We start from the raw sequence: 56,514 nt of genomic DNA, 5'->3' as shown, positions 1-56,514 counted from the left end.
GGTGAAATGGCCAATGAAGCCATTGGGGCCGAGCGCCAGCAACAGATAGAAGCCAATGACCGTCGGTGGCAGCACCAACGGCAGCGCGACAATCGCGCCGATGGGACCGCGCAACCAGGAACGGCTGCGCGACAACCACAGGGCAATCGGCGTACCGACGACCAGCAGGATCGCGGTGGTCAGGGACGCCAGTTTCAGGGTCAGCCAGATCGCCGCGAAATCGGCACTCGTCAGCGCCATTTACAGTTGATAACCGTAGGACTTGATGACCGCAGCGGCTTTCGGGCCTTTGAGGTAATCAACCAGCGCCTTGGCAGCGGCGTTGTCCTTGCCTTTGTTGAGGATCACGGCGTCTTGCTTGATCGGGTCGTGCATGTTCGCCGGAACGATCCACGCCGAACCGCTGCTGACCTTGCCATCCTTGTAGATCTGCGACAGGGCGACGAAGCCCAGCTCGGCGTTGCCGGTGGACACGAACTGGTAGGCCTGGGTGATGTTCTGGCCTTCGACGATCTTGGCTTTGGTGGCGTCGGTCAGTTTCAGCTTTTCCAGCACCTGAGTGGCGGCCAGACCGTAAGGGGCGGCTTTCGGGTTGGCGATGGACAGGTGCTGGTACTCGTTTTTCTTCAGGACGTCGCCTTTGGCGTCGACGTAACCTTCCTTGGCCGACCACAGCGCCAGGGTGCCGATGGCGTAGGTGAAGCGCGAACCTTTGACGGTGTCGCCTTCTCTTTCGAGTTTTTCAGGGGTGGTGTCATCGGCCGAGAGGAACACTTCGAACGGCGCGCCGTTTTTGATCTGGGTGTAGAACTGGCCAGTAGCGCCATAGGCTGCGACCAGTTTGTGCCCGGTGTCTTTTTCGAAATCGGCGGCAATCGCCTGGATCGGTGCGGTAAAGTTGGCCGCGACGGCAACTTGCACTTCGTCGGCCTGCGCCGCGCCGATGGCGAATACCGCGAGCAGGGCAGGGGCAAAACGTGAGGCACGATTGATCATGTAACGGCTCCGTGGGTGGCAAGTGCAGTGGGCAGTCGTTATCGAAGAGAGACTGCGCCGATGCGAAAAGGTGAAGCGCTATATATCGAAATATATAGCGAAATGCCGCCAAACGGAAAGCACTGCTTTGAAATCGGGTGAGGGCTCCACGTTTCCTCACCCGATCGGGTTCATCATCGCGTCAGTTTTGCCAGTGCGCCTTCAGCCAGTTGTCGGGTCAATTCAGCGCTGCCGAGGTCTTTGCCGAGCGTGAACGCCTGGCCGGCCCAGAGGTTGCTGAATTCGGCTTCACCCTTTGCGCGCAACGGCATCAAGGCACCGCCGGCCAGCGGAAAGGCAGGGGCCTTGTCGGACATCGGGCCCAGCTCCCGCATCACCCGATTGAGAATCCCCCGCGCCGGGCGCCCGGTAAACAGATTGGTCACCGCCGTCTCGCTTTCCTTGGCGGTGCGCAAAGCTTTGTGGTGCGACGCGCTGACTTTCGCTTCCGGAGTAAACAGATACGCCGTGCCGACTTGAACTGCCGAAGCACCGAGCATGAACGCTGCTGCGACGCCGCGCGCATCGGCAATCGCACCGGCCGCAATCACCGGCGTGCTCACCGCGTCGACCACTTGCGGCACCAGGGCAAACGTACCGACCTGACTGCTCAGGTCAGTGCTGAGGAACATCCCGCGATGGCCACCGGCCTCGTAACCCATGGCGATGATCGCGTCGCAACCGTTCTGCTCCAGCCAGATCGCTTCGTCGACGGTGGTTGCCGACGAGATGATTTTCGCACCAGTGGCCTTGACCCGATCCAGCAAGGACTTTTCCGGCAGGCCGAAGTGGAAGCTCACCACTTCAGGGCGAAACTCTTCCAGCACCTCGCAGGCGGCTGCATCGAAGGGCGCGCGGTTGGACACCGGCGTCGGCGCATCGAAATCGACACCCAGTTCGCGATAGTAGGGTTCCAGCAGGTTTTTCCAGTCGCGGGCCTTTTGCTCATCGGCGGCCGGAGGCTGATGGCAGAAGAAGTTGACATTGAACGGCTTGTTCGTGCCCTGGCGAATGGTTTTCAGTTCTTCGCGCAGTTGCTCGATGGTCAGCATCGCGGCCGGCATCGAACCGAGGCCACCGGCGTTGCAAGTTGCGATAACCATGGATGAATTAGTGGCTCCGGCCATGGGGCCCTGGATGATCGGCAGTTCGATGCCGAACAGGTCAAGAATGCGGGTATCAGGCCATTGGCTCATGGAATAGCTTCTCCGACGACAAAACAGGGCAGGGACGGTAGCAGCCGGTTTTTTAACGCAAAGCCAACCCCATGACCAGCACAGATTTGTAGCTTGAACAGCCGACTTTGGCTCGGCGTTGGGGCGCGATTGGCTGAAGGTCGAGTGGGGCAAAATGTTGCAATGTGCTATTCCAATGCCTCGACATCCTGAATTTCACCGGTAAGAGGCAGTCATGTTTAAAGGCATTGTGATCGATAAAGACGACAGCGGTTATCGCGCCAACCTGCAAGAGATCAGTGATGAGCAGCTGCCGGACGGCGATGTGACGGTTCGCGTCGCGTACAGCACGCTGAACTTCAAGGACGGCCTGGCGATCACCGGCAGCAGCCCGGTGGTGCGCAAGTTTCCGATGGTGCCGGGGATCGATCTGGCGGGCACCGTCGAAGTCAGCTCGCACCCGAACTACAAGGTCGGCGACGCGGTGCTGCTCAACGGCTGGGGCGTCGGCGAAAGCCACTGGGGCGGACTCGCGCAGAAGGCGCGACTGAACGGTGACTGGCTGATTCCGCTGCCCAAGGCATTCACCGCCGCGCAAGCCATGGCCATCGGCACGGCGGGCTATACGGCGATGCTGTGCGTCATGGCGCTGGAACGCAACGGCGTGACCCCGCAACAGGGCGAAGTGCTGGTGACTGGCGCCAACGGCGGCGTCGGCAGTTTTGCCATCGCGTTGCTGAGCAAGCTGGGCTATCGCGTAGTCGCTTCGACCGGTCGGGTGTCGGAACACGAATACCTGAAACAACTGGGTGCCGGCGAAATCATTGATCGCGCCACCCTGTCCGAACCCGGCAAGCCGCTGGCCAAGGAGCGCTGGGCGGGCGTCATCGATTCGGTCGGCAGCCACACGCTCGCCAATGCCTGCGCCAGCACTCGGGCCGAAGGCACCGTGGCTGCATGCGGTCTGGCTCAGGGCATGGATTTCCCGGCGTCGGTGGCGCCGTTCATTCTGCGTGGCGTGACACTGGCCGGGATCAACAGCGTGACCCAGCCCACGGCCCGCCGCATCGAGGCTTGGGATCGTCTGGCGAAGGACCTGGATTTTGCCCTGTTGCCACTGATCAGTCATGAAATCGGCCTCGGCGAAGCTATCGACGCGGCACCGAAGTTGCTGGCGGGGCAACTCCGGGGGCGAGTTGTCGTTGATGTGAATCGCTGATTACTGTCGGGGTTTGCCTTCACGCTCGAGCAATTCGCGCTTGCGCTCCACGCCCCAGCGGTAGCCCGACAGATTGCCGTCACTGCGCACAACGCGATGACAGGGGATCGCTACCGCCAGGCTGTTGGCGCCGCAAGCCTGGGCCACAGCGCGCACGGCTTTTGGCGAGCCGATCCGCAGGGCGATGTCCGCGTAGCTGGCGGTGCTGCCGACCGGTATTTCCCGCAGCGCCTGCCACACCCGTTCCTGAAACGCGGTGCCGCGCACATCCAGCGGTAAGTCGAGGCCGATGGCAGGCGCTTCGATGAAGCCGACGACGCGAGCGATCAGTTGTTCGAACTCGGCATCGGCACCGATCAGGTTGGCCCGGCGAAACTGGTCCTGCAGGTCGCACACCAATTGGTGCGGATCGTCCCCCAGCAGAATCGCGCAAATCCCGCGCTCACTCTGTGCCACCAGAATAGCCCCGAGCGAGCATTGGCCGACGGCGAAGCGGATGTCGTTGTTCTGGCCGGCAGCCCGGAAGTCGCCGGGTTTCATGCCCAGCACCTGATCGGCCGCCTCGTAGAAACGGCTGTTGGAATTGAAACCGGCGTCATACAACGCGTCGGTCACCGAGCCGCCGTCCGCCAGACGCTGACGAACCCGACGCGAGCGATGCGCGGCGGCATAGCCTTTGGGCGTCAGGCCCGTTGCTGCTTTGAACACGCGATGAAAATGAAAGGCGCTCAGGCCGGCAGTCTCGGCGAGATCGTTGAGCGCCGGCAGGCTGTCCGACGCTTCGATCTGGCGACAGGCTGCCGCGACGGTCGCAGCATGTTGCGCGGCGACTTCGGTCTGATCCTTGCTCGCCCGTTTGCTGGGACGATAGCCCGCTGCCTCGGCATCCTCGGCGGTGTCGAAAAACTCGACGTTCTGCGGTTTCGGCAAGCGCGCCAGGCTGCTGGGGCGGCAATAGATGCCGGTGGTTTTCACGGCATAGACGAACTGGCCGTCCGCCCGAGCGTCGCGTGCCACGACTGCGGCCCAGCGTGGATCGTCTTCAGTGTTCAGCGAGGTGGTAAGCGTTTTCATGATGGAGAGTCCGTTGACCTGTTGAATTTCAGGTTAACCAGTGCCACCGGCCGGAACACTCCGAGCCTTGCGGTCAAACTTTGCAGGATTATCCGGCGACGCGAAACGTGAGGTTGAAGCGTTGTTCTCCCAGGCGCGGGTGTCGGCCAGGCTTGATTGGCAGGATGCCGTGAAAGCGCAGCCGGTCGACGCCGCCCCAGATCACCATGTCGCCGTGCAGTAGCGGGATTTTCTGGCTCCTGTCGCCACGCGTGAAACCGCCGAACAGGAACGTCGCGGGCAAGCCCAATGACAGCGAAACGATCGGCGCTTCGTAGGCATTTTCGTCTTTGTCCTGATGCAACGACATCTTCGCGCCTGGGACATAACGATTGATCAGGCAGGAATCCGGCATGAATTCGGAAAATCCGGCGCCTTTCGCCGCCGCCTGTGCCAATTCACGAAACACCTCGGGCATTGCCGGCCAGGGTCGATGGCTCACTGGATCTTCGGATGAATAGCGGTAACCGCTGCGATCGGTGATCCAGCCCAGTGCACCGCAACTGCTGGTGGCCACCGACATGCTGAAGCCCCCGGGCGTCATCATGTGGCGCAACGGAGCGCAGGCGATGATCGATTCCAGGGCCGGCAACAACTGCTCGATTCGCGGCAATGCAAAGCCGCGCAACACCCAGGATTGCTCGCCGATCTGTTCGGCGCGCCGGGGCTGCTCGGATTCTGTGTCGGCGAACAGATCGAAGGTGGTTTGCATGATCGTCAGGTCGCGTCGTGGAAGATGATGCCCAGAGTATGCCGTTTTCCGCTGTGCAGTCGGCTGACACCGTGGCGTATGGTCACCCGATAGTCGCCGCGCACGCCTTTGACCGGGCGCTGGTTGACGGCAAAGATCAGCGCGTCGCCTTTTCTCAGGTCCATCACCAGAGGGCGTGATTGCATTCTCGGACGTTGTTCCGTCAGGACAAATTCACCGCCGGTGAAATCTTCGCCAGGTTCTGACAGAAGAATCGCCACTTGCAGCGGAAACACATGTTCGCCGTACAGATCCTGATGCAGACAGTTGTAGTCCTGCGGGCCGTATTGCAGCAAGAGCGGGGTAGGTCGCAGTTGACCGGCGGCGTGGCAGCGATCGAGAAATTCGCTGTGTTGCGCTGGAAAACGCTCCAGCAGCCCCATTCGCTCCTGCCAGCGGTTGGCCAGAGGCACGAGTCGCGGGTAAAGCGCGCTGCGCAGGCGTTCCACCATGGATGGAAGCGGATAGCGCAGGTATTTGTATTCCCCGCGCCCGAAACCGTGGCGGGCCATGATGACCTGGGATCGAAACGGTTCACTTTGTGGGTAAAGCGCACTCAACCGATCACAGGTGTCCGGGCGCAGCAGCGTGCGGATGACGGCGCAACCGTCCTGATCCAGTTGCTGCTCCAGACCAATCCAGTCGAGCGCATCGAGCAGGGAGGCGGGTGAGGCGGGTGAGGATGACATGCTGATTCCTTGGCTTGCATTCAGGTATCAGTCTGGGCCGTCCACCCGGCCGGAACACTCCGCCGCTTGCGGTCAAATTGTCATCCGGGGCTTACAGGGCTTTGCTGACGCTGATGTCGCTGATCACATCGTCGCTCTGGCCGTGCAGGGCATTCAGTGCTGCCTTGGCTTCTTCCGGCGTGCCGTTTTCAAGTTGGGCGAACTCGAAGCGGCGTTCACCGTTGAGTTTGTACTTGATTACGTATTTGGTCGTTTGGGCCACGTTGATGCTTACCTGTCTGCGTTGGCGGAACCGCTCAGCTGAGTTTGGAGCTGGAGCGGCGGATGATCTTGATCGAATGCGTCAGGGTCGGCTTGCGGGTCACGCTGATTGCCCGGCGGCTGACGGTGTCGATGGTGATGTTCCAGAAACCGGTGCTTGGCGCAGTGATACGGGCCGGGAACGTGTCGAAAGCACCGCCGTGATAGGTGTGGCGGCCGCCATTCTTGAAGCTGCGGAAGTTGGCGTCGTTCATCAAGCGGATGTTGCAGGTTTGCGAGCATTGAATGACGACGATGTCGTCTTCGTTGAGGTGCTCGCGCTGGTGAATGAATTTCATGGGCGCCTCCAGAAGGGCTTTTTCTACAAAATCAAAACGATAGCATTGTCGATCGGCGCAGTTTATCAGCCCGGACAGGTTATTATCCGGCCGTCGGGCAGCGCTTTGACAATTAAAAACAGAATTCACGATTCGATGTGGGTTAAATGCAGTGAGCCTCGGAGAAAAACGGCATTCATGCTGTCGGAGGGTCTTTATTGGAGGTTTTGTATGAAGTGGGGTGTGGTGATTCTGCCGTTGGCATTGGCAATGGGTGGTTGCGCAAGTGTTTCGGAAATCAATGAAACACTGCCGACCATGAACGTCATTTCCGGCAAGAAGCCCCATGAATATGCTGAATGCCTGGCCGAAAAGCTGTCCAGCAGCCGCGGTGCCCTGCAGGTAGAGCGGAACAAGGACGAGGTTCGGGTCATTGTGCCGGGCAAGCTGGGATCGGGGCCGGCGGCGGTGTTTGACATCGAGGATCGCTCCGGTGGCAGCAGCATCAAGCTGCACGAGCGGATGTCCAACGTGCCGCTGCGTCCATGGGATGTACGCAAAGCCGCCACGGCCTGTATTTCCGGCTGATAGACTGTCAGCAGTCAGCATTGATGCCGTCACAGCGTTGCTGTGGCGGCATTGTCATTTCCGGAGCGGTGAATGAAGAGAGAGCAGGTGCGGGAGCGACACAAGGAAGGGCTTATTGCGGCTACCCATGTGATCCAGAACCCGGCAAATCCGGGGGAGTGGATCGTGTTTTTCAAGAAAAGCGCCGGGCGCAGTTACTTCCTGGTCGACGATAACGACGAAGTCGAATCATTCAACCGGCTCGACGACCTGATCGAGGTCGTGCGCGGGCTGGGGATCAAGTTCGCCGAAATTCACATGTAAGGCTATTTGCAGACCACTACCACGCTGCGGGTTTTGTAGTTGCCGACGTCGACGCCCAGCGTCTTGTCGTCTTCCTTGGGCGCCGGTGTGCCGTCAGTTCCGACGATGCGATAACCGGTGCCGGCGCAGGACGCGTCAGCCTTTTCATAGCAGGTGGCCCAGGAATTGGCCTCGCCGGAGCAATCGATGCTCAACCCTTGTTCGCCATTGTTCAGGTAAGTGGTCTGTGAAGTGGCGCAGCCGGTCAGGGCGGCGAGTGCAATCAGCGGCAGGAAACTGATGAGGGAACGGTTGGTCATGGCAATGTCGTCTTCGAGGAGGAGGGCTAGACGCTATGACAGCGCCGGCAGGAAAAGGTTATAGCGATTGGCCACTTCTTTTCGCGCAGCCAAAAAAAAGCCCTGCGCAATGGCAGGGCCGGCCTTCGTCGTTACCGATCAGTCTTGTTCCTTGCCGCGACGTTTCGGAGCTGCGGGCGTGTAATCGAGCACCGCGGCGACTTCAATCGCCATCGCCTCTGTGGGCAACGGGCCGGACACGTCTTCGCCGTTGGTGGCAGTGATATGCCACTGGCCATCTTTAGCCTTGGCGACGGTGTACCCGTTGATGATTTTTGCTGCGGACATCTAGCGGCCTCGTTGGCTGGTTCAAAGGCGCCATGATAACGGTAAATGGGCGAACGGGCGCAGGTCGATGCGGCGTTCCGAGATCTTTGGGCTAAGCTGAATGCGCAGTCTCTGTGAGCGGATTGAACTATCCGCCAGATTATTTCTCTATGTTGACATCGGTTAGCCAGTGCGGGGCATTGTAAGGTGCGCGCCGCCTGATTAGACTGCGCCGAAACTCGTACACACAGCCCTTTCAAGGACTTATATGATCAAGAAATGCTTGTTCCCAGCAGCCGGTTACGGTACTCGCTTCCTCCCAGCGACGAAGGCCATGCCCAAAGAAATGCTGCCGGTGGTAAACAAGCCACTGATCCAGTACGGCGTCGAAGAAGCTCTGGATGCTGGCCTGAACGAAATTTCCATCGTGACCGGCCGTGGCAAGCGCGCCCTGGAAGACCACTTCGACATCAGCTACGAGCTGGAAAACCAGATCAAGGGCACCGACAAGGAAAAATACCTGGTCGGTATCCGCAAGCTGCTGGACGAGTGCTCGTTCTCCTACACCCGCCAGACCGAAATGAAAGGCCTGGGTCACGCGATCCTGACCGGTCGCCCATTGATCGGCGACGAACCGTTCGCCGTAGTGCTGGCGGACGACCTGTGCGTCAACCTCGACGGTGACGGCGTACTGACCCAGATGGTCAAGCTGTACAAGCAGTTCCGCTGCTCGATCATCGCCATTCAGGAAGTCGATCCGCAAGAAACCAGCAAGTACGGCGTGATCGCTGGCGAAATGATCCGCGACGACATCTACCGCGTACACAGCATGGTCGAGAAGCCAAAGCCGGAAGACGCACCGTCGAACCTGGCGATCATTGGTCGTTACATTCTGACTCCGGACATCTTCGACCTGATCGAACAGACCGAGCCAGGCAAGGGCGGTGAAATCCAGATCACCGACGCCCTGATGAAACAAGCCCAGAACGGCTGCGTGATGGCTTACAAGTTCAAAGGCAAGCGCTTCGACTGCGGTGGTGCTGAAGGCTATATCGAAGCAACCAACTTCTGCTTCGAAAACTTCTACAAGACTGGCAAGGCTTACTGATAGCGCCTGATCTGCCTGTACGAAAAAGCCACCTTCGGGTGGCTTTTTCATTTTCCGCCCCTATATCGGCAGGAGTGCTTGCCCAACGGACGACGGCGGGTATGCTGATCGCCTGCCGAGGAGATAGAAATGGCCTACGATTTTGACCTTTATGTGATTGGTGCCGGTTCCGGCGGTGTGCGGGCTGCGCGTTTTGCTGCCGGGTTCGGTGCGAAAGTGGCGGTGGCCGAGAGCCGTTATCTGGGCGGCACCTGCGTCAACGTCGGTTGCGTACCGAAAAAACTGTTGGTGTATGGCGCGCATTTCGCCGAAGACTTCGAACAGTCCTCGGGTTTTGGCTGGAGCCTGGGCGAGGCGGATTTCGATTGGGCCACGCTGATCGCCAACAAGGATCGCGAGATCAATCGCCTGAACGGCATTTATCGCAATCTGCTGGTCAACAGCGGCGTGACGCTGCATGAAGCCCACGCGAAGATCGTCGGCCCGCACGAAGTCGAGGTCAATGGCGAGCGATACACTGCGAAGAATATTCTGATCGCCACCGGTGGCTGGCCGCAGATCCCCGAAATTCCTGGGCATGAACATGCGATCAGCTCAAACCAGGCGTTCTTCCTCAAAGAACTGCCCAAGCGCGTGCTGGTCGTCGGCGGCGGGTACATCGCCGTCGAATTTGCCGGGATTTTCCATGGGCTGGGCGCCAACACGACATTGCTGTATCGCGGGGATCTGTTCCTGCGCGGTTTCGACGGTTCAGTGCGTAACCATTTGAAAGAAGAGCTGACCAAGCGCGGTATGGATCTGCAATTCAATGCCGACATTGCGCGCATCGACAAGCAGCCGGATGGCAGCCTGAAGGCGATCCTGAAGGATGGTCGCGTACTGGAAGCGGATTGCGTGTTCTACGCCACCGGCCGACGTCCGATGCTGGACAACCTGGGGCTGGAGAACACTGATGTGCAGCTCGACGACAAAGGCTTCATCAAAGTCGACGAGCAATATCAAACTACCGAGCCGTCGATTCTGGCGCTGGGCGATGTCATCGGCCGTGTGCAATTGACGCCGGTGGCGCTGGCTGAAGGCATGGCGGTGGCGCGGCGTCTGTTCAAGCCTGAGCAATACCGTCCGGTGGATTACAAGATGATCCCGACGGCAGTGTTCAGTCTGCCGAACATCGGCACTGTTGGGCTGACCGAAGAAGAGGCGCGGGAAGCGGGTCACGACGTAGTGATCTACGAAAGCCGCTTCCGGCCGATGAAGCTGACCCTGACGGACTGCCAGGAGCGCACGCTGATGAAGCTGGTGGTCGATGGCAAGTCCGACAAGGTGCTGGGCTGTCACATGGTTGGGCCGGATGCCGGCGAGATCGTGCAGGGTCTGGCGATCGCGTTGAAGGCTGGCGCCACCAAGCGTGACTTCGACGACACCATCGGGGTGCACCCGACGGCGGCCGAAGAGTTTGTCACCATGCGTACGCCGGTCGGCGCTTAAGTCTTTTTCGGTTCTGCTGCGTCTGGCGCTGCCGCAACGGCAGTGGCCAGGCGCAAGCTGGCTTGAACCTTGGTCAATTCCTTTTCCAATGACTGATTGAGCTGCGACTGCTCGTCGACGTTCTGCTTGAGCGTCTGACTTTCCAGCAGGGCCACGCGCAGGCGTTCCTGGAGGAGGGTGCGTTCGCTGTCGACGCGTGACGCTTGCTCCAGCAGTTGATCCTGACGCTGATTGCTTTGTTTGAGCTGATCCTGCATCAGGCTCAGTTCGCGCACGGTGCCGCGATTTTCGGTCAGCAGACGTTCGTTGTCGCGGTGCAACTGAGTGATCTCGTCCTGACGTACCAGTGCGCTTTGCTGCGCCTGGCGCAACTCCATCTGCAACTGCTGAACCTGAGTTTCGTGACGGCTTTGCTCCTGCTCGCGCTGTTCCTTGATGGCGTTGCGGTAGTGCTCAAGCGCATCGCGGGCGTGCAGGTGCTTCTCTTCCAGCGAGCGGATCTGCTCGTCCTTGTCCTGCAGGCGCAATTCAAAGTCTGCCAGTGCCTGATTCAGCCCGGCGTTGCGGGTCTGCTCGGTCTGCAACATCGAGCGGGTATCGCTCAGCGCTTCGGATTCCTTGGCCAGCGCGGCCGCCTGAATGTCGTGCTTCTTCTCCAGTTGCACATGATCCTGACGAAGTTGATTCAGCTCGTCCTCCAAGGCCTGACGCTGTTGCTCGTACTGCTCGCGCGCCTGATCAATCGGCTCCTGAGCCTGTTCTTTCAAGCGTTGGGCAAGGCGAGTGACTAGGGCCAGGAGTTCGTCATCAATTGGCTCTGCCGAAGGATCGGCCGGTTCGCTGCCGTCATCCAGCTCCTTCAGGTAACGATGAATCGTGGTTTTTGAACCCGTATTACCAAGTTCGATTCGTACTGCGTCGATGCTGGGGTGTTCGCCACGGGCGAGGATCGCTGCGCGCGCGATCTGGACCACTGCTTTATTAACGCCGCCACGGGCCATATCTGCTCCTACCATTTCGTACTGTGGTACATGCCACTAAAGTACGCAGTGTACCATGTTGAAAATAAAGTGAAACAAGCGCTGATAAACGGACGGGATATACTGGTATTACCCCATGTGAAACCCGTAAAATCGGTTTCCGCACAAACCTCCAGTACGCCACGAGAAAATCAGCCCATGAGCGATATCGATCGCTATCTGCAAGCCGCCACCCGTGACAACACTCGCCGCAGTTATCGCGCAGCCATCGAGCACTTCGAATCTGCGTGGGGAGGGTTTCTGCCGGCGACAGCGGACAGCATCGCGCGGTATCTGGTGGCGCATGCCGGCGTGCTGTCGGTCAACACGCTGAAGTTGCGTCTGTCGGCGTTGGCGCAGTGGCATAACAGTCAGGGCTTCGCCGATCCCACCAAGTCGCCGGTGGTGCGCAAAGTGTTCAAGGGCATTCGCGCCCTGCATCCCGCGCAGGAAAAACAGGCCGAGCCACTCCAGCTGCGCGATCTTGAGCAGACCGTCGCCTGGCTTGAGCAGGAAATGAAAGACGCCCGGGAACAACAGGACCGGCCGGTGCTGCTCCGAGCCTGCCGCGACCGCGCGTTGATCCTGCTGGGCTTCTGGCGTGGCTTTCGCAGCGATGAGCTGTGTCGGGTGCAGATCGAGCACGTGCAGGCGCACGCCGGCAGCGGCATCACCCTGTACCTGCCGCGTAGCAAGGGCGATCGGGAAAACCTCGGGCAGACCTATCAGGCCCCGGCGCTGCTGAAGTTGTGCCCGGTGCAGGCTTATATCGAATGGATCACCGAAGCGGCGCTGGTGCGGGGCCCGGTGTTTCGCGCCGTCGACCGGTGGGGCAATCTGAGCGAAGAGGGCTTGCACGCCAACAGTGTGATCCCTTTGTTGCGCCAGGCTCTGGAGCGCGCGGGAATCTCTGCCGAGCGCTACACCAGCCATTCCCTGCGTCGCGGCTTCGCAACGTGGGCCCATCAAAGCGGCTGGGACCTCAAGTCGTTGATGAGTTACGTGGGCTGGAAGGATATGAAGTCCGCCATGCGCTATGTTGAAGCGAGCCCCTTTCACGGGATGGCCCGGATTACGGATAAGCCGCTGTCGCCGTAGATATCGTTTTCTTCTATTAATATCCTCAGCTAATAGCGAAAACAAATCAGCAGCATCAGGTTTGCCAATGAGCCATCCGTCGAGTGACTGGGTAGGATTCACCCATCGAATTCACAACCCTGACGGAGAGTCATCAATGCCTATCATCAACAGCCAAGTAAAACCGTTCAAAGCTACCGCGTTCAAAAACGGCGACTTCGTACAAGTCTCGGACGCTGACCTGAAAGGCAAATGGTCCGTAGTGTTCTTCTACCCGGCCGACTTCACTTTCGTTTGCCCAACCGAACTCGAAGACCTGGCTGACAACTACGCCGCCTTCCAAAAGCTGGGCGTAGAGATCTACAGCGTTTCGACCGACACCCACTTTGCTCACGCTGCCTGGCACAACACTTCGCCAGCCATCGGCAAAATCCAGTACACCATGATCGGCGACCCGACTCAGGTCATCTCCCGCAACTTCGACGTGCTGATCGAAGAAGCAGGTCTGGCTGACCGTGGCACCTTCGTGATCAACCCTGAAGGCCAGATCAAAATCGTTGAACTGAACGATGGCGGCGTTGGCCGTGACGCTTCCGAGCTGCTGCGCAAAATCAAGGCTGCTCAGTACGTCGCTGCTCACCCAGGCGAAGTTTGCCCGGCCAAGTGGAAAGAAGGCGAGGCCACTCTGGCTCCGTCCCTGGACCTGGTCGGCAAGATCTAAGTCTGTGACAAACGCAATGCAGGGCGGGATTCCGCACCTACTCAAGTAAGCTGCACCGCCCAATAGAAAAGCCCGGGCGAGATTCGCTCGGGCTTTTTTTCGCCTCAAATAAAGTCAGGAGATCGCCCGTATGTTGGACGCCAATCTTAAAGCCCAGTTGAAATCGTACCTGGAACGGGTCACCCAGCCGATCGAGATCGTTGCCTCACTCGACGACGGTGCGAAATCCCGTGAAATGCTCGACCTGCTGAAAGATGTTGCCAGTCTTTCGCACCAAATTACCTTGATCGACAGCGGCGACGATGCACGCAAGCCGTCGTTCTCGATCAACCGCCCCGGTGCCGACATCAGCCTGCGTTTCGCCGGCATTCCGATGGGCCATGAATTCACTTCGCTGGTGCTGGCCCTGCTGCAAGTCGGCGGCCACCCTTCGAAGGCCAGTGTCGAAGTGATCGAACAGATCCGCTCGCTCAAGGGCGAGTTCAACTTCGAGACTTATTTTTCGCTGTCCTGCCAGAACTGCCCGGACGTCGTTCAGGCACTGAACCTGATGGCCGTGCTGAACCCGAACATCCGCCACGTCGCCATCGACGGTGCGCTGTTCCAGGACGAAGTCAACGATCGCAAGATCATGGCTGTGCCGAGCATTTACCTGAACGGCGAAAACTTTGGTCAGGGCCGCATGGGCCAGGAAGAAATCCTCGCCAAACTCGACACCGGCGCCATCGTGCGTCAGGCCGAGAAAATCAGCGCCAAAGAGTCTTTTGATGTGCTGGTAGTCGGCGGTGGCCCGGCGGGTGCTTCGGCGGCGATCTACGCCGCACGTAAAGGCATTCGCACCGGTGTTGCAGCCGAGCGCTTCGGCGGTCAGGTGCTGGACACCATGGCCATCGAGAACTTCATTTCCGTGCAGGAAACCGAAGGCCCGAAACTGGCGACCGCGCTGGAAGAACACGTCAAGCAGTACGACGTCGACATCATGAACCTGCAACGCGCCGACAAGCTGATCCCCGGCAAGAATGGCGAGCTGCATGAAGTCCGCTTTGCCAGCGGCGCGACCCTCAAGGCCAAGAGCGTGATTCTGGCGACCGGTGCACGGTGGCGTGAAATGAACGTGCCGGGCGAGCAGGAATACCGCAACAAAGGCGTGGCGTACTGCCCGCACTGTGACGGTCCGCTGTTCAAAGGCAAGCGTGTGGCGGTGATTGGCGGCGGTAACTCCGGCGTCGAAGCGGCCATCGACCTGGCCGGTATCGTCTCCCACGTGACCCTGCTGGAGTTCGACGTTCAGCTGCGCGCCGACGCCGTATTGCAACGCAAGCTGCACAGCCTGCCGAACGTCACCGTGATCACCAGTGCGCTGACCACTGAAGTCACCGGCGATGGCCAGAAGGTCAACGGTCTGCGCTACAAGGATCGCAATACTGACGAGTCGCGCACGGTCGAGCTGGAAGGGATCTTCGTGCAGATCGGTCTGCTGCCCAACACCGATTGGCTCAAAGGCACCATCGAGCTGTCGCCGCGCGGCGAGATCATCGTCGACAATCGCGGTGAAACCTCGATCCCCGGTATCTTCGCCGCCGGTGACGTGACCACCGTGCCGTACAAGCAAATCGTGATTGCGGTGGGCGAGGGTGCCAAGGCTTCTCTCAGCGCTTTTGATCACTTGATCCGCACTTCGGCTCCGGCGTAAATCCCGGGCCTGAAACAGAAAAAACCCCATCAGCGATGATGGGGTTTTTTCTTTGTGGGGTGCTTTCTACCCCGTTTCAGCTTTACAGCGGTGCCGGCTGAATGATCTCGACCCAGTAGCCATCCGGATCCTTGATGAACGCCAGGCTCTTCATGCGGCCATCGGTCAGGCGCTTCTGGAAGTCGCAGCCCAGTTCTTCAAAGCGCGCGCAGGCAGCGACGATGTCCGGTACCGAAATGCAGATGTGGCCGAAACCACGTGGGTCGGTGTTGCCGTTGTGGTAGGCGAACTCTGCTTCGTTCTCGGTGCCATGGTTGTGGGTCAGTTCCAGAATGCCGGGAATCGACTTCATCCACTCGGTGCGGGCAGCGGCGTCAGCCGGGATCTGCGATTTGTCGACCAGGGCGAGGAAGTACAGGCTGAATTCCGCTTCCGGGAAATCACGCTTCTCTACCAGCGAGAAACCCAGTACGCGGGTGTAGAAATCCAGCGACTTGGTGATGTCTTTGACGCGCAGCATGGTGTGGTTGAACACGAAGTTGCGGGTTGCGCTGTCCGGGGTGGCGGTGACGCCGGGGAAGGTGTTCAGTTCTTGCAGGCTCATGAGCCCTCCGTAACAAATTGGGGCGAGTGAATGGGCGCAATGATACGCATGCCTGGCAGCATCGCCAAACCGAAAGCGCGGGCTTGCCCTGTGAGCGGGCGAGCCTCAGACTTTACGGCTCAATCCGCGAGTGCCTCTGGTAATGATCCGACCGTTCAAATCGCTGTTCGTTTTCCTGGGTTTTTCCCTGCTTGCTCTGCCGGCCTTTGCCGAGGCGCCGAGCATCACCTGGCCCGCCGGCTGGGAGGTCGAGGCGCTGCCCGAAACCTCGCCTGAGGTCTCGCGTCAGCGCGCAGTGAAGACTGACGCCGATGGCAATCAGGTCATGGTGATGGAGTTGACGATGACCCGTGTGGAAAGTGGCCACCAGGTCAACTTGCAGGGCGTGTTACTGGAGATGCGCAAGTCGGTGCAAAAAGACTTTTTCCAGAGCGGTTATCAGAGTGTCTGCAACAGGGTTCATCCGAGTACGCTGGGTTCGCTCGCAGCGCTTGAGACCACTTGTACGGTGACTGAAAACGGTCGCCATGTGTTGTCGCAAACATTGGTTGCAGCGGTCGAGGCGGAAAAAGCGTACGTACTTTCGTATGCCGGGCAGGCGGAGGTTTATAAAGCCAGCGGCGACGACATAGTGGCTGCGCGAAACAGCTTGAAATTTTAGTCGTCTGTTGTGGCCGGCGTGGTGTTAGATACCTGAATTGATTAAACATAAAGTTAATCTTGGGTGCTGGGGGCAACATTCCGAAGCATAGTTTCAGTGCGGGAGCGGTTTGAGAAACAACTTTCCCACCAGAAAAATCGTTTCATTTGTTAAATATTGTCCAAAAAAAAGCCCTGCATATGCAGGGCTTTCATGTTTGCGAGAGATTAACCGCGCAACCAGGAATCAACGGTAGCTGCACCGTATTTTTCCTTCCAGGCTTTCAAGCCGCGATGGTTGCCACCCTTGGTCTCGATCAGTTCGCCAGTGTGCGGGTTCTGATAGACCTTGACCACTCGAGCGCGGCGGGTTTTAGGTGCGGCGGTCAGTTGCAGACCGGATTTCGCCGGGTTCGGATCGAGAATGGCGATGATGTCTTTCAGGCCTTTGCCGTAGGTTTTCATCAGCCCCTGGAGCTTTTCTTCGAATTCGATTTCTTTCTTGAGCCCGGCATCATTCTTCAGCGACTCCAGCTGCTTGAGCTGTTCCTGAAGGGCCTTTTCAGCTGCACGAAATTCAGCGAGTCTGGACAATATCTTTACTCCAATAGTGTGTTTGGCTGATACCAACCGCAAACAAAGCTATAAGCCAAGAGCCTTGAAGCGACTCGGTGATAATGGCTCACCTGCCCATCTTGCAACAGGTAAGAAAAATTGTAGTAGTTAATGCGACAAGAGTAAATCCTGACTTTTTCTTCATGTAACAACAACGCTGTTTTGTATCAATTTGGTGCGGGCTGTCGGCGTGACAGGATTTATCCAGACAAGTTAATGATGAGTTAATGCTTCGATGAAGTCGGCCGCCGGCATGGGCTTGCCGAAAAGGTAGCCCTGCAGAAAGTTGACATGGTGGGCGGCCAGATAATCACATTGGGCTTGCGTTTCCACACCTTCGGCCACGATGCCCAGATCCAGCTTGGTGGAAAGCTCGATGATGGTGTCCAGAATGTGCCGGGAAAGGGCATCCTTATCGATCATGGCCACGAATGTCTGGTCGATCTTGAGGAAGTCGACATTGAAGGTTCTCAAGTAGCCGAGGCTTGAATGGCCGGTGCCAAAGTCGTCAATCGCGATCTTCACCCCCATCGCACGCAACTCTGCGAACAGTTGTTGGGTGATGTCGGATGGTTCGATCAGCTCGCGTTCAGTCAGCTCCAGGACCAGGCTGATGCTGCCGGGATGGAAAGCTGACAAAAATTCACGGCAATCCTCCACCAGTTCCAGATCGTGGCAGTGGCTGGCGGTGATGTTGATGCCAATGTGGAAAGGCGCTTTGAAGGTCGGTGACTGCGGCCCCAGGATGACAGCCGTTTGCTGCATCAAAGCGCGGGTCATTGGCACGATCAGCCCGGAATGTTCGGCAAAGGGTATGAACAGGTCCGGACGCACCAGCCCTTCCTTGGGATGGTTCCAGCGCATCAGCACTTCCGCACCTGACCAGCGTTTGCTGTCGCCGTGCACCACCGGTTGGAAGTAGGGAATGAATTCTCCCGCCTCCAGTGCCCGAAGCATTTCGTGGCTTGGCGACGTGGAGCGCTTCTGCACGATGTAGCCGATGGCCCCGGACACCGCACCAAAGAAAATCAGCAGGCTGAACAGCGGCGGATATTCATCTTTCATGTAGCGCCAGGTCTCGCCTTCCGCAAACGCGGCGGTGACCGTGAACGCATAGTGCGATGAGTGCAAGGTACTTTGTGCAACCGGCAATGCAGGCAGGACGCCTTGATGCACTTTGCCGTCGGCGGAGAGCCAGTTGTTGCCGACTTGCAGCAACAACAATGTATGCCGGCCGATCAGGCGCAGAATGTTGCTCAAGTGATAGCCGTCCAGCGTGGTCAGCGCGCCACCGCGGCCCTCGCTCAGGCGATACACCAGCAGCGCGGTGTCGGGCGTCACCGGGTTGCCGTTCATGAGCCACAACTTGCCCTGTGCGTAGTCGCCCGGATTCACGGCTTCCTTGAAATCGCCGAACAGCGAACTGCAATAGAGATTGTCGTCCCATACCAGATTGGTCGAGCGCACGAACGGGCGACGGGTGACTTGCTCGCGTAAAGCCAGCTTGACGGTCTCGCAGGTCTGGCCGGCCAAAGGCAACAGTTCGCGGGCGGCCTGGGCAGTGTTGTCGAGCATCAGTTCGAACTGTCGCAAGGCTTCATCGGCGGTGTGTTGCGAACTCTGCTGGAGGGCGCGTTCAGCCTGCATATAGAGAATGACGCTGCCGAGTACGATCGGCAGCAGGCCACACAGCAATGTCACGATAATCCGGGTGCTGCGCTTGCGGCGGGGCCTGACGGTCAGTGGCATGGGCGCATCCTGTCGCGATGGAGTGGGGCTCTTGATTGCAGGAGAAGCGTGCGCGCAAAGCCCAAGGTCTGAGCCCATGATAGATGGCCAATGGCACCCGCGCCGCTCAACGGTAATCCAGCCGAGTTGCCAGTTGAATGAACGCCAGCGTGGCGGGCGAGGCCTGACGTTGATCCAGCACCGCCAGACCCACCTGTCGAGTGACTGCAGGGGATAGCAGTCGCTTGCTGGGTCGGAAGGCAACGAACCTTAGGCTACCACGGTCATCGCATCGCCCCGGCCAACGGCATCGAGGGTGTGAGCAACTGCGCGTAGCGATAGCGAATGTTCGGGCTCTGCCGGGCGGCGTTGAATAGGCGCGGAACTTTCTGGCGGGCATCTGGCTGTGCAACAAACCCCTTGCACCGGGCCGAAAAAAGCGGATTTTATAGAGAGGGCAGACAACCCTATTTACGCTGTGTAGAATCGGGTTACGCATACAATAATAATCGTCTTCTGGCAGCAGAAGCCTCGCCCGCAAGAGCCTTGGGTCGACAATGAAGATATTCGGGTTTCAACTGATCTACGGTGACTTCCTCGCCCGCAGTGTGCGTGGCATCTCCTGTGCGCCACCCACTGGTCTCAGCATTACTGACAAATAACTCTGGTTAATTGATAAGAATGATGAGGCGCCAACCATGGCAGATTTATACGAAAACCCAATGGGCCTGATGGGCTTCGAGTTCATCGAGTTCGCATCGCCGACACCTGGCACCCTGGAGCCGATCTTCGAGATCATGGGCTTCACCAAGGTCGCGACCCACCGCTCCAAGAACGTGCACCTGTATCGCCAGGGCGCGATCAACCTGATCCTCAACAACGAACCCCACAGCGTTGCTTCGTACTTCGCGGCCGAACACGGCCCGTCCGTTTGCGGCATGGCGTTCCGGGTCAAGGATTCGCAGAAGGCCTACAACCGCGCTCTGGAACTCGGTGCTCAGCCAATCCACATCGAAACCGGTCCGATGGAACTGAACCTGCCGGCGATCAAAGGCATTGGCGGCGCGCCGCTGTACCTGATCGACCGTTTCGGCGAAGGCAGCTCGATCTATGACATCGACTTCGTGTTTCTGGAAGGCGTTGACCGCAACCCGGTCGGTGCCGGCCTGAAGATCATCGACCACCTGACCCACAACGTGTACCGCGGCCGCATGGCCTACTGGGCGAACTTCTACGAGAAGCTGTTCAACTTCCGCGAAATCCGCTACTTCGATATCAAGGGCGAATACACCGGCCTGACCTCGAAAGCGATGACCGCGCCGGACGGCATGATCCGCATCCCGCTCAACGAAGAGTCGTCGAAGGGTGCCGGGCAGATTGAAGAGTTCCTGATGCAGTTCAACGGCGAAGGCATCCAGCACGTGGCGTTCCTCACCGACGACCTGGTCAAGACCTGGGATCAGTTGAAGAAGATCGGCATGCGCTTCATGACCGCGCCGCCGGACACCTACTACGAAATGCTCGAAGGCCGCCTGCCGAACCACGGTGAGCCTGTTGATCAGTTGCAATCGCGCGGCATTCTGCTCGACGGCGCCTCGGATAAAGAAGACAAGCGTCTGCTGCTGCAGATCTTCTCGGAAACCCTGATGGGCCCGGTGTTCTTCGAATTCATCCAGCGCAAGGGCGACGATGGTTTCGGTGAAGGCAACTTCAAGGCACTGTTCGAATCGATCGAACGTGACCAGGTGCGTCGTGGCGTACTCGCTACCGAGTAATTCGCATCAGATGTAAAAAAGCCCGGCCTGCAATTGTGCAGGCCGGGCTTTTTATTGCGCGTCTTATGGGCGCCGTTGGCGCATCAGGTGCTTGAACCCTTCAAACACCAGCACCACCACCGCGAGCCAGATCGGGATGTAGGTCAGCCATTCGCCGGGCTTGATGCTTTCGCCCAGCAGCAGCGCAACACCGAGCAGCAACACCGGCTCAACGTAACTCAACAAACCAAACAGGCTGAACGGCAACAAACGGCTGGCGATGATGTAGACCACCAGCGCCGAGGCACTGATCAGACCGAGCAGCGGTATAAGCCACGTCAGCGCCGGGTACTGATCGAACACGCCGAAACCCTGTTCACCGCCGCGCACGAACCAGTACGCCACCGGCAGCATCAGGGTCATGTCGACCCACAAGCCGCCGAGGTTATCGGTCTTGAGGTATTTGCGCAGCACGAAGTACAGGGGGTAGCCAACGACCACCACCAGCGTCGCCCAGGAAAACCCACCGACCTGATACAACTCGTTCAACACGCCGAGGCTGGCAAAAAACACCGCGACTTTTTGCAGATACGACAGGTTTTCGCCATAAGCGATGCGTCCGGTCAGGACCATGGACAACGGCAGCAGGAAGTAACCCAGCGACACATCAAGGCTGTAGCCATTGAGCGGCGCCCACATGAACAGCCACAACTGCACGCCCAGCAGCGCTGACGAAAGAATCAGGCCGCCGATCAACTTCGGCAGCGCAGGGATCCGGCGCAGCAGCTCGAGCACCCGCCGCCATTCGCCGGACACCAGCATGAACACGGTCATGCAGGGCACGGTCAGCAGCATCCGCCAACCGAAGATTTCCACGCCGCTCAACGGGGTGAGCAACGAGGTGTAGTAATACATGACGGCGAACAGCGTCGATGCTGTCACCGATAGAGCAATGCCTTTAGACAAACTGTCCTCGCGGGGGTGATGGTGAAACGGGGCGCGCAGGATACGTGGTTTTTGTGGTGAATATTGGCCGTGTGATCAATATTTCCAACATTCGACACAGGTCCCGTGAGAGCGGGAACCTGTGTCGAAGCATAGGTGCTTAAGCCTGATGCGGTTTACGCCCCGACACAAAATGGCTCACATCATTAAACCCCGGCGTAGACGCATGCCCCGGCGTCACCAGCGAGTCGATAAACGCCTCATCCTCGGCCGTAATCTTCACCGCCTGCGCCTTGGTATACGCATCCCACTGATCTTCAGTACGCGGCCCGACAATCGCCGAGGTCACCGCGCCGTTGTTCAGCACCCAGGCAATCGCAAACTCGACAATCCCGACCCCACGCTCCTGGGTGTATTGCTGAATCTGCTGGGCAATGCGCAACGACTCCACCCGCCATTCAGTCTCCAGAATCCGTTTGTCCTGGCGCCCGGCGCGGCTGTTGGCGTCCGGGGTTACGTCCGGTGCGTACTTGCCGCTGAGCACGCCACGGGCCAGCGGGCTATAAGGCACCACGCCGAGGCCGTAGGTCTGGGCGGCGGTGATCTGCTCGGTTTCGGCCTGACGGTTGACGATGTTGTACAGCGGCTGGCTGATGATCGGGCGATCAACGCCGAGTTTGTCCGCCACTCGAATCACCTCGGCAATCCGCCAGCCACGGTAGTTCGACAGGCCCCAATAACGGATCTTGCCCTGACGAATCAGATCGCCAATCGCCGAGATCGTCACCTCCAGCGGCGTGTTGTGGTCTTCGCGGTGCAGGTAATAGATGTCGAGGTAGTCGGTGCCGAGCCGGGTCAGGCTGGCCTCCAGACCATTGAAAATGTGCTTGCGACTCAGACCGCTGCGGTTCGGCACGCCGTCCACCGGGCCGAAACCGACCTTGGTCGCCAGCACCCATTCATGCCGATGACGGGCAATGGCCTCGCCGACGATCTCTTCCGAGCGGCCATTGGTGTAGACGTCAGCCGTGTCGATGAAATTGATGCCCTGATCCCAGGCCTTGTCGATGATGCGCAGCGAGTCTTCCGCGCTGGTCTGCTCGCCGAACATCATCGTGCCAAGGGTGAGAGTGGAAACCTGCAACCCCGAGTGACCCAGTGTGCGATAGCTCATGCCGAAATCCTTTTGTCGGTGGGAAAGCTTCCATCAAATACCAGAAGCGCCCGGCGCGGCAAAGTGAATTTATCGGCGCAACGCCTCGCAGCGCTGGCGCAAAAACGCCTGCAACACCTTGACCCGTTCCGACACCTGCACCCGGTGCGGGCACAGCAGATTGAACGGCACGCTCTCGCCATGCCAGTCATCGAACAGCGTCAGCAGCCGCCCGGCGCGCACGTCTTCGGCGACGTCGAGCCAGGCCTTGTAGGCGATTCCGTGCCCGGCAAGCGCCCAGCGGCGGGCGACTTCGCCGTCGTCGCTGAGGTAGTCGCCGCGTACTTCAACTTCGACTGTTTCGTCCTCGCGATGGAAGCGCCAGGTGTTGTAAGGCCGGCCGTTGCGCAGATAGAGCAGGGCGCTGTGCTTGCTCAATTCGGCAGGGTTTTGCGGCGTGCCGTGCCGTTCCAGATACGCAGGGCTGGCGCAAGCCACACGGCGATGATCAGGCAGAATCGGCAACGCCACCAGCGTCGAATCACTTGGCACGCCAAAGCGCAGCGCCACGTCCACCGTTTCGCGAAAGAGATCCGCATGCCGGTCGTTGAGCAGCAATTGCAGCTGAATGTGCGGATGCTCGCGCTTGAAATCGTCCAGCCACGGCAACAGCACATTGCGCCCGAAATCCGACGGCGCTGCCAGTTGCAGCACGCCGCTCAGGCCTTCGGTTTGCTGCTTCAGCGCTTGCTCGCCTTCGGCCAGGGTGGCCAGCGCCAGACGCACACTTTCCAGATAGCGTCGGCCCTCTTCGGTCAGGCGCATGCTGCGGGTCGAGCGGGCGAACAGGCGGATGCCGAGGCGGGTTTCCAGGCGTTTCAGCGCGATGCTGGCGGCGGCCGGGGTCAGTTCCAGAGCCCGGGCGGCGGCGGAAATGCTGCCGGAGTCGGCGGTGCGGACGAAGATTTCCAGATCGAGGATTGAGCTCATTAGTAAAAATCCGTTGAAGATCCTTGGCGTTTTGCGGGATTTTTCCGGGATTGGCAAGCGCAGATACTGGAATCCTGAATAACCGCAGGAGACAGACATGACGTGGACATTTGATCATCTGGCCTTCAATACCGCTAACGGTCAGGCGCTGCAGGACGCTTTTGGTGGGTTACTGGGGCTGACGCCGGGGCGCCGGCCGCCGTTTCCGTTTCCGGGGCGGTGGTTGTATCAGGATGCGCAGGCGTTGGTGCATGTGATTGAGCAGCCCGCGCTGGATGAGGCGGCGTTGAGTCATATTGCGTTTCGCACCGATGAAGACGCGGCGGCGGTTTTGAAGCGGGTGCAGGGCAGTGGGTTGCCGTATCAGGTGGCGCAGGTGCCGGAGGACGGGGTCTGGCAGATTTTTGTGCAGATGCCGGGTGGGTTGGTGCTTGAGCTGGATGCAAAAAACAGTGTGTGACGCTCGTTCCCACGCTCTGCGTGGGAATGCCTCCACGGACGCTCCGCGTTCGGCTTTGGAAGGGACGCGGAGCGTCCCGGGCTGCATTCCCACGCGGAGCGTGGGAACGATCGGAGTAGGGGTGTTTAAGAGGGGTGTTTAAAGGACACGTTCAGACACGCACCCCAGGCTACACAACCTTGCGCCGTTGCCTACGACTGCGCCAGAATCCGCCGGCTTGTGCGCTTATGGGCCGGGTTTTATCGTTGTCCCGTCGCTGAAATGCAGCGATCGGGTTTGGTAGCCCGGATCTGACTTGTTGCGCAATTCACCGTATTCGGACGCTCATCCGTCCGTGCTTTTATGGTGGCCATGCGTGGGGCGTTTTCGAGCGCGCCGGTTCTCCAAGTCACCGGTCTACCAACCCGTGTATGGCCACCACCTCTTCGTTTGGTAGCGAAGTTTGATGGCTCCATTTTTCTGATTTGGAGATTCAAACGTGATCAAACCAACACCCAACCCACCCGAAACCGATACAACCTCACCCTACGAAACCCTCGACTCCAAGAAATTCCACGAAGCCGCCGAACGCGCCCTCGACCACTACCTCAATCCGCTGCTCCCCAGAAAACCGCTGCTCAAACCCAACACCCGCTACCTCATCGCCCCCGGCATCGACAGCGAAGAACTGCTGGCCGATGCCTCTGAAACCCTGACTTGCGCCAAAACCATGGCCACTGACTTCGCCGGGCTGGTGGACGGCTCGCAGCGGCATGTGCTGCTGGGCATCTCGCAACTGATCATGCTGAGTGAACTGGCGGTGAACCGGGCGCTGGATAATCTGGAGTTGAAGCCAGAAACACCGCTCTAGCCAGATCCTTAGCCTGATCGTTCCCACGTCGAGGCGTCGAACCGTCCGCGTGGGAATGCAGCCCGGGACGCTCCGCGTCCCTTCCAGAGCTGGAACGCGGAGCGTCCCTTGAGGCATTCCCACGCGGAGCGTGGGAACGATCTAAATGAAAAACGGCCCGTAATGGGCCGTTTCTGTATTTCGACTAATGCTTAAGCCCGCAACGTCCGCGTCATCCGCAACGCCAGCAGACTCCCGCCAACAATCACACCCGCCAGCAGGTAAAGCGCCGCATCGGTCGACCCGGTGCTGTCCTTGACCCAACCCACAAGGTAAGGGCTCAGGAACCCGGCCATCTGCCCCATCGAGTTGATCAACGCCAGACCACCCGCTGCAGCGCCCGCGCTCAGCATGGCAGTCGGTACCGGCCAGAACATCGGCAGACCGGTCAGCGCGCCCATGGTCGCGATGGTCAGGCCGAGGATCGCAATCGCCGGGTTCGCCGCGAAATTCACTGCAATCAGCAGGCCGACAGCGCCCATCAACATCGGCACCACCAAATGCCAGCGACGTTCTTTACGCAAGTCCGCCGAACGCCCGACCACCAGCATGAACACCGCCGCCAACAGATACGGGATCGCACTCAACCAGCCAATCACCAGGTTGTCGCTGAAGCCGAGGTTCTTGATGATCGACGGCAGCCAGAAGTTGATCGCGTACACGCCGCTCTGGATGCAGAAGTAGATCAAGCCAAACGCCCAGATGGCCGGGTTCTTGAAAACGGCGATCAGCGAATCGGAGGTGGTTTTCGGTTTGTTCGCCAGGTCTTCGGCCTGATCCGCTTCCAGCACCGAACGCTCGTAAGGGGTCAGCCATTTGGCGTTGGCGAAGTTGTCGCTGAGCAGGAAGTAGGCGAGTGCGCCCAGCACCACGGTTGGAATGCCCTGCAGCAGGAACATCCACTGCCAGCCGGCCAAACCACCCTGGCCGGCGGCGAAGTGATTGAGGATCCACCCGGAAAACGGGCTGCCGAGCAGGCCGGACACCGGGATCGCCGACATGAACAGCGCCATGATCCGGCCACGGCGGAACGTCGGGAACCACTGTGAGAGGTAGAGCACAACGCCCGGGAAGAACCCGGCTTCGGCCGCGCCGGTGAACAGGCGCAGGGTATAGAACTCGGTCGGTGTGGTGACGAACAGCAGGCAGGTCGACAGCGTGCCCCAGGTGATCATCATCAGTGCAATCCAGCGCCGAGGGCCGAATTTGGTCAGCGCCAGGTTGCTCGGCACGCCGCACAGCACGTAGCCAATGAAGAAGATACCGGCACCGAGGCCGTACACGGTTTCGCTGAATTTCAGCGCGTCGAGCATCTGCAGTTTGGCAAATCCAACGTTGACCCGGTCGAGGTAGTTGAACAGGTAGCAGATGAAGATGAAGGGGATCAAACGCAGGGTGATGCGTTTGTAGACGGCATTTTTATCGTCAACGATGGTCTGGGCGGCAGCGGCGCTCTGCGACATGGCGGCTCTCTCTTTATTATGATTTTTTGCGATGCAAAGGGTAACGTTGATCGCCCTGAGAGTCTCGGCCACCTTTGGCCGGATTGTCTTTGTGCCTGAGCACAGGGTTTGCCGCCAGACCCTGTGCGGGTGAACAACCGTCCGCGCCTGTTTTCAAGGATTCCAGCCCCTATGTTCGAACTCGATCACGACCTCGCCCAGGACATCGTCGACCGGGCCATGGCCATTTTGCCGTACAACGTCAACGTCATGGACAGCCAGGGGCTGATTCTCGGCAGCGGCGAGCCGGAGCGGATCAACACCCGCCACGAGGGCGCGCAACTGGTGCTGGCCAACGGGCGGGTGGTGGAGATTGACGCGCAGACGGCGGTGCATCTCAAAGGCGTGCAACCTGGGATCAATCTGCCGCTGTTGCTCGATCAGCGCTTGATCGGCGTCCTTGGCATCACCGGTGAGCCCGAGCAACTGCGCACTTACGCCGAGCTCGTACGCATGACCGCCGAAATGCTGGTCGGCCAGCGCAATCAGCAATCCGAGCAGCAATGGCGGCGACAGCGCTGCGATGACTTGCTGGCGCTGTTGTTGAGCGAGGCGGGGGATTCGCCAAGGCTGATTGACGAGGCCCAGCAACTTGGCCTTAAACCGCAACTGACGCGGGTGCCGTATCTGTTCGAGCTGGGTCTGGAGCACGGACCGGGGCAAACCGTCGAGGCGCTGAGTGCCTGGCTGATGTCGCGCTATCCCGACAGTTGGTGTGTGAGCTCGGCCAAGTCGTCACTGCTCTGGTGCCGGCCGGCGAGTCAGAATGTCGAGCATGATCGCCTGCTGGAAAAACTCGATGGTCTGGGCTGGAACATTCTGCGTATCGCGGTTGGCGGGCAGGCCGATGGGCTGGCAGGGTTGCGCCGTTGCTATCGGCGGGTCGGCGACTTGCTCGCCTATGGCCGCGAAGTGCTGCCGCGTTCACGGCTGCTGACGCTCAATCGCTATCGCTTGCCGGTGATGCTCTGGCGCCATCGCAACGACGATGCGCTGGATGAACTGCTCAAACCGTTGCGCAAAGTGATCGCCAAGGACAGCAACGGCCAATTGCTCGCGACCCTGCGCAGTTGGTGCGATCACGACGGCCAGAGCCAGGCCTGCGCCGATGCCTTGGGGATACACCGCAACAGCCTGCGCTACCGGATGGAGCGGATTGCCGAGTTGAGCGGGGTCGATCCGTTGAAGCTCGACGGGATGCTGGCGTTGTATCTGGGTGTGCAATTGCTGCCGCAGACCGACGATTTGTCGAAATGAACAATAAACGCCTGCACGACTTGTGCAGCGGACAGGCGTCAACCGGCAAGGCGACTGGCAGCATGAAGGGCATTGGAACTGGAGAATTCGCATGAAAATCGTCATCGCCCCCGATTCGTTCAAGGACAGCCTGAGTGCCCAAGGCGTTGCAGAAGCCATTGCGTTGGGCCTGGCGCAGGTCTGGCCGCAGGCGACGCTGGTCAAGTGCCCGATGGCCGACGGTGGCGAAGGCACGGTGGAGTCGATTCTGGCCGCGTGCGAAGGCGAATTGCGCCGCACCCGCGTGCGTGGCCCTTTGGGCGCAGCGGTCGAAGCCGCGTGGGGCTGGCTGCCGCACAACCACACCGCAATCATCGAAATGGCCGAGGCCAGCGGCTTGCAACTGGTGCCGCCGGGGCAGCGCGATGCGTGCATCAGCAGCACGTTCGGCACCGGTGAGCTGATCCGCGCCGCGCTGGATGCCGGCGCGCAGCGAGTCATTCTGGCCATCGGCGGCAGTGCCACCAACGACGGTGGCGCCGGCGCCATGCAAGCGTTGGGCGTGAAACTGCTGGATGCTCAAGGGCAATCGCTGGTGCCGGGAGGTCTGGCGTTGGCGCAACTCGCACGTCTGGACCTGAGCGAGCTCGACCCGCGTCTGACGCAAGTGCGTTTCGACATCGCCGCAGACGTCGACAATCCGCTGTGCGGCCCCCACGGCGCTTCAGCGATTTTCGGCCCGCAGAAGGGCGCATCACCCGCGCAAGTGCAGCAACTGGATCAGGCCCTCGGTCACTTCGCCGAACTCTGTGCGCAGGCGTTGGGCAAGGATGTGCGGGATGAGCCGGGCAGCGGTGCAGCGGGTGGATTGGGCTTTGCCGCCAAGGCGTTTCTCGGTGCGCGATTTCAGGCCGGTGTCGAAGTGGTCGCCGAGCTGGTCGGTCTGGCCGACGCTGTGAAGGGCGCGGATCTGGTGATTACCGGAGAAGGGCGCTTCGATGCCCAGACCCTGCGCGGCAAAACCCCGTTTGGCGTCGCGCGGATCGCCAAGCAGCAAGGCGTTCCGGTAATCGTCATCGCCGGCACCTTGGGCGAGGGATATCAGGAACTCTACGATCACGGCATCGACGCTGCATTCGCGGTCACCAGCGGCCCGATGCCCCTGGAACAGGCCTGCGCCGAAGCCCCGCGCCTGTTGCGTGAACGTGCAACAGATATTGCTCGCGTATGGCGTATTGCAACTCCGGCCTGACCTGTCAGTCATCATCTGAAACAACGGGTGTTTCAGCGCTGAAACACCCGCAGCGCCGTGAAAAATATTTCATCTTTCCCCGCAAACTTCCTCAAGCCTGGCCGATACAGAAATCAGGCGCACACAAGATTTTCCAGAACAGTGCCGCCGGAACGAAGCCCGCCCACGGGCCCGTGATAACGGCATGGACGCTCGTAGTTTCAACTATCCGAGAGTCCTTCTATGTCCCTGCGTAATCTGAATATCGCGCCCCGTGCCTTCCTCGGTTTTGCCTTCATTGCCTTGTTGGTGATCGTGCTCGGCGTGTTCGCCGTCAATCGCATGTCGATCATCCGTCAGGCTTCCCTGGAGATGGACTCGACGCAGTTGCCAAGCGTCACCCAACTCGCGGTGGTGACGGAGAACGTGCTGCGCCTGCGGATTCTCTCGTTCCGCATTCTGGTCAACCGCGAACCGGCCGGTTTGCAGGAAGCCCAGACCCGCATCGGTGTGCTGGTGGACAAGGTGCGCGCTGCCCAGGCCAGTTACGCAGTACTACCGGCCGGCCCGGAGGAACGCGCGTTATATCAGGAGTTTTCAACGACTCTCGACAACTATGTGCAAGCGCAGAATCAGATGATGGAGCTGTCGCGCCAGGACAAGCTCGACGAGATGCGCGCCCTGATCAACACGAAGATCAAGGACGGCACCGACAAGATGGGCGAACAACTCAACAAGCTGATCGCGATCAACGCCGCCGACGCGAAGACCGCTTCCACTCAGGCGGGTGAGTATTACAACAGTGCCATTACCGGCATCATCGCCGTGTCTGTGATTGCCGCGTTGTTGACCGTATTGCTGGCCTGGCTGCTGACCCGCAGCATCGTCACGCCGCTGAACCGCGCCGTCGCTGCCGCGCAAACCATCGCTGGCGGCAACCTGACCAAAGCCATCGAAATCGACGGCAAGGACGAACCGGCGCGCCTGCTTGAAGCGCTGGCGGCGATGCAGACCAACCTGCGCAAAACCATCGAACAAATCGCCGGCTCCGCCACGCAGCTGGGCGCTGCTGCCGAAGAACTCAGCGCCGTGACCGAAGAAGCGTCCCGTGGCCTGCAACAGCAGAACGACGAAATCGAACAGGCCGCGACCGCCGTCAACGAAATGACCGCTGCTGTGGAAGAGGTCGCACGCAACGCGGTGTCGACTTCCGAAGCCTCGAACCAGTCGACCCACGCTGCCCGTGAAGGTCGCGACCAAGTGGTGAAAACCGTCGATGCGATCCAGACCATGACCCACGACGTGCAGAACACCGCACAGATGATCGAAGGCCTGGCCGAACAGGGCCGCGATATCGGCAAGGTGCTGGACGTGATCCGCGCCATCGCCGAACAGACCAACCTGCTGGCGCTCAACGCCGCCATCGAAGCGGCCCGTGCCGGTGAAGCGGGTCGCGGTTTCGCCGTGGTAGCGGACGAGGTTCGCGCCCTGGCCCATCGCACTGCGCAATCGACCCAGGAAATCGAAAAAATGGTCGCCGGCATCCAGAACGGAACCGGTGAAGCGGTCGAGTCGATGCAGCAAAGCAACCAGCGCACCCAGACAACCCTGGAAATGGCCCGCGCCGCCGGTGTTGCACTGGAGCAGATCACCCAATCGATTCACCAGATCAACGAGCGCAACCTGGTGATCGCCAGCGCCTCGGAAGAGCAGGCGCAGGTGTCCCGCGAGGTCGATCGCAACCTGGTCAACATCCGCGACCTGGCCACGCAATCGGCCGCCGGGGCCAACCAGACCAGCGCCGCGACCCACGAACTGTCGCGCCTGGCGGTGGATTTGAACGCGATGGTGGCGCGCTTCGTGATTTGACCTAGGGTGAAGGCTGGAGACCGCGCAATCAGGAGACGTACATGCGCTATTCAGCCTTGACCCAACGAATCGCCGGGGAGGGAGCAGCGGTCTGGCGGATTCACGACCGAGCGCTGGAGCTGCGCGCCAAAGGGGTCGATGTGTTGCTGCTGTCGGTGGGTGATCCGGATTTCGATACGCCGCTGCCGATCATCCACGGCGCCATCGACAGCCTGCTGGCGGGTGATACCCATTATTCCGACGTGCGCGGCCGGCTGGAGCTGCGCACGCTGATCGCCGAGCGCCATCGGCGCAGCAGCGGTCAGGACGTCGATGCCGAGCATGTGATCGTGTTGCCCGGCGCGCAATGCGCGGTGTATTCGGTGGCGCAGTGTCTGCTGGATCCGGGCGATGAGGTCATCGTCGCCGAACCGATGTACGTGACTTATGAAGGCGTGTTTGGTGCCTGTGGCGCAACCGTGGTGCCGGTGCCGGTACGGCCGGAAAACGGCTTTCGCGTCGATCCGGTGGACGTTGCGGCGCGAATCACCTCGAAGACTCGGGCCATGTTGCTCAACAGTCCCAATAATCCTTCCGGCGCCAGTCTGTCGCTGTTGATCTGGCAGGCGCTGGCGGCGCTGTGTATCCGTCATGACCTGTGGCTGATCAGCGATGAGGTCTACAGCGAATTGTTATACGAAGGCGAGCACGTCAGCCCGGCGAGCCTGCCGGGCATGGCCGAGCGCACGGCGACCATCAACAGCCTGTCGAAATCCCATGCCATGACGGGGTGGCGCATTGGCTGGATGATCGGGCCGAAGCCGTTGGCCGAGCATCTGGTGAATCTGTCGCTGAGCATGTTGTTCGGTCTGCCGGACTTTGTGCAGAAAGCGGCGCAGATCGCGCTGGAGAAAGATCTGCCGGAAGTGACGCAGATGCGCGAGGAATACCGCTTGCGTCGGGATCTGGTGTGCGAGCGGTTGCGCGGCTGTCCGGGGTTGTATCCGATCAAGCCGGATGGCGGGATGTTTGTGATGGTCGACGTGCGCCAGACCGGGCTCGGCGCGCAGGACTTTGCCGAGCGGCTGCTGGAGGGGTATGGGGTTTCGGTGCTGGCAGGGGAAGCGTTCGGGCCCAGTGCGGCGGGGCATATCCGTATCGGATTGGTGGTGGATAGAGTGAAACTGGCGGATGCGTGTTCGCGGATTGCACTTTGTGCTGCGCAGCTTCTGCAAGTGCGCAGTGCCTGAGGGTTTCCTCCTGATCGTTCCCACGCTCCGCGTGGGAATGCAGCCCGGGACGCTCCGCGTCCCTTCCAGAGCTGGAACGCGGAGCGTCCCTTGAGGCATTCCCACGCAGAGCGTGGGAACGATCATCAGTGGAGAGGATTCACCAGGTTGGCGGGTTTTTCCCCAGCCAACGCCGCCAACAGATTCTCCACTGCACACCGCGCCATCGCCTCGCGCGTTTCGTGGGTTGCCGAGCCCATGTGCGGTGTCGCCACCAAATTGTTCAACTGCAACAACGGCGAGTCATGATTCAGCGGCTCACGCTCGAACACATCCAGCCCCGCCGCGCGAATCCGGTTATGGCGCAAGGTGTCGATCAGCGCGGCCTCATCCACCACCTTGCCCCGGGAAATGTTGATGAAGATGCTGGCCGGGCGCATCAACGCAAACTGTTCGGCGCCAATCAAACCTTCAGTCTGCGCCGTCAGCGGCAGGGTCAGGCAGATGAAATCCGCCTGCCGCAACAGATCCTCAAGACTGCGGTACTGCGCATCGAAGCGCGCCTCGACCGCCGGTTTGCGCGACTGGCTGTGATAGATCACCGGCATCCCGAACCCGAAATGTCCACGCTGCGCCAACGCCTCGCCAATCCGCCCCATACCGATGATGCCCAGGGTCTTGCCGTGCACATCGGTGCCGAAATGCGCCGGGCCGATGCTGCGGTGCCAGTGACCGCCGCGCACCATGTTCGCCAGTTCGACCACGCGCCGGGCGGTGGCCAGGATCAGGGCGAAACCGGTGTCGGCGGTGGTTTCGGTGAGCACGTCCGGGGTGTTGGTCAGCAGGATTTTGCGCCGGGTCAGGTAGTCGATGTCGTAGTTGTCGACGCCCACCGAGACGCTGGAAATCGCTTCCAGCTGCGGTGCCAGATCGAGCAGTGCCGCGTCCAGCTTCAGGCTCGCGCCGAGCAAACCGTGGGCACCGGGCAGGGCGTCGCGCAGTTTCATCAGGCCATCGGCGTCGAGGCTGTCGATCAGCGTCACATCGACCTGTTCCTCAAGGCGTGCCATCAGCGCCGGCGACAGTTTCTTGTACAACACAACCTGCTTTTTCATCGCAGTCATCTCTCTTTCAATTCAGGAATGGGTCGGCAGCGGACGCGGTGCGACACGCTTGGCCGTCACCCGGTCGCTCGCGCCGGGCTTGAGAAAAATGGTCAGCACCACCGAGAGCATCAGTGCGCCGCTCATCAACAGGTACGAAGCACCGGGCGAGCCGGTGGAACTGTTCAGGTAACCGACCAGATACGATCCGCCGAACGAACCGAGGGCGCCCATGCTGTTGATCAGCGCCATGGCGCCGCCGGCGACGTTGGCCGGCAGAATCTCGGGGACGATGGCGAAGAACGGCCCGTAAGGCGCGTACATGCAGGCGCCGGCGATCACCAGCAACGTGTACGACCACCAGAAATGCTCAGCGCCCAAGGCGTAGGAGCCGTAGAACGCCACCGAAGCAATCAGCAGCGGCGGCCAGACGAAGCGTTTGCGCTTTTGCAGTTTGTCCGAGCCCCACGACACCAGCAGCATGCCGATTACCGCCGCCAGATACGGCAACGCCGACAGCCAGCCGGCCTCGATCATGTCCATCTGCGCGCCGGCCTTGAGGATCGACGGCAGCCACAGCACGAAGCCGTAGACGCCGATGCTCCAGCAGAAAAACTGCAGCGCCAGAATGATCACCTTCGGCGAACGGAAGGCTTCGGCGTAGTTCTTCACCGCTTTGATCCCTACCTGTTCGGCCGCCAGCGCGCTTTCCAGATCGTGCTTTTCCTGGTCGTTGAGCCACTTGGCCTGGGCCGGACGATCATCGGCCAGCTTCCACCAGATAAAGGCCCAAAGGACTGCCGGCAGACCTTCGATGATGAACATCCAGCGCCAGCTGAAATGCTGCACCAGATAGCCCGACACCACCGACATCCACAGCATCGTCACCGGGTTGCCTAGGATCAGGAAGGTGTTGGCCCGCGAGCGTTCGGCACGGGTGAACCAGTGACAGAGATAGACCAGCATCGCCGGCATCACCGCCGCTTCGACCACGCCAAGCATGAAACGAATGACGATCAGCCAATAGGCGTTGGAGACCACGCCGGTCAGCGTGGCGAGCCCGCCCCAGAGGATCAGGCTGACGAAAATCAGCTTCTTCACGCTGTGCTTTTGCGCGTAGATCGCGCCGGGCACCTGGAAGAAAAAGTAACCGAGGAAGAACAGCGCGCCGAGCATCGAAGACAGGCCTGGGGTGATCATCAGGTCCTCAGCCATTCCGGACGCAGCAGCGAATCCGTAATTGGCGCGGTCCAGGTACGCCAGGCTGTAGGTGATGAACACGATCGGCATGATGTACCACCAGCGGCGGGTGGCGAGGGTTACGGTTTTCATGGTCTTGCTCCTGAGCTTGTTGTTTTTGTCGCAGCAGGTTCAATTGATTGGATGTTGCTCGTTCCCACGCTCTGCGTGGGAATGCCTCCGGGGACGCTCCGCGTCCCATGTGACGCAGAGCGTCACGGGCTGCATTCCCACGCAGGAGCGTGGGAACGATGAGCTAGAAGTTCGGATCGGGTCGGCAAACCCTCCATATCGCCACGGCTCTGCACCGCGCGACTGCCAATCCAGTTGGCGCGTCTGACGGCCTCGGGAAAACTCTGGTGCTCCAGCAGGGCACTGATCATCCCGACCGCAAAACCATCCCCGGCGCCGACCGTATCGACCACGGTCTGGACCGGCACCCCGGCGACAAACCCCTGATCCAGATGCGTGCGGTAATACGCACCCTGCGGCCCGAGCTTGATCGCCACGGCTTCGGCACCCTGATCGAGATAAAACGCCGCGATATCCGCCGGATCTTCAAAACCGGTCAGCAAGCGACCTTCACTCAACCCCGGCAACACCCAGTGGGCGAGGGCAGCGAGGCGGTTGATCTCGGTGATCATCTCCCGTTCGCTGGCCCACAGGCTCGGGCGCAGGTTCGGGTCGAACGACACGCTGCGCCCGGCGTTGCGCATGCGGGTCATCAGTTCACGGGACATTTCCCGGGCCGATGCGGACAGCGCCGGCGGAATGCCAGTGGCGTGCAGGTGTCGGGCGCTTAATAACGTCGGGTTGATCGACTGCGATGACAGATGACTGGCCGCTGAGCCACGACGGAAATACTCGACCGTCGGATCGCTGCCGTCATCGTTGCGTGACTTGAGCTGGAAACCGGTCGGGTGCGCGTTGTCCACTTCGACATGGCTGCAATCCAGCCCTTCGCGAGCCAGGGTTTCGACGACAAATCGTCCCAGCGAATCGGCACCGACCCGGCTCAGCCAAGCCACATTGAAACCCAGCCGTGACAAACCGATGGCGACATTGCTGTCGGCCCCGGCAATCCGTTTGTGAAACTGCTCGACCGAGGCCAGATCGCCGCTCTGTTCGGCGACAAACATCGCCATGGTTTCGCCGAACGACAGAATATCGATCTCAGACATGAGCAGGCTCCAGACGGGATTGGCCGAGGTGGGCGAGGGCGGCGACGTGTTCGGTGGTGAGTTGCACCAGGTCATCGCCCTGCAACGGGTATTCGGCGGCGCGCATAACGCCTTGGGCCATGTGCCGCAGCAGTTGTTCCCACAGATGCAGGTCGCTGGCGGCAGGTGGAACCGCTACCAGTTTGCCGTCGGCGCGGCGGGCCACGGCTTTGCAATGCACGTAACCGACGTGGCGGCCCAGCAGTCGAGCGGCACTGGTGGCGGACTGGTCCTGCCACTGCCAGTTGCCGATGTCGAAGGTCATCTTGATTGGCAAGTTGTGTTGCTCGACGGCGGCGAAGAAGCGCTGGAACGGTTCGATGCGGCCACCGTGCAGGGTCTGGTCATTCTCTACCAGCAGTTGAACAGGGCTTTGCGCAAGGATTTGCGCGAGCGTCTGCAAATCGTTGTTGTCGGTGAAAAAACCCAGCGACACCTTCAGCCACTTCGAGCCAAACGCTTCGGCGTTCTGCAGCGCGGTGATGAGTTCGGGATTAGGCCGCGACTGACCGGCCAGCCACAGTTCGGTCGGCGAGGAATAGATGCTTTGCAGGCCTTGAGCTTGCGTGGCGGTGGAGAGTTGTTCCGGGACTTCGTTGGTCAGCAGCTCTTCACGCCATTCGATGCGATTGGCGCCGGCAGCGGCCAGCACTTCGAGGAACGAAGCCTGGCCACGACGGCGAACGAGGTCGGCGCCGTAGCTGGACAGGCTGATGGAAACGGCAGGTTTATTCATTGTTATCTACCTCTGAAACCGGTTTCATTTTTGTTCAAAAATTTTTTGGTGGCCCCACAGGGCCTTATTCCGCCTTGCTGAGCGTTGAGCCGCGCTCGATCAGCATCGGTGCAAAATCCAGCGTACGCGCCGCTTCATCATCCCCACGCAAACGCTTGAGCAAACACTCAAACGCCCGCGCACCAATCTCCTCCGTCGGTTGAGCAAGAGCAGTAATCCCACTGCCCACCAACGGATACCAGTCCAGATCATCCAGGGCGATCAGCCCGACATCCTCGAACAACCGGCAGCCAATCTCGCGCAGCGCCAGGGTGCAAGCCAGCGCCGCCACGCCATTGGCGCAGAACAGGGCTTTCGGGCCGTTATCAGGTGTGTTCAAAAAGGATTGAAGATCGTTCACAAGGCTCGAATCAGTTTCCAGTACCGCGCCTCGCATGTCTTTGCGCTGGCCAATCTGCTGCTGAAAACTGCTGACCCGCTCGATCCGCGAACTGGTACCGTCATAGGCTTCGGTCACCAGCAGCACATCGCGATAGCCGCGCTGCTGCAGATGTTCGAGCGCCATTTCGACGGCTTGCGGGTTGTTCAACCCAACCATGTCGCTGTCGAGCCCGTCGACCTTGCGATCCACCAGCACCAGCGGCATTTCCCGCTTCAACTCATCCAGCTCATCCCGATGATGGCCCAGGGTGTTCACGATCAGCCCTTCGATGTTGTACGAGCGCAACAGCGCCAGGTGCTGGCGTTCCTGCTCGTCGTCGCGGTCGGTGTTGCACACCACCAGGCTGTAGCCGTGCCGACGGCACGCGGTTTCCACGCCGTGCATCACGGCAATCGAATAGGGGTTGCGGATATCGGCCACCAGCATGCCGATCAGGCGCGTGCGGCCGCGTTTCAGGCCGCGGGCCATTTGATTGGGGCGATAGCCGAGTTCGGCAATTGCCTGCTCGATGCGCTGGGCGATGGCATCCGAGAGCAGGGCGCGGTCGTCACCAATGAAGCGCGAGACGCTGGCCTTGGACACGCCTGCGTATTCGGCGACATCGAGCATGGTGACGCGGCTGCGCTGGGCGGCGGAGAAATCGTTCACGTCATGGCGACCTTGTTATTGGAATTAAAGCGTTAGCAATGTAGTGCTGAAACCGGTTTCATGAAGCGTCAAATGTAAGCGCTACGTCAAGTCGGCGGAAACCGATAATTGCCTGAACAGCCACCATAATCCGACGAACGGTATCTAAACCTGTTAGATCTGACAGTAGCCAATGAGAGACCGCCGTTGCCTAATCGTTAACGAGGGACGAAGAACTTCAAACGTGTGGAGGAATTCCAGATGTCTTTGAGTACTCAATCGAGTGAAGAAAAACTTGCGTCCCAAACGGAAGCACCATTGGCGGCTGAGATCACCGTGGATGGTGTTACAGAACCTGATGGATTTATTCCCTTGCCGCTTCTGATTAGCGGCACCACAGCCCGAATTCAACGCTGGGAAGAAACGTCATTTGATGATCATCTTGAAGTGTTTTGGCTTCAGGACGGAAATGAGGAACTCCTGTTTGAGCGGCGATTCCCGACGGGGATCGTTCCGCCGGAGATCGAAGTAACAATCCCTCCATCACGGATGGCAGTTAACGGTACTGCACTGCTTTATTACATCATAACTGCCTTCGGTATGCCGGATCCATCACCCCGCAAACCACTGATCATCGATCACACTCAAGAGCCTGAAAAGATACTTGCGGAAGCCATTTTTACCAATCTGACGAAGTACGGGTACTACAATTGTGAAACCGATCCTGCATTGACATCAGGCATCGTTATAGATATTCCGAAGCAGCCATGGGCTCGTCCCGGTGATCAATTTTCCCTCAAATTACAGGGTTATCGAACACTTAACGGATCCCCCGGGGAAAATGGAGAACACATCGTTCCGGAGTCGGCAGAAACGCTGACTAGGTTTTTGAATGATCAAGAGATTGAAAACGGATTTTCTCAATCTGTTTCTTTTGCTCCCTGCATAAAGCCATTAATTGATGAAGACTCGCTTGTTGCGATCTATACCATTACCAGGGCCGGCAGGGTGATTGGAAAATCTCTTCTTGCCGTGGCAAAGATAGATAGGATTCTTTCTGGTAGTACGTACTGTTATTCATGACGGCTCTCGCCAAGTGATTTTCAGGGTGGCCGCGCAGGCGCAAGGTTTTGGCGCAGGTGTGTGTTTCGAATAACAAAGGGTAATAACTTAAGGGGCGAGTTTATGATTGTTGATTCAATCTGCTTTTAACGTTGCTTTTCATCAGGAAGTTGTTGTGTAGCTGTCAGACTGATGGAGCAGATCAGGCCATTTGGCTTAATGCACAGAGGAGAATATTAAAATGACTGCTAAAGAAAATGCGGAGAATGGCGGGCCTCGTAAATCAACGCGAACTGGGCCATATGCTGACCCGCCGATAATCGTCGGTCAGATTGAAGGCGATGGCAGAATCCTGTTGGAAGAGTTGAATAAACCCGCTATCCGAATGAGGTTAATGGAACTCAAAGATGGACTGTTTGGTGGCGGTATAGCAATGGTAAAAGGGAATAGGGTTGGGCAACCTGAAAAAGAACTTGGAAAGATAGATATACCAGAGGATTTTACAGGCTTCTTTCCGGTGGATATCCCGGTACTCAATAGCCTGATTCCGGATGACCCGGACATTCCTGGGCCAACGCCGTATTACGCCCGCTTCCATATCATCGATGGGCTTGGCATTGAAGATAGCTCGACCCCGGTTGCGTTCTTTGTCGACAAGAATGCTCCCTATTATGTAAAAAAACCCTTCAGCAGAAGCGCACCGCCTTTCGCGACATTTGCCAATCTGGATGTGGCTGGAGGGGAGAGGATTGACGAAGAGTGGGCCGACAAAAATCCTAGGGGACTGGTGGTTAACGTTGCAATAGACTACGCCAACCGTGTGGACAATGACGAAGTTACCTTTTGTGTCGCTAACAGATCGGGCACGACCACAACCATGCCCGTCATTTACCGAGATGTGGTCACACCCTCGTCGAATCCTTTGCTAGGAGAGTTCACGATCAGTCTCGATGAGCTGAGGAAACTTCCAAACGGAAGCTTATACCATCGCTATATGTGGCATGACGCACCGAGGAACAAATCGCTGGACTCTGTTATCTCAGGCATCCCCTTGCTGCCGATCGCATTTTTGCCGCCCCCACTGCTCAAGCAACTCAGGGTACCAGCGGCGGGCCCTAGCCATACGGAAGCGATCAGTCTCGGTACTTTTTTGCCTGTCGGCACAAAAATCTTTGCCGAGATCGATTATCCGGAAAACGGCGATCCGAAAGACCTTATCACCGTAAAAGTCAAGGGCGACAAAGAGGTAGTGCTGGGGAGCGAAGAGTTAGGCGCGAGCCCCGGTCCGTTCAAAATGGAACTTACCTACGATATTCTGGACGAAGTGACGAAAGGCGCTACAGATGAGAAGACTGTAGAAATTTCTTACTCGTTGAAACGTGGAGCGAACACTCCAATAGATGAGCCGCCAACGTCGATATTCGTCTACTTTGTGTTCCCGGGAATACCTCCTGATACGTTACCCGAACTGGACAACGATAATCTGCTTCCGGTCGTAGTTAATGGGCGCGAGGGTGCTGGCAACAAGAACCATCTGACCACGGAGGATATTAATCATCCTGTACGCTTCACCGCTACCAGGTGGACAGGTCTGCCGGATCTACTGAGGGATGCGTTAATCACGTTCTACTGGGACGACAAGCCAGTAGGATCGATAACAATGAAAAATACTGATACCGCTGTCTTTATAGATGTTGATTACTCGGAGATTTCACCTGTCGAGCCAGGAAACATCAAGGCTCACTACACCATTGAATACCCTGGCAATCCCAATATTATGCGGCAGTTGCCCAGAACTGACGTGCTGGTCGAAACATTTGAAATCGACTTGGATCCGCATAAAGGTCCATTCATTGAGCTGGGTGGTGAGCGGTATATTACCTGCAAAACGATGGTGCCTCGAACTGTAGACGAAGGAAATACTATCGTACCTCCACTTAAAGTGTCGGCGCCGGGCGGTCATCGCGATCTACCACCAAACAGGCCTGTCACTATGAGGATGGAGGGTTGGAAAGAGAAAGTTCCGGTAACGCCGATCACCGGCGCAACGTTCAAGGAAACAAAAAATATGCCGGCAGGAGGGGGCGATCTCGTCTTCGATATGGACTACGAGCTGTTCAAGACGATTCAACTGGAGACGCCAGCAACGAATCCGGTCACCTTTTATTACGCGCAAATTTGGTACGAGATAAAACTGGGTGAAACAACGTTTGAGTCACCCAAGGAAATGCATCCGGTCAGAGTACGTAATAGTAGTCTCGAATACTGTGAAGACTTGGGGGCGGGCAGTGACGGTTAATTAGTGGCTGGACACCCAATCAACATGGCGAACGAGGTTCATGTTGATTGGGTGTGATTTTACATACGAGCTCTTGCGACGAAAACCACCAGAGATGAGTGTTCTGAAGACTTATCTGTCGACACTTTAGGATTAGTCCTACAGAGACGTAGCGGTTACATCTGTAGTCTTCGGCGCGCTTTCCATATTTGTTATCCGGCGCCGGATTCGAACTACTTCTGCTTTGGCACAGGATATTACTAAGGGCTACTCGCATGCGTACCACGCCACCTTTCAAATTCGATATTTTTGGCAATAGCCGGGCAATTCCTTCCTTTGCGCTGCTGATGCTATCTGTCTCGGTTTCTCACGCCGGTGTATTAAATCCTGGACAAAGTGAGACGATTGATAGCACCGACCCGATTGAATCCTGGACACTGAACCCAGGCTCCGAGCTGATTTCCAACGGTGCGGATACAGATAATATTGGGGCGGTTGGAGCGAAGCTGGAAGTCAATGGGGGAAGTAACAAACAGATTGCTCTTGAGCGATTGTCGGTCATGAACATGATTGGGGGGACGGTTGCAAACACATCGGGTACTGGCGCAGCGATCAACCTTGCCAGCAGCAGCGCGGAGATCACGAACAGCACTATAACGAGTAACGCTGTGGGGTTGATGTTGACACGCAATATTCAGGATCAATCCGGCTCCAGCGTAAAGTTGGTTGACAGCACCGTGACGGCTTCGAGTGTGGGGGCGCAGGTCAACGGTCTTGGCGTACTCGAGTTGATTGAAAGCACCATCAGCGCAACTGGCACGACGTCGGACGGCGTCAGACTCCTGAATGGCTCACTCTCGGCGAAAAATAGCTTCATCAGCGGTGGCGACGTCGGTCTGCACATTGGGAGCGAACCCAGTCGCGGGGAAACGTCAACGGTAGTGCTTGATGATTCGCGGATTGAAGGTCGAACGGGCCCCGCGATCTCTACCGACTTGTTGAATTTGCAAGGTGCAAAGGCCGATATTCATGTGCTCAATGATTCCACATTGGTGGCGGGCAACGGCAATGTGCTTGAAGTAAAAAACGGGGCAACCGTCGGGCTCACCGTTGATAACAGTGCGCTCGTGGGGGATGTAGTGGTCGACTCCGGCAGCGCCGCTCGGACCCGTTTTCAAAATGGCGCATCACTGGCCGGTAATCTGCAAAATGTCGCTCAGGTCACGCTCGATACTCGAAGCACCATGACCGGAGATGTACTTGCCCAAGCCGGTAGTGGCGCTGCGGTCACGATCGATAATGGTGCTGCACTCAATGGGAACGTGAACAACGTCATCAGTCTGTCACTGAATCATGGTGGCAGCATGACAGGCGATGTTGTCACCGATACCGCTGGCACGGTCGCGCTGGATAATGGCGCAACGCTGACTGGCCAAATTGAAAATTCAGCGAATATCCAAATCAGAAATGCCGGCCAATGGGTTACCACGGGCAACAGCTCGGTGCAAAGTCTGGAGCTGGAAGACGGTATTGTTCGCCTGGGGGATACAGGCTCTTTCCACCAACTGGATGTGGAGAATGTGTCGGGCAAGGGCACCTTCGTCATGCACGCCGACCTGAATACCGAGCGTACCGATTTCCTGAATGTTACAAAAGGTGCCAGCGGTGAGCATAAACTTCAGGTGACAGCGAGTGGCACCAATCCGACGACTCCCGATTTGGTGAAAATCGGCAACGTTGCAGGTGGCGATGCGAGCTTCGCGTTGAATGGTAATGGGCTGGTCGATGCAGGCTCACGCACTTATGGATTGTTGAGGGAGGGTGAAGGGCTGTTCCTTAAACCCAATCAGACTGTCAGTACCTCGACGAATACGGTATTGGCGATTGCCGGCAGTACACGAAGCATCCTGTATGGAGAGATGACCTCGCTCAATAGCCGTCTGGGCGATCGTCGTCTGAGCAGTAGTAGTGGAGATACATCGCCTTTGGCAAGAAGCGATACCTCGATGAAAAAGTTGAGCAATAGTGTGTGGATGCGCACTTATGGCAGCCAGTACAACGTTTCCAACGCTTATGGTGGAGGTTTCACCCAGAACCAGCGTGGCTTCTCGCTGGGTGCCGATACTCAAGCGCAACTGGGCGGTCAGCAATGGCTTGTCGGGGCGTTTGTAGGGTCGGGGCGCACTGATATAGACCTCAAAAATGGTTCCACGGCGACAGTCGACAGCCTCAATGCGGGTGTCTATGGCACGTTGCTTGATGTAGCGAGCGGCATGTATGTGGACGTGGTGGGCAAGGTCAACCAGTTTGATAACCAGGCCAACGTCACAATGAGTGACGGCACTCGCAGCAAAGGCAACTATAAAAATCTGGGTTTAAGTGCAACAGTGGAAGTGGGCAAGCTCATTCGGTTTGATAACGGTGACTTTATTGAACCCTTTGCTCAGGTAGGCCTTGGCGCGGTCCAGGCAAAGCAATACCGGTTGGACAATGGTCTGGAAGTTGATGCCGGTGCGGCGCACTCGCTGTTGGGTAAAGTGGGGATGACCATCGGCCGTGAGATCACTCTGGACAACGCCAGCAAGCTGCAACCAAGGGTACGCTTGGCGATGGGGCACGAATTTGTAAAAAGTAACGATGTAAAGGTCAATAATGATGACTTTAACAGTGACCCTTCCAGTACCAGCCTTGAATATACAGTGGGGGTGAACTGGGTGCCCGCCCAGAAAAACTGGCAGGTCTATGGCGAGGCGGGAGGAAGTAAAGGTAATACCATTGAACAGAACTGGAACTACAGTGTAGGCGTAAGCTACAACTTTTAATCACCGCTTTTGGTTGACGAAAAAAATCCCGACTAATGTCGGGATGTTTTTTTTCATGTAAAAAGTCATGGAAGCAACATGTCAAATTCACCATCAGTCTCTAATTGTGTATCGTGGTTGTCATCCTCGACTTTGACCTCGAATTGAGCAGCCACGGCATTGGTCTCACTGGATTCGAAAAGCGTGATAGTGCCTTCAATCCCTATGTAAACATTGATGTCGGCGTTAGTATCATTGATATATTCAAAGCGAATCGGGGTTTCAGAGTCAGTCAACGAATAAGTCTTGTATTCAAGCGTTTTCGGTAAAATTATCCGGATTTCTCTATAGCTTAAATCGGCTTCGCGCTGAGTGGCCGAAAAAATAAGGTGATTATCAAATGGAGGTGGAAGGTTAGCGTCCTTTACCTCCCTTTGGTTTGCTTCAAAGGGTGTCTTGTCAATGTTGCCGATAAAATACGGTGCGACGGGTTTTAGTTGAGTACTTGTTCTCATAATAAAATCCTCTATGCCTGGGTGAGGTATCCAAAGACCTGATCGGGGTCCTGTTTATGGATAAGTTATCAGAACTCATCATATCGCCGCTGTAAACTGTCAGAGTTGACAGTTTACAGATAAGTTAAAGTGTGCTTGTTTTCCGTTCTTTGAATGGTTTAGAGAAAAGGTAAGTGCCCCGATTTTATACAAGAGCGTTCGCTGGTCAGTGCCCCGGCCCATGTCGAGTCCGCCTTGCCGTGGCCAGGCGCAGTTGCACCAGATACACATGTGGATTGAGCGTGGAAAATTTGTCAACCAAACAACCCCGCCGCAATATTGATCGAAAACCCCAGAATCGCCGTATTGAATACAAACCCGATCAACGACTGCGCCAACACGATCTTGCGTATCTCTCGCGTGGCCACGCCAACATCCGCCGTCTGCACAGCAACGCTGATGGTGAACGAGAAGTACAGAAAGTCCCAATAGTTGGGCGTGGTCAGGCCTTCGGCAAAGCGCAGCGCCGGCTCCTTGCCGTCCCAGGTGTAAAACAGCCGGGCGTAGTGGACGCTGAAGATAACCCCGATCAGCAACCATGAACCGATCACCGTCAGCGCGGTGAATCCGTAGTGCAGGAGTTTGCGAGTGGTTTCCAGGTCCTTGCTGCCGGCCAGTTCGAAGGTGATGGTGGCGAGGCTGGCCAGAGCCGCGATGCACACAACGAACAACACCAGCCCGGCATTTTCATCCTCGACTTCGGCGATGCGTCTGACGTCCGGTGCTTTCGCGCGAGCTGTCAGCCAGAACATCAGGAGCAGATAGGTCCAGACGCCGGCGTTCCAGCCGATAAGGATTTTGCTGATGACCGAGTCGGCAGGGATCAGCAGGCCGACGGCAAGACCGAATAGCGCAGCGGCGGAAAGGCGAGGGTGGGTGCGGGCGAGGAAGCGCATGGGGACTCGATGGGCCAGGGCGGTTCAGACACCTTAGCCCAGCGCGGCGACCTCTGGCCACCGCGCCGGGAGCGCTCTATCAATCAGGCTTGGTGAACCGGCGCACAAGCTTGATCACGACCACGAAAAACACCGGCACGAAAATCACCGCCAATGTTGCGGTAATCATCCCGCCAATCACCCCGGTGCCAATCGCCTGCTGACTTGCCGAACTTGCGCCCGTGGCAATCGCCAGCGGTACCACGCCCAGAATGAACGCCAGCGAGGTCATGACAATCGGCCGCAAGCGCAGACGCGCGGCTTGCAGCGTGGCGTCAATCAGGTCATGACCTTCGTCATACAGGCTCTTGGCAAACTCGATGATCAGGATCGCGTTCTTCGCCGACAGGCCGATGATGGTGATCAGGCCGACCTTGAAGAAGACGTCGTTGGGCATTCCGCGCAAGGTCACCGCCAGGACCGCGCCGAGAACACCGAGCGGTACGACGAGTAGCACGGAAGTCGGAATCGACCAGCTCTCGTACAACGCCGCCAGACACAGGAACACGATCAGCAGCGACAGCCCGAGCAGAATCGGTGCCTGACTGCCGGACAAACGCTCCTGCAACGACAGACCAGTCCATTCCTGACCCAGACCTTTCGGCCCCTGGGCCACCAGACGTTCGATTTCCGCCATGGCTTCGCCGGTGCTGTGACCAGGTTTCGGCTCACCGGAAATCGAGATTGCCGGGTAGCCGTTGTAGCGGGTCAGTTGTGCCGGGCCCTGGGTCCATGTGGCTCGGACGAACGCCGACAGCGGCACCATTTTCCCGGCGTCGTTGCGCACGTGCATCTTCAGCAGGTCATCGACCTGACTACGGCGATCGCCTTCAGCCTGCACGACAACCCGTTGCATCCGCCCCTGATTGGGGAAGTCATTGACGTACGAGGAGCCGATGGCGGTGGACAGCACGTTGCCGACATCGGCGAAGGAAATGCCCAGCGCGTTGGCCTGTTTACGGTCCACTTCCAGTTGCACTTGTGGCGCTTCGGCCAGTGCGCTTTCACGCACGTTCATCAGGATCGGGCTTTTCTCGGCGGCTTCCAGCAACTGGGTGCGCGCCTCCATCAAAGTCGCATAACCCAGGCCGCCGCGATCCTGCAGGCGGAACTCGAAACCGCTGGAAGTGCCGAGACCATCCACCGGCGGCGGCAGCACGGCGAAGACCACGGCGTCCTTGATCTGGCTGAGGGCGATGTTGGCACGGTCGGCAATCGAACTGGCCGAGTCGTCGCTGCCGCGTTGCGACCAGTCCTTGAGCGTGGTGAACGCCAGCGCGGCGTTCTGCCCGCTGCCGGAGAAGCTGAAACCGAGAATCACAGTGCTGTCGCCCACGCCCGGTTCGCCGGCGTTGTGCGCTTCGATCTGCTCAACCACCTGCACCGTGCGGTTCTTGCTCGCACCGGGTGGCAGTTGAATGTCGGTGATGGTGTAACCCTGATCCTCGACCGGCAGGAACGAGGAGGGCAGGCGCGCGAAGCACAGGCCCAGACCCACCAGCAGCACACCATAGATCAGCAGATAACGACCGGTGCGTTTCAGCGCATAGCCAACCCAGGCCTGATAGCGATCGGTCAGTTGCTCGAAACGGCGGTTGAACCAGCCGAAGAACCCGGTTTTTTCGTGGTGTTCGCCCTTGGCAATCGGTTTGAGCAAGGTGGCGCACAGTGCCGGGGTCAAGGTCAGGGCGAGGAATGCCGAGAACAGGATCGAGGTGGCCATCGACAACGAGAACTGGCGATAGATGACGCCCACCGAACCTTGCATGAACGCCATCGGAATGAACACCGCCACCAGCACCAGCGTGATGCCGATGATCGCGCCGGTGATCTGGCTCATCGCCTTGCGCGTTGCTTCTTTCGGCGACAGGCCTTCGGTGGCCATGATCCGTTCGACGTTCTCCACCACCACGATGGCGTCGTCCACCAGAATACCGATGGCCAGCACCATGCCGAACATGGTCAGCACGTTGATCGAGAAACCCAGCGCAAGCATGGTCGCGAAGGTGCCCATCAGTGCCACGGGCACCACCAGCGTCGGGATCAGGGTGTAGCGGATGTTCTGCAGGAACAGGAACATCACCGCAAATACCAGCAGCATGGCCTCGCCGAGGGTGTAGACCACTTTGGTGATCGAGACCTTCACGAATGGCGACGTGTCGTAAGGAATCTTGTATTCCACGCCCGCCGGGAAGTAGCGCGACAGTTCATCCATCTTCGCCCGGATCAAGGTCGCGGTGCTGAGGGCGTTGGCGCCCGGCGACAGTTGCACGCCGACAGCGGTGGACGGCTTGCCGTTCAGACGCGTGCCGAACTGGTATTCCTGGCTGCCGATCTCGACCCGCGCCACATCCTTGATGCGTACCGTGGAGCCGTCCGGATTGGCCTTGAGCACGATGTCGGCAAACTCTTCCGGCGTCGACAGTTGACCCTTGACCAGAATCGTTGCGGTGATTTCCTGAGTGCTCGGGTTTGGCAGATCGCCGATGCTGCCGGCCGAAACCTGAGCGTTCTGCGCAACGATGGCGGCGTTGACGTCGGCCGGCGTCAGGTTGAAACCGATCAGCTTCTGCGGATCGACCCAGATCCGCATCGCCCGCTCGGCGCCGTACAACTGGGCCTTGCCGACACCGTCGATGCGCTTGATCTCGTTCATCACGTTGCGCGCCAGGTAATCGCTGAGCGCTACGTCGTCGAGTTTGCCGTCGCTGGAGGTGAGGGTGATCAGCAGCAGGAAACCGGCGGAGACTTTTTCCACCTGCAAGCCTTGTTGATTGACCGCTTGCGGCAGGCGCGACTCGACCACTTTCAGACGGTTTTGCACATCGACCTGCGCCAGTTCCGGGTTGGTGCCCGGCTGGAAAGTGGCCTTGATCGTGGCGCTGCCCAGGCTGCTTTGCGATTCGAAATACAGCAGGTGATCGGCGCCGTTGAGCTCTTCCTCGATCAGGCTGACCACGCTTTCGTCGACGGTCTGCGCCGAGGCGCCGGGGTACACGGCATAGATTTCGATCTGCGGCGGCGCGACGTCGGGGTATTGCGCCACCGGCAATTGCGGGATGGCCAGCGCACCGGCCAACAGGATGAACAACGCGACGACCCAGGCGAACACCGGGCGGTCGATAAAGAACTGCGGCATAGAAGAGCGTCCTGCTTACTGACCAGAGGTCTGGGCAAGTGGAAGAGGGGTGTCGTCGATCTGCACCACTTCGCCCGGACGGGCGTGCTGCAGGCCTTCGATGACAATGCGGTCGCCGGCTTTCAGGCCACCGGTAACGATCCAGCGGTCGTTCTGCACCGCGCCCAGTTGCACTGGCTGTTGGGCGACGCGCATCTGATCGTCGACGGTCAGGACTTGCGCCACACCGGCGCTGTCTCGCTGTACCGCGCGTTGCGGCACGGTGAGACCGTGCTGGATCACGCCTTGTTCCAGGCGCACGCGAACGTAGCTGCCGGGCAACAGATCGAGATCCGGGTTGGGGAACTCGCTGCGCAGGATGATCTGCCCGGTGCCCGGATCGACCGTGATGTCGCTGAACAGCAACTTGCCGGGTAACGGATAGAGGCTGCCGTCGTCCTGGATCAGCGTGGCCTTGACCTGATCCTGACCGACCTGCTGCAACTGGCCGGAGCGAAATGCCCGGCGCAGTTCATTCAATTCGCGGGTCGACTGGGTGAGGTCGGCGTGGATCGGGTTCAGTTGCTGGATCAGCGCCATGGGCGTGGTTTCGTTCTGGCCGACCAGCGCGCCTTCGGTCACCAGAGCACGACCGACGCGCCCGGAAATCGGCGCGGTGACGGTGGCGTAGCCCAGATTCAGCTTCGCCCGCTCGACAGCAGCCTTGTTGGCGGCAACGTCGGCGGCCGTCTGCCGGGCATTGGCGCGGGCGTTGTCGTAGTCCTGAGCGCTGATGGCCTTGTCATCGATCAACTGGGCGTAGCGCTGCTCCTGCAGTTTTGCCTGGAACGCGTTGGCCTCGGCCTTGCGCAGCGCGGCTTCGGCGCTGTCCAGGTCAGCCTTGAACGGCGCCGGATCAATGCGGAACAGCACGTCGCCTTTTTTAACGTCGCTGCCTTCGCGGTAGGTACGTTGCAGTACCACGCCGGCGACCCGGGCGCGGACTTCGGCAATGCGCGGCGCGGCAATCCGCCCGCTGAGTTCGCTGCTGATCGACAGGGGGCGCGCCTCAAGGGTTTCGATCCGCACGGTGGCCGGCGGCGCCTGTTCCTCGGCGTTCGAGGATTTATCACAGGCGCTCAGCATCAGCGCCAATGCGATCAGGCCGAGCCCGGCCAGCAGATTTTTCGACATGTACAACCCCCAATATTGATCTGCGCATCCTACGGACAGTCGCCGAGGGTAGCGGTGAAGCTTTGTAGGTGCTGTGTGAAATTGTGTAAGGGTTTTGCTCAGGGACGGGCGAGGGCGTATATCCTTCAGGCCTTGAAATTTTTTGCGACATAGCAGTCGCCACCGCCTGTTCTGGACACCTCAATGCCCAACATTCTTCTGGTCGAAGACGACACCGCCCTCGCCGAACTGATCTCCAGTTACCTCGAACGCAACGGTTACTCCGTCAGCGTGATCGGCCGTGGCGACCATGTGCGCGAACGGGCGCGGCTGAGTCCGCCGGACCTGGTAATCCTCGATCTGATGCTGCCGGGCCTCGACGGCTTGCAGGTCTGTCGCCTGCTGCGCGCCGACTCGGCAACGCTGCCGATCCTGATGCTCACCGCCCGCGACGACAGCCACGATCAGGTGCTGGGCCTGGAAATGGGTGCCGACGATTACGTCACCAAACCCTGTGAGCCGCGCGTCCTGCTGGCGCGGGTGCGCACCTTGCTGCGCCGCAGCAGCCTCGGCGAACCGATGACCGCCAACGACCGGATCCTGATGGGCAACCTGTGCATCGACCTGTCGGAACGCACGGTGACCTGGCGCGAGCAACCGGTGGAACTGTCCAGCGGCGAATACAACCTGCTGGTGGTGTTGGCCCGTCATGCCGGTGAAGTGCTGAGTCGCGACCAGATCCTGCAACGCCTGCGCGGCATCGAGTTCAACGGCACCGATCGCTCGGTGGACGTGGCGATTTCCAAGTTGCGGCGCAAGTTCGACGACCATGCCGGCGAGGCGCGCAAAATCAAGACCGTGTGGGGCAAGGGGTATCTGTTCAGCCGTTCCGAGTGGGAATGCTGATTCGATGTTCAGAATCCTGTTTCGCCTCTATCTGGTGACGATCGTCTCCTACAGTGCGGCGATTTATCTGGTGCCGGATCTGGTGGTGATGGCGTTCAAGCAGCGTTTCGTCACCTACAACCTCGACTACTCCCGTGGCCTGCAATCGCTGATCACCAAGCAGTTTCGCGCGGTGCCGCAGGACCAGTGGCCGGCACTCGCGGCGTCGATGGACAAGGATTTCCAGCCGCTGCACATCGTGCTCGCCCGTATTAATGACCCTGGCTTCACCGCCATCGAGCAAGAGCGGCTGCGGCGTGGTGAGAACATGGTGCGGGTGGGCGACTGGGGTTGGCGCACGCTGGCGGTCACGCCGCTGAACGACGAAATGGCGGTGCAGATGGTGGTGCCGCCGGATCCGATGGACGTGAACCTGTTGTACTGGAGCATCAACGTGCTGATCGGCGCGAGTCTGCTGGCGTGCCTGTTGCTCTGGTTTCGTCCGCACTGGCGCGATCTGGAACGCCTCAAAGGCACGGCCGAACGGTTCGGCAAGGGCCATTTGAGCGAGCGCACGCAAATCGGCCCGAGCTCCAACATCGGCAGTCTGGCCAACGTGTTCGACACCATGGCCGGCGACATCGAAAACCTGCTCAACCAGCAGCGGGACCTGCTCAACGCCGTGTCCCACGAACTGCGCACGCCACTGACCCGCCTTGACTTCGGCCTGGCGCTGGCGCTGTCCGATGACTTGCCGCAGGCCAGCCGCGAACGCCTGCAAGGGCTGGTCGCGCACATCCGCGAACTCGATGAGCTGGTGCTGGAGTTGCTGTCCTACAGCCGTTTGCAGAATCCGGCGAAGTTGCCGGAGCAGGTCGAAGTGTCGCTGGACGAGTTCATCGACAGCATTCTGGGCAGCGTCGACGAAGAGCTGGAATCCCCGGAAATCGTCATCGATGTGCTGCTGCACAATCAGCTGGAGCGCTTCACCCTCGATCCACGCCTGACAGCCCGGGCGATTCAGAACCTGCTGCGCAACGCCATGCGCTATTGCGAAAAACGCATTCAGATTGGCGTGCAGGTCTGCCCGAAGGGCTGTGAGATCTGGGTGGATGATGACGGGATCGGCATTCCGGAAGACGAGCGGGAGCGAATTTTCGAGCCGTTCTATCGACTGGATCGCAGCCGTGACCGCGCCACGGGCGGGTTTGGTCTGGGGCTGGCGATCAGCCGGCGGGCGCTGGAAGCGCAGGGCGGGACGTTGACGGTGGAGGGTTCGCCGTTGGGCGGGGCGCGGTTCAGACTTTGGCTGCCTACTCCGACTTGATGATCGCTGAGGTCCCACTCAGAGCGCTGATCGTTCCCACGCTCTGCGTGGGAATGCCGCCCAGGACGCTCCGCGTCCTTTGTGACGCAGAGCGTCACCGTATGCATTCCCACGCGGAGCGTGGGAACGATCAGCACGTCGGTCAAAGCAGTTCAGTGGACTGGATCAATCCAACCCCGGCCACCTGCATCCGCTCGATCGCCGTCGCCAGCGAGCCATTCAAATCAATCGCCCGGCACGCATCCAGCACCACAAACGCATTGAACCCCGCCGCCCGTGCATCCAGCGCGGAGAACATCACGCAGAAATCCAGCGCCAGACCGACCATGTACACGGTGTCGATGCCGCGCTCCTTCAGATAACCGGCCAGACCTGTGGTCGTGACGCGATCCGCTTCCAGAAACGCCGAATAGCTGTCGATGTCCGGGTTGCAACCCTTGCGGATGATCAATTGTGCGTGGGGCAGATCAAGTCCTGAATGAAACTCGGCACCGTGTGAACCCTGAATGCAGTGATCCGGCCAAAGCGTCTGCTCGCCATACGGCAGTTGAATCACATCATAGGGCTGACGGCCGGGATGGCTGGAGGCAAACGAAGTGTGGCCGGCCGGGTGCCAGTCCTGGGCAATGACCACTTGCTTGAAGTGTTCGGCGAGACGGTTGATCAGCGGGACGATCAGGTCGCCTTCAGGCACGGCCAGTTGGCCGCCGGGAATGAAGTCGTTCTGTACGTCGATGACCAGCAGGGCTGTGCGTGGCGAAATCGGCATAAATCCATCCTTCTTGGAAAATCACCCGAGCAGCATAGTGACAAAATTCTTTAAACGTTCAGCCTGGTCTTAAACATTTTCGCCATGTCTTCCAGCTCGGAAGCCGGATGATGGCCGATCAGCATCCAGGCGTGTTCGCGTTCGGTCCAGTACACCACGTTCATCCCGTGACGGCGTTCATGGGCCAGCGGCTGGCTGCCGCTGTTGGTGCGCGTGACGCACAGCGCCAGCGGGCCATGTTTGGCATCGAGCCAGGTCATCTGCGCAATCGGCACACCGTCATACTCAAGCAATTGCGCACGTTTGAACTGCGCGCCGGGCAGTTTGAGTTTCGCCGGCGACAGGCTTACACCCAGCCGCGCATCGACGGTTCGCAACTGCGCCAGTTGCGAGGCTTCATCAGTGGGCAGATGTTCGAGGGTCTGCGGCACATACAGCGCCATGTAATCGCCCACCAGCTCGCGCCAGTTGTGCGATTGCTGCGTTTGCCAGGCCAGGAACAAGCGGTCCGCCGCGACACCCGCGAGTGCCACGCCCGCTGCCGCCGCGCCGATGAACCAGCGTCGGCTGAAACCGGGTTTCTGCGGTGACGGTGCCGCATCGAGCCGGGCCTGCAAACGGTCGAGCGGGGCCTGTTGCGCCAGTTCGTCATAGGCGGCCTTGAACGGCAGGTTGCTGCGGCTCAGCCATTGCACCCGCAGGCTCAGCAGCGGATCGTCGGCAATGAGGCTGTCGAGTTGACTGCGCTGTTCGCGGTCCAGCTCATCGTCCAGATACGCCACCAGTTGCTCGTCGGAAGGCGTATTCATTGCCGGTCTCCTGCGGGGGTGTTCGGTACCGCTTGCAGCGGCGGGTATTCGGCCAGTTTCAGGCGCGCGGTGGCCAGGCGGCTCATGACTGTGCCGATCGGCACTTGCAGGATCTCGGCGACTTCGCGGTAGGACAGGCCTTCAACGTAAGCGAGATACACCGTTTCACGCTGAGTTTCCGGCAGCGCATCGACCCGGCGGATCACCTGCGCGGCCATGACGTGGGTCTGCGCGGCGTATTCGCCATCGAAGGTCAGCTGCCTGTCGGCTTCCGTCACGCCTTGGCCCTGGCGCACCCGGCGGGCGCGCACTTCGTTGAGCCAGATCGAATGCAGGATGCTCAGCAGCCAGCGATCCATGCGCGTGCCGGCCACGTACTGGCCCGAACGCTCCAGCGCCCGCACGCAGGTGGCTTGCACCAGATCCTCGGCCACGTGCCGATTGCGCGACAGCAGCAAGCCGTAACGCCACAGGCGCGCCAGGTGTTGCCCGAGTTCGGCTCTGAAGGCCTGATCGCTGAAAATGTTCGCCTCCGCGTGTCGTGTCAGGTTTTCGATGAATCGTTGATGGCTTCGGCCAGGTCCCGGTATTCCTCGCAGGTCGTGCCGCAGATCTTCTGGATGTGCTGCAACTGCTCCTGCGCCAGATCGACGCGGCCCTTGATGACGTAAGCTTCGCCCAGGTATTCGCGGACCTGCGCGTACTGCGGATCAAGCTTCACCGATTGCAGGTAATAACCGATGCCTTCGTCGGTGCGCCCCAGTTTGCGCGTCGCGTAACCGCGATAGTTGAGAGCCTTGGCGGTGTTCGGTTGTTCCAGCGTATCGAGCAGGGACAGGGCTTCGTCGTAACGGCCGGCCTTGGCCAGACGGTAGGCGTAATCGGTCCGGTCGGCGTCGGGCACCAGATGGCTGGTCTGCATCACGCACTTCTGCGTCTTGGTGTCGAACACCTGGCCTTTGGGGCAGTTGGGCTTCTGTACCGGCGCCTCTTCATCGCCATTGGCGAAGGCGAGGGGGCTCGCGAAAACGGCGGCCACCAGCAACGGGGCGGCGAACATAACGGAACGGATAGTCATGGGCAAGGCTCCACAAGGGGTCATGTTTCACTTTGAACACCGCAGGGTGAACATTTATTCATCGCTTTGTCAGGCTTTGTTAAAGGAAAGCCCTTTTTCCGGCGCTATGCTGGTCAGCGTTCGTCGTCGATCTGCAGTTCTACCATGGGAGTTTGGCCATGAAAGATCAGGTTCACCACTCGGCCGCCAGCGGCTACAAAACCGCCGCCGACACCTACGTCAAAGGCCGGCCCGACTACCCGCCGGCCGTCAGCGAATGGCTGACGGGCACACTGGGCCTCGATGCCCACAAGACCGTTATCGACCTCGGCGCCGGCACCGGCAAGTTCACCGGACGGCTGGTGGCGACCGGCGCTCAGGTGATTGCCGTGGAACCGGTGGCGCAGATGCTGGAAAAACTGTCGCTGGCCTGGCCGCAGGTGCTGGCCGTCAGCGGCACTGCAACGGATTTGCCGCTGCCCGACGCCTCGGTGGATGCGGTGGTCTGCGCACAGGCCTTTCACTGGTTTGCCAGCACCGAGGCGCTGGATGAAATTGCTCGAGTCCTCAAACCGGGCGGCAAACTGGGCCTGATCTGGAACCTGCGCGACACCCGGATCGACTGGGTGCCCAAACTGGACGCCATCGTCAATGCGCTGGAAGGCGACACGCCGCGTTTCTACACCGGCGAATGGCGCAAGGCCTTTCCCCATCCGGCGTTCGGGCCGTTGCAGGCGCAGCATTTCCAGCACGGGCATACCGGCGCGCCGGAAGATGTGATCTTCAACCGGGTGCGCTCCACCAGTTTCATTGCCGCGCTGAGCGATCAGCAGCGCGCGAAGATCGACGAGCAGATTGCTCAACTGATTGCCGGCGAGCCGCAGCTGCGGGGCAGGGAGATAGTGACGGTGCCTTACGAGACCGCCGCCTTCGTCGCGGTGAAGAACGGCTAGAGTCCCGCATTTGGCCGAACCGCCGTGCTGATGCCTTGTTATAGTTCGGGCCTCATTTTCAGCCCGGTAAAGGATTTCTGCCATGACTCAATACACCGCCTTCAGCGTCGAACTGGCCGACAACATCGCCCATGTGCAGATCAATCGTCCGGAAAAGATCAACTCGATGAACGCCGCGTTCTGGAGTGAAATCGTCGAGGTGTTCCAGTGGATCGACGACACCGACGAAGTGCGGGTGGTGGTGCTCAGCGGCGCCGGCAAACACTTTTCCTCGGGCATCGACCTGATGATGCTGGCCGGCGTGGCCAATGAGCTGGGCAAGGATGTCGGTCGCAATGCACGTCTGCTGCGTAAAAAAATCCTGACCCTGCAAGCATCCTTCAATGCGGTCGACAATTGCCGCAAACCGGTACTCGCGGCGATCCAGGGTTATTGCCTGGGCGGCGCCATCGACCTGATCGCCGCCTGCGACATGCGCTACGCCGCCGAAGACGCGCAATTCTCGATCAAGGAAATCGACATTGGCATGGCGGCGGACGTCGGCACCCTGCAACGGTTGCCACGGATCATCGGTGACGGCATGCTGCGTGAACTGGCTTACACCGGTCGCACCTTTGGCGCTGAAGAGGCGCGCAGCATCGGCCTGGTCAATCGCGTCTACAGCGACAAGGACGGCCTGATCGAAGGTGTGATGGAGATTGCCCGGGACATCGCCGGCAAGTCGCCGATCGCCGTTACCGGCACCAAGGAAATGATCAGCTACATGCGCGACCATCGCATCGACGACGGTCTCGAGTACGTTGCCACCTGGAACGCCGCCATGCTGCAATCCAATGATTTGCGTGTGGCCATGGCCGCCCACATGAGCAAACAGAAACCCGAATTTCTGGATTGAGAAACCATGACATCTCGCTGGACCACTGCAGTACTGGACACCGATCAACCCGGCGGCTGGGCCGTGGCGCGCAGCCCCGAGGGTTTCCTGTTCGATGACAACGGCGCGCTGTTCCCCCGGGAATGGCTCAAGCGCCAGGACTTGTCGATCCTGGCCGAACACGGTATCGGCCATCTCGATGGCGAACCGGTGTATCTGCTGGAACTGCGCAGCACCAGCGAGGTGCCGGGTTGCAACTGGAAAGGCCTGCGGGCGTTCATGCTCGACGGCGATCACACGATCTACAAAGTGCTGGGCTACGCCGCACAGATCGGCACTTGGGCGCGCGAACACCGTTTCTGCGGCAACTGCGGTCAGGCCATGACCCAGGTGCCACGGGAGCGGGCGATGTATTGCCAGCCCTGCGACTTGCGCAGTTACCCGCGGATTTCGCCGAGCATGATCGTGCTGGTGACCCGTGGCGATGAGATCTTGCTGGCGCGTTCACCGCGTTTTGTCACCGGGGTCTACAGCACGCTGGCCGGGTTTGCCGAACCGGGGGAGTCG

At 59.2% G+C, this 56,514-nt stretch carries 55 protein-coding genes and 1 pseudogene (2 of these 56 cut by a window edge); 24 read left to right on the top strand and 32 right to left on the bottom strand.

The window, feature by feature from the left end; translation table 11 throughout:
• The 3 genes from modB to ACEN93_RS03485 form a co-directional block, all read right to left on the bottom strand.
• Positions 1-240, bottom strand: partial view of a molybdate ABC transporter permease subunit gene (gene modB / locus ACEN93_RS03495; protein ID WP_074690464.1) — the 5' portion only. Its footprint begins 441 nt before the window's first position; only the first 240 of its 681 coding nucleotides appear in the window; the start codon lies at positions 238-240; its stop codon lies beyond the left edge, outside the window.
• The gene (modA, locus tag ACEN93_RS03490) at positions 241-996 is read right to left on the bottom strand and encodes a molybdate ABC transporter substrate-binding protein (RefSeq protein WP_495611060.1); all 756 of its coding nucleotides are present in this window, start codon (positions 994-996) and stop codon (positions 241-243) included.
• Positions 997-1,169: 173 nt separating this feature from the next.
• The gene (locus tag ACEN93_RS03485; RefSeq protein WP_490841508.1) at positions 1,170-2,231 is read right to left on the bottom strand and encodes an NAD(P)H-dependent flavin oxidoreductase; all 1,062 of its coding nucleotides are present in this window, start codon (positions 2,229-2,231) and stop codon (positions 1,170-1,172) included.
• Between the two features lie 214 nt (positions 2,232-2,445).
• Here ACEN93_RS03485 and acuI point away from each other — a divergent pair, with 214 nt between their 5' ends.
• Complete coding sequence (gene acuI / locus ACEN93_RS03480) at positions 2,446-3,429, top strand: acrylyl-CoA reductase (NADPH) (protein WP_495611059.1); 984 nt, start codon at positions 2,446-2,448, stop codon at positions 3,427-3,429.
• Here the strand turns inward: acuI and ada are convergent, their stop codons facing one another.
• From ada to ACEN93_RS03455, 5 genes are all read right to left on the bottom strand, one after another.
• A complete protein-coding gene (ada, locus tag ACEN93_RS03475; RefSeq protein ID WP_039768749.1) occupies positions 3,430-4,503 on the bottom strand; it encodes a bifunctional DNA-binding transcriptional regulator/O6-methylguanine-DNA methyltransferase Ada in 1,074 nt (357 codons plus the stop codon).
• Between the two features lie 88 nt (positions 4,504-4,591).
• Positions 4,592-5,254, bottom strand: a complete 663-nt coding sequence (gene alkB, locus ACEN93_RS03470) for a DNA oxidative demethylase AlkB (RefSeq protein WP_103385183.1) — start codon at positions 5,252-5,254, stop codon at positions 4,592-4,594.
• A 5-nt stretch (positions 5,255-5,259) separates the two neighbouring features.
• On the bottom strand, positions 5,260-5,982 hold the full coding sequence (locus tag ACEN93_RS03465; protein WP_495611058.1) for a 2OG-Fe(II) oxygenase: 723 nt from the start codon (positions 5,980-5,982) through the stop codon (positions 5,260-5,262).
• 91 nt (positions 5,983-6,073) lie between these two features.
• A complete protein-coding gene (locus ACEN93_RS03460) occupies positions 6,074-6,244 on the bottom strand; it encodes a hypothetical protein (RefSeq protein WP_092163880.1) in 171 nt (56 codons plus the stop codon).
• A 34-nt stretch (positions 6,245-6,278) separates the two neighbouring features.
• On the bottom strand, positions 6,279-6,581 hold the full coding sequence (locus ACEN93_RS03455) for a DUF1883 domain-containing protein (RefSeq protein WP_039768744.1): 303 nt from the start codon (positions 6,579-6,581) through the stop codon (positions 6,279-6,281).
• A 210-nt stretch (positions 6,582-6,791) separates the two neighbouring features.
• On the opposite strand from ACEN93_RS03455, the gene ACEN93_RS03450 reads away from it, so the two are divergent.
• Entirely contained in the window at positions 6,792-7,148 is a 357-nt protein-coding gene (locus ACEN93_RS03450) for a hypothetical protein (RefSeq protein WP_039768742.1), read from the top strand.
• Positions 7,149-7,220: 72 nt separating this feature from the next.
• Positions 7,221-7,451, top strand: a complete 231-nt coding sequence (locus ACEN93_RS03445) for a hypothetical protein (RefSeq protein ID WP_011334337.1) — start codon at positions 7,221-7,223, stop codon at positions 7,449-7,451.
• Between the two features lie 2 nt (positions 7,452-7,453).
• Here ACEN93_RS03445 and ACEN93_RS03440 read toward each other — a convergent pair whose 3' ends face one another.
• The gene (locus ACEN93_RS03440; protein WP_039768738.1) at positions 7,454-7,750 is read right to left on the bottom strand and encodes a hypothetical protein; all 297 of its coding nucleotides are present in this window, start codon (positions 7,748-7,750) and stop codon (positions 7,454-7,456) included.
• Between the two features lie 138 nt (positions 7,751-7,888).
• Entirely contained in the window at positions 7,889-8,077 is a 189-nt protein-coding gene (locus ACEN93_RS03435) for a hypothetical protein (protein WP_039768737.1), read from the bottom strand.
• Positions 8,078-8,324: 247 nt separating this feature from the next.
• On the opposite strand from ACEN93_RS03435, the gene galU reads away from it, so the two are divergent.
• Positions 8,325-9,164 (top strand): UTP--glucose-1-phosphate uridylyltransferase GalU, encoded by an 840-nt coding sequence (gene galU, locus ACEN93_RS03430; RefSeq protein ID WP_039768735.1) that lies wholly within the window; start codon positions 8,325-8,327, stop codon positions 9,162-9,164.
• A gap of 129 nt (positions 9,165-9,293) precedes the next feature.
• Positions 9,294-10,652: a glutathione-disulfide reductase gene (gene gorA / locus ACEN93_RS03425; protein WP_039768733.1), complete on the top strand. Its 1,359-nt coding sequence runs from the start codon at positions 9,294-9,296 to the stop codon at positions 10,650-10,652.
• Here the strand turns inward: gorA and ACEN93_RS03420 are convergent.
• Positions 10,649-11,653 (bottom strand): DNA-binding protein, encoded by a 1,005-nt coding sequence (locus ACEN93_RS03420; RefSeq protein ID WP_495611057.1) that lies wholly within the window; start codon positions 11,651-11,653, stop codon positions 10,649-10,651. The genes gorA and ACEN93_RS03420 overlap by 4 nt on opposite strands.
• Positions 11,654-11,830: 177 nt before the next feature.
• Here ACEN93_RS03420 and ACEN93_RS03415 point away from each other — a divergent pair, with 177 nt between their 5' ends.
• The 3 genes from ACEN93_RS03415 to ahpF all read left to right on the top strand — a co-directional run bounded on the left by ACEN93_RS03415 (position 11,831) and on the right by ahpF (position 15,162).
• Entirely contained in the window at positions 11,831-12,769 is a 939-nt protein-coding gene (locus ACEN93_RS03415) for a site-specific integrase (protein WP_039768729.1), read from the top strand.
• Between the two features lie 136 nt (positions 12,770-12,905).
• Entirely contained in the window at positions 12,906-13,469 is a 564-nt protein-coding gene (gene ahpC / locus ACEN93_RS03410) for an alkyl hydroperoxide reductase subunit C (protein ID WP_007958941.1), read from the top strand.
• 130 nt (positions 13,470-13,599) lie between these two features.
• Positions 13,600-15,162: an alkyl hydroperoxide reductase subunit F gene (gene ahpF / locus ACEN93_RS03405; RefSeq protein WP_074690475.1), complete on the top strand. Its 1,563-nt coding sequence runs from the start codon at positions 13,600-13,602 to the stop codon at positions 15,160-15,162.
• An 82-nt stretch (positions 15,163-15,244) separates the two neighbouring features.
• Here the strand turns inward: ahpF and gloA are convergent, their stop codons facing one another.
• Positions 15,245-15,766, bottom strand: coding sequence for a lactoylglutathione lyase (gloA, locus tag ACEN93_RS03400; protein WP_074690477.1), 522 nt, complete (start codon positions 15,764-15,766; stop codon positions 15,245-15,247).
• Between the two features lie 142 nt (positions 15,767-15,908).
• Here gloA and ACEN93_RS03395 point away from each other — a divergent pair, with 142 nt between their 5' ends.
• On the top strand, positions 15,909-16,427 hold the full coding sequence (locus ACEN93_RS03395; protein WP_414881806.1) for a DUF4946 domain-containing protein: 519 nt from the start codon (positions 15,909-15,911) through the stop codon (positions 16,425-16,427).
• Positions 16,428-16,633: 206 nt separating this feature from the next.
• Here the strand turns inward: ACEN93_RS03395 and ACEN93_RS03390 are convergent, their stop codons facing one another.
• The 3 genes and pseudogenes from ACEN93_RS03390 to ACEN93_RS03380 all read right to left on the bottom strand — a co-directional run.
• Positions 16,634-16,999 carry a histone-like nucleoid-structuring protein, MvaT/MvaU family gene (locus ACEN93_RS03390; RefSeq protein WP_039768722.1) on the bottom strand — a complete coding sequence of 122 codons (366 nt, stop codon included), beginning with the start codon at positions 16,997-16,999 and terminating at the stop codon, positions 16,634-16,636.
• Between the two features lie 234 nt (positions 17,000-17,233).
• Positions 17,234-18,769 carry an EAL domain-containing protein gene (locus ACEN93_RS03385; RefSeq protein ID WP_074690479.1) on the bottom strand — a complete coding sequence of 512 codons (1,536 nt, stop codon included), beginning with the start codon at positions 18,767-18,769 and terminating at the stop codon, positions 17,234-17,236.
• Positions 18,770-18,875: 106 nt separating this feature from the next.
• Positions 18,876-19,134 (bottom strand): annotated as a pseudogene (locus ACEN93_RS03380) (type 2 periplasmic-binding domain-containing protein); the annotation flags it as partial.
• Positions 19,135-19,446: 312 nt separating this feature from the next.
• On the opposite strand from ACEN93_RS03380, the gene hppD reads away from it, so the two are divergent.
• On the top strand, positions 19,447-20,523 hold the full coding sequence (gene hppD / locus ACEN93_RS03375) for a 4-hydroxyphenylpyruvate dioxygenase (RefSeq protein WP_007958955.1): 1,077 nt from the start codon (positions 19,447-19,449) through the stop codon (positions 20,521-20,523).
• A 63-nt stretch (positions 20,524-20,586) separates the two neighbouring features.
• Here hppD and rarD read toward each other — a convergent pair whose 3' ends face one another.
• The 3 genes from rarD to ACEN93_RS03360 all read right to left on the bottom strand — a co-directional run bounded on the left by rarD (position 20,587) and on the right by ACEN93_RS03360 (position 23,590).
• Entirely contained in the window at positions 20,587-21,468 is an 882-nt protein-coding gene (rarD, locus tag ACEN93_RS03370) for an EamA family transporter RarD (RefSeq protein ID WP_103385188.1), read from the bottom strand.
• Positions 21,469-21,607: 139 nt separating this feature from the next.
• Positions 21,608-22,621, bottom strand: coding sequence for an aldo/keto reductase (locus tag ACEN93_RS03365; RefSeq protein ID WP_039768715.1), 1,014 nt, complete (start codon positions 22,619-22,621; stop codon positions 21,608-21,610).
• A gap of 69 nt (positions 22,622-22,690) precedes the next feature.
• Positions 22,691-23,590, bottom strand: coding sequence for a LysR family transcriptional regulator (locus ACEN93_RS03360; RefSeq protein WP_074690480.1), 900 nt, complete (start codon positions 23,588-23,590; stop codon positions 22,691-22,693).
• 97 nt (positions 23,591-23,687) lie between these two features.
• Here ACEN93_RS03360 and ACEN93_RS03355 point away from each other — a divergent pair, with 97 nt between their 5' ends.
• A complete protein-coding gene (locus ACEN93_RS03355; protein ID WP_495611056.1) occupies positions 23,688-24,050 on the top strand; it encodes a VOC family protein in 363 nt (120 codons plus the stop codon).
• A gap of 478 nt (positions 24,051-24,528) precedes the next feature.
• Entirely contained in the window at positions 24,529-24,900 is a 372-nt protein-coding gene (locus ACEN93_RS03350) for a DUF6124 family protein (RefSeq protein WP_039768710.1), read from the top strand.
• 191 nt (positions 24,901-25,091) lie between these two features.
• Here ACEN93_RS03350 and ACEN93_RS03345 read toward each other — a convergent pair whose 3' ends face one another.
• Positions 25,092-26,402: an MFS transporter gene (locus tag ACEN93_RS03345; protein WP_103385193.1), complete on the bottom strand. Its 1,311-nt coding sequence runs from the start codon at positions 26,400-26,402 to the stop codon at positions 25,092-25,094.
• 171 nt (positions 26,403-26,573) lie between these two features.
• Between ACEN93_RS03345 and ACEN93_RS03340 the strand changes: the two genes are divergently transcribed.
• The 4 genes from ACEN93_RS03340 to ACEN93_RS03325 all read left to right on the top strand — a co-directional run bounded on the left by ACEN93_RS03340 (position 26,574) and on the right by ACEN93_RS03325 (position 32,006).
• The gene (locus tag ACEN93_RS03340) at positions 26,574-27,698 is read left to right on the top strand and encodes a sugar diacid recognition domain-containing protein (protein ID WP_495611055.1); all 1,125 of its coding nucleotides are present in this window, start codon (positions 26,574-26,576) and stop codon (positions 27,696-27,698) included.
• A 91-nt stretch (positions 27,699-27,789) separates the two neighbouring features.
• Positions 27,790-28,929 (top strand): glycerate kinase, encoded by a 1,140-nt coding sequence (locus ACEN93_RS03335; RefSeq protein WP_495611054.1) that lies wholly within the window; start codon positions 27,790-27,792, stop codon positions 28,927-28,929.
• Positions 28,930-29,151: 222 nt separating this feature from the next.
• Positions 29,152-30,777 (top strand): methyl-accepting chemotaxis protein, encoded by a 1,626-nt coding sequence (locus ACEN93_RS03330; protein ID WP_495611053.1) that lies wholly within the window; start codon positions 29,152-29,154, stop codon positions 30,775-30,777.
• 41 nt (positions 30,778-30,818) lie between these two features.
• Positions 30,819-32,006: a pyridoxal phosphate-dependent aminotransferase gene (locus tag ACEN93_RS03325; protein ID WP_495611052.1), complete on the top strand. Its 1,188-nt coding sequence runs from the start codon at positions 30,819-30,821 to the stop codon at positions 32,004-32,006.
• A 125-nt stretch (positions 32,007-32,131) separates the two neighbouring features.
• Here the strand turns inward: ACEN93_RS03325 and ACEN93_RS03320 are convergent, their stop codons facing one another.
• From ACEN93_RS03320 to ACEN93_RS03300, 5 genes are all read right to left on the bottom strand, one after another.
• Positions 32,132-33,100 carry a 2-hydroxyacid dehydrogenase gene (locus ACEN93_RS03320; RefSeq protein ID WP_490841258.1) on the bottom strand — a complete coding sequence of 323 codons (969 nt, stop codon included), beginning with the start codon at positions 33,098-33,100 and terminating at the stop codon, positions 32,132-32,134.
• A gap of 21 nt (positions 33,101-33,121) precedes the next feature.
• Positions 33,122-34,420: an MFS transporter gene (locus ACEN93_RS03315; RefSeq protein WP_085666980.1), complete on the bottom strand. Its 1,299-nt coding sequence runs from the start codon at positions 34,418-34,420 to the stop codon at positions 33,122-33,124.
• Between the two features lie 122 nt (positions 34,421-34,542).
• On the bottom strand, positions 34,543-35,508 hold the full coding sequence (locus ACEN93_RS03310; protein WP_103385197.1) for a sugar kinase: 966 nt from the start codon (positions 35,506-35,508) through the stop codon (positions 34,543-34,545).
• Positions 35,501-36,283, bottom strand: a complete 783-nt coding sequence (locus ACEN93_RS03305; protein ID WP_074690487.1) for a sugar phosphate isomerase/epimerase family protein — start codon at positions 36,281-36,283, stop codon at positions 35,501-35,503. The genes ACEN93_RS03310 and ACEN93_RS03305 overlap by 8 nt, the downstream gene beginning before the upstream one ends.
• Positions 36,284-36,347: 64 nt before the next feature.
• Complete coding sequence (locus tag ACEN93_RS03300; RefSeq protein WP_495611051.1) at positions 36,348-37,373, bottom strand: LacI family DNA-binding transcriptional regulator; 1,026 nt, start codon at positions 37,371-37,373, stop codon at positions 36,348-36,350.
• Between the two features lie 240 nt (positions 37,374-37,613).
• Here ACEN93_RS03300 and ACEN93_RS03295 point away from each other — a divergent pair, with 240 nt between their 5' ends.
• From ACEN93_RS03295 to ACEN93_RS03285, 3 genes are all read left to right on the top strand, one after another.
• Positions 37,614-38,435: a hypothetical protein gene (locus ACEN93_RS03295; RefSeq protein ID WP_103385198.1), complete on the top strand. Its 822-nt coding sequence runs from the start codon at positions 37,614-37,616 to the stop codon at positions 38,433-38,435.
• Between the two features lie 220 nt (positions 38,436-38,655).
• Complete coding sequence (locus ACEN93_RS03290; protein ID WP_495611050.1) at positions 38,656-40,713, top strand: hypothetical protein; 2,058 nt, start codon at positions 38,656-38,658, stop codon at positions 40,711-40,713.
• A gap of 254 nt (positions 40,714-40,967) precedes the next feature.
• A complete protein-coding gene (locus ACEN93_RS03285; protein WP_074690490.1) occupies positions 40,968-43,514 on the top strand; it encodes an autotransporter outer membrane beta-barrel domain-containing protein in 2,547 nt (848 codons plus the stop codon).
• A 65-nt stretch (positions 43,515-43,579) separates the two neighbouring features.
• Here the strand turns inward: ACEN93_RS03285 and ACEN93_RS03280 are convergent, their stop codons facing one another.
• From ACEN93_RS03280 to ACEN93_RS03265, 4 genes are all read right to left on the bottom strand, one after another.
• A complete protein-coding gene (locus ACEN93_RS03280) occupies positions 43,580-44,008 on the bottom strand; it encodes a hypothetical protein (RefSeq protein ID WP_074690491.1) in 429 nt (142 codons plus the stop codon).
• 293 nt (positions 44,009-44,301) lie between these two features.
• Positions 44,302-44,943, bottom strand: a complete 642-nt coding sequence (locus ACEN93_RS03275; protein ID WP_039768687.1) for a DUF1345 domain-containing protein — start codon at positions 44,941-44,943, stop codon at positions 44,302-44,304.
• 79 nt (positions 44,944-45,022) lie between these two features.
• A complete protein-coding gene (locus tag ACEN93_RS03270) occupies positions 45,023-48,121 on the bottom strand; it encodes a multidrug efflux RND transporter permease subunit (protein ID WP_495611049.1) in 3,099 nt (1,032 codons plus the stop codon).
• A 15-nt stretch (positions 48,122-48,136) separates the two neighbouring features.
• The gene (locus ACEN93_RS03265; protein ID WP_039768683.1) at positions 48,137-49,294 is read right to left on the bottom strand and encodes an efflux RND transporter periplasmic adaptor subunit; all 1,158 of its coding nucleotides are present in this window, start codon (positions 49,292-49,294) and stop codon (positions 48,137-48,139) included.
• 183 nt (positions 49,295-49,477) lie between these two features.
• On the opposite strand from ACEN93_RS03265, the gene ACEN93_RS03260 reads away from it, so the two are divergent.
• Positions 49,478-50,179: a response regulator gene (locus tag ACEN93_RS03260; protein WP_039768681.1), complete on the top strand. Its 702-nt coding sequence runs from the start codon at positions 49,478-49,480 to the stop codon at positions 50,177-50,179.
• A gap of 4 nt (positions 50,180-50,183) precedes the next feature.
• Positions 50,184-51,485: an ATP-binding protein gene (locus ACEN93_RS03255; protein WP_495611048.1), complete on the top strand. Its 1,302-nt coding sequence runs from the start codon at positions 50,184-50,186 to the stop codon at positions 51,483-51,485.
• A gap of 142 nt (positions 51,486-51,627) precedes the next feature.
• On the opposite strand, the gene pncA is transcribed toward ACEN93_RS03255, so the two are convergent.
• From pncA to ACEN93_RS03235, 4 genes are all read right to left on the bottom strand, one after another.
• Positions 51,628-52,254: a bifunctional nicotinamidase/pyrazinamidase gene (gene pncA, locus ACEN93_RS03250; protein WP_039768677.1), complete on the bottom strand. Its 627-nt coding sequence runs from the start codon at positions 52,252-52,254 to the stop codon at positions 51,628-51,630.
• 50 nt (positions 52,255-52,304) lie between these two features.
• Positions 52,305-53,063, bottom strand: coding sequence for an anti-sigma factor family protein (locus ACEN93_RS03245; RefSeq protein WP_495611047.1), 759 nt, complete (start codon positions 53,061-53,063; stop codon positions 52,305-52,307).
• Entirely contained in the window at positions 53,060-53,545 is a 486-nt protein-coding gene (locus ACEN93_RS03240) for an RNA polymerase sigma factor (RefSeq protein WP_103385203.1), read from the bottom strand. Before ACEN93_RS03240 ends, ACEN93_RS03245 begins: the two co-directional genes overlap by 4 nt.
• A 62-nt stretch (positions 53,546-53,607) precedes the next feature.
• On the bottom strand, positions 53,608-54,141 hold the full coding sequence (locus ACEN93_RS03235; protein WP_495611046.1) for a tetratricopeptide repeat protein: 534 nt from the start codon (positions 54,139-54,141) through the stop codon (positions 53,608-53,610).
• A 158-nt stretch (positions 54,142-54,299) separates the two neighbouring features.
• Here ACEN93_RS03235 and ACEN93_RS03230 point away from each other — a divergent pair, with 158 nt between their 5' ends.
• The 3 genes from ACEN93_RS03230 to nudC form a co-directional block, all read left to right on the top strand.
• The gene (locus ACEN93_RS03230) at positions 54,300-55,073 is read left to right on the top strand and encodes a class I SAM-dependent methyltransferase (RefSeq protein WP_039768672.1); all 774 of its coding nucleotides are present in this window, start codon (positions 54,300-54,302) and stop codon (positions 55,071-55,073) included.
• Positions 55,074-55,155: 82 nt separating this feature from the next.
• On the top strand, positions 55,156-55,968 hold the full coding sequence (locus tag ACEN93_RS03225) for a crotonase/enoyl-CoA hydratase family protein (protein WP_074690498.1): 813 nt from the start codon (positions 55,156-55,158) through the stop codon (positions 55,966-55,968).
• 6 nt (positions 55,969-55,974) lie between these two features.
• A protein-coding gene (gene nudC, locus ACEN93_RS03220; RefSeq protein ID WP_074690499.1) for an NAD(+) diphosphatase crosses the window boundary here: on the top strand, positions 55,975-56,514 show its 5' portion. 291 nt of this gene lie beyond the right edge of the window; the window shows 540 of its 831 coding nt (coding positions 1-540); the start codon lies at positions 55,975-55,977; its stop codon lies beyond the right edge, outside the window.

Source organism: Pseudomonas sp. Pseusp21 (assembly GCF_059492145.1).
Note: the sequence above shows the minus strand (reverse complement) of the source record. Positions and strands in the feature narration are given on the sequence as shown.

Coding starts and splice junctions, on each gene's coding strand:
- modA (WP_495611060.1), bottom strand. CDS start 996: ATGATCAATCGTGCCTCACGTTTTGCCCCTGCCCTGCTCGCGGTATTC.
- ACEN93_RS03485 (WP_490841508.1), bottom strand. CDS start 2,231: ATGAGCCAATGGCCTGATACCCGCATTCTTGACCTGTTCGGCATCGAA.
- acuI (WP_495611059.1), top strand. CDS start 2,446: ATGTTTAAAGGCATTGTGATCGATAAAGACGACAGCGGTTATCGCGCC.
- ada (WP_039768749.1), bottom strand. CDS start 4,503: ATGAAAACGCTTACCACCTCGCTGAACACTGAAGACGATCCACGCTGG.
- alkB (WP_103385183.1), bottom strand. CDS start 5,254: ATGCAAACCACCTTCGATCTGTTCGCCGACACAGAATCCGAGCAGCCC.
- ACEN93_RS03465 (WP_495611058.1), bottom strand. CDS start 5,982: ATGTCATCCTCACCCGCCTCACCCGCCTCCCTGCTCGATGCGCTCGAC.
- ACEN93_RS03455 (WP_039768744.1), bottom strand. CDS start 6,581: ATGAAATTCATTCACCAGCGCGAGCACCTCAACGAAGACGACATCGTC.
- ACEN93_RS03450 (WP_039768742.1), top strand. CDS start 6,792: ATGAAGTGGGGTGTGGTGATTCTGCCGTTGGCATTGGCAATGGGTGGT.
- ACEN93_RS03445 (WP_011334337.1), top strand. CDS start 7,221: ATGAAGAGAGAGCAGGTGCGGGAGCGACACAAGGAAGGGCTTATTGCG.
- ACEN93_RS03440 (WP_039768738.1), bottom strand. CDS start 7,750: ATGACCAACCGTTCCCTCATCAGTTTCCTGCCGCTGATTGCACTCGCC.
- ACEN93_RS03435 (WP_039768737.1), bottom strand. CDS start 8,077: ATGTCCGCAGCAAAAATCATCAACGGGTACACCGTCGCCAAGGCTAAA.
- galU (WP_039768735.1), top strand. CDS start 8,325: ATGATCAAGAAATGCTTGTTCCCAGCAGCCGGTTACGGTACTCGCTTC.
- gorA (WP_039768733.1), top strand. CDS start 9,294: ATGGCCTACGATTTTGACCTTTATGTGATTGGTGCCGGTTCCGGCGGT.
- ACEN93_RS03420 (WP_495611057.1), bottom strand. CDS start 11,653: ATGGCCCGTGGCGGCGTTAATAAAGCAGTGGTCCAGATCGCGCGCGCA.
- ACEN93_RS03415 (WP_039768729.1), top strand. CDS start 11,831: ATGAGCGATATCGATCGCTATCTGCAAGCCGCCACCCGTGACAACACT.
- ahpC (WP_007958941.1), top strand. CDS start 12,906: ATGCCTATCATCAACAGCCAAGTAAAACCGTTCAAAGCTACCGCGTTC.
- ahpF (WP_074690475.1), top strand. CDS start 13,600: ATGTTGGACGCCAATCTTAAAGCCCAGTTGAAATCGTACCTGGAACGG.
- gloA (WP_074690477.1), bottom strand. CDS start 15,766: ATGAGCCTGCAAGAACTGAACACCTTCCCCGGCGTCACCGCCACCCCG.
- ACEN93_RS03395 (WP_414881806.1), top strand. CDS start 15,909: ATGATCCGACCGTTCAAATCGCTGTTCGTTTTCCTGGGTTTTTCCCTG.
- ACEN93_RS03385 (WP_074690479.1), bottom strand. CDS start 18,769: ATGCCACTGACCGTCAGGCCCCGCCGCAAGCGCAGCACCCGGATTATC.
- hppD (WP_007958955.1), top strand. CDS start 19,447: ATGGCAGATTTATACGAAAACCCAATGGGCCTGATGGGCTTCGAGTTC.
- ACEN93_RS03365 (WP_039768715.1), bottom strand. CDS start 22,621: ATGAGCTATCGCACACTGGGTCACTCGGGGTTGCAGGTTTCCACTCTC.
- ACEN93_RS03360 (WP_074690480.1), bottom strand. CDS start 23,590: ATGAGCTCAATCCTCGATCTGGAAATCTTCGTCCGCACCGCCGACTCC.
- ACEN93_RS03355 (WP_495611056.1), top strand. CDS start 23,688: ATGACGTGGACATTTGATCATCTGGCCTTCAATACCGCTAACGGTCAG.
- ACEN93_RS03345 (WP_103385193.1), bottom strand. CDS start 26,402: ATGTCGCAGAGCGCCGCTGCCGCCCAGACCATCGTTGACGATAAAAAT.
- ACEN93_RS03340 (WP_495611055.1), top strand. CDS start 26,574: ATGTTCGAACTCGATCACGACCTCGCCCAGGACATCGTCGACCGGGCC.
- ACEN93_RS03335 (WP_495611054.1), top strand. CDS start 27,790: ATGAAAATCGTCATCGCCCCCGATTCGTTCAAGGACAGCCTGAGTGCC.
- ACEN93_RS03330 (WP_495611053.1), top strand. CDS start 29,152: ATGTCCCTGCGTAATCTGAATATCGCGCCCCGTGCCTTCCTCGGTTTT.
- ACEN93_RS03325 (WP_495611052.1), top strand. CDS start 30,819: ATGCGCTATTCAGCCTTGACCCAACGAATCGCCGGGGAGGGAGCAGCG.
- ACEN93_RS03320 (WP_490841258.1), bottom strand. CDS start 33,100: ATGAAAAAGCAGGTTGTGTTGTACAAGAAACTGTCGCCGGCGCTGATG.
- ACEN93_RS03315 (WP_085666980.1), bottom strand. CDS start 34,420: ATGAAAACCGTAACCCTCGCCACCCGCCGCTGGTGGTACATCATGCCG.
- ACEN93_RS03310 (WP_103385197.1), bottom strand. CDS start 35,508: ATGTCTGAGATCGATATTCTGTCGTTCGGCGAAACCATGGCGATGTTT.
- ACEN93_RS03305 (WP_074690487.1), bottom strand. CDS start 36,283: ATGAATAAACCTGCCGTTTCCATCAGCCTGTCCAGCTACGGCGCCGAC.
- ACEN93_RS03295 (WP_103385198.1), top strand. CDS start 37,614: ATGTCTTTGAGTACTCAATCGAGTGAAGAAAAACTTGCGTCCCAAACG.
- ACEN93_RS03290 (WP_495611050.1), top strand. CDS start 38,656: ATGACTGCTAAAGAAAATGCGGAGAATGGCGGGCCTCGTAAATCAACG.
- ACEN93_RS03285 (WP_074690490.1), top strand. CDS start 40,968: ATGCGTACCACGCCACCTTTCAAATTCGATATTTTTGGCAATAGCCGG.
- ACEN93_RS03280 (WP_074690491.1), bottom strand. CDS start 44,008: ATGAGAACAAGTACTCAACTAAAACCCGTCGCACCGTATTTTATCGGC.
- ACEN93_RS03275 (WP_039768687.1), bottom strand. CDS start 44,943: ATGCGCTTCCTCGCCCGCACCCACCCTCGCCTTTCCGCCGCTGCGCTA.
- ACEN93_RS03270 (WP_495611049.1), bottom strand. CDS start 48,121: ATGCCGCAGTTCTTTATCGACCGCCCGGTGTTCGCCTGGGTCGTCGCG.
- ACEN93_RS03265 (WP_039768683.1), bottom strand. CDS start 49,294: ATGTCGAAAAATCTGCTGGCCGGGCTCGGCCTGATCGCATTGGCGCTG.
- ACEN93_RS03260 (WP_039768681.1), top strand. CDS start 49,478: ATGCCCAACATTCTTCTGGTCGAAGACGACACCGCCCTCGCCGAACTG.
- ACEN93_RS03255 (WP_495611048.1), top strand. CDS start 50,184: ATGTTCAGAATCCTGTTTCGCCTCTATCTGGTGACGATCGTCTCCTAC.
- pncA (WP_039768677.1), bottom strand. CDS start 52,254: ATGCCGATTTCGCCACGCACAGCCCTGCTGGTCATCGACGTACAGAAC.
- ACEN93_RS03245 (WP_495611047.1), bottom strand. CDS start 53,063: ATGAATACGCCTTCCGACGAGCAACTGGTGGCGTATCTGGACGATGAG.
- ACEN93_RS03235 (WP_495611046.1), bottom strand. CDS start 54,141: ATGACTATCCGTTCCGTTATGTTCGCCGCCCCGTTGCTGGTGGCCGCC.
- ACEN93_RS03230 (WP_039768672.1), top strand. CDS start 54,300: ATGAAAGATCAGGTTCACCACTCGGCCGCCAGCGGCTACAAAACCGCC.
- ACEN93_RS03225 (WP_074690498.1), top strand. CDS start 55,156: ATGACTCAATACACCGCCTTCAGCGTCGAACTGGCCGACAACATCGCC.